Genomic DNA, 57,671 nt, shown 5'->3' on the forward strand with positions numbered 1-57,671 from the left:
ATGATAGGCATAGACTTGCTGCAGTTCATTCAGCTTTTCAATCGCGTCGGTCAATTGAACTTCTCCGCCCGCCCCTTGTTCTTGAACGGATAAAATCTCGAATATCTCCGGGCTCAAGATATACCGGCCCATAATGGCCAGGTTTGAAGGGGCGGTGCCAAGAGGCGGTTTTTCCACAAAAGTTCTAACCTGATACAACCTGTCCTGCTTTTGCAGCGGATCAATAATCCCGTACCTGTTTGTTTCATCATCGGCTACCGGCTGTACACCGATTACCGACGTTCGGGTCTGCTCGTATTGCTCAATCAATTGCTGTAAGCACGGCTTTTTAGCGGTGACGATATCGTCGCCCAGCAGCACGGCAAAAGGCTCGTCGCCTACAAATTTCCTCGCGCACCATACCGCATGTCCAAGCCCTTTCGGCTCTTTTTGGCGGATAAAGTGAAGCTCCACCTTCGACGAACGGCGAATTTCTTCCAGCAGATCGTATTTTCCCTTTTGATGAAGATTGTGCTCCAATTCGTGTACATGGTCGAAATGATCCTCAATGGCCCGCTTACCTTTGCCGGTTACGATAATGATGTCCTCGATACCGGACTGAACCGCTTCTTCCACAATGTATTGAATTGTAGGTTTGTCGATGATGGGAAGCATTTCTTTTGGCATCGCTTTGGTCGCCGGTAAAAATCTTGTGCCTAAACCGGCCGCCGGGATGATCGCTTTTTTGACTTTTTTCATGGTTTCAACTCCTATCTATCTTTATATGTTTTTGGGGTTATCGATAAGCGTGCAAAGCGGCTTCCTTGCGGTTCATATGGTTTAACACAACACCCAAAATTCGGGCCTGTGCATATTCCAGATTGGTTTTCAGTTTCTTTACAACCTCTCGTTTTACTTTTCCGGCCTTTACGACGATGAGAACTCCGCCGCATTGTCCCGCTACCAGTTGAGCATCTGGAAGAGTTAACGCCGGGGGCGTATCGAAAATAACGACGTCATAATTCGTTCTGGCATAATCGACAAATTGTGCCCAGCGTTCGGATGATAATAACTCGGAAGGATTGGGAGGAAGGGGACCAGACGTAAGCAAATCCAATCGCGGAATATGCGTCTCGGCAACCAATTCTTGCGCAGTGTACTGTCCGGCCAACAAATTCGACAAACCAACGCGGTTATCTTGGTTAAAGTTTTGATGAAGGGTCGCGTTCCTCATATCGGCATCCACAAGAAGGACTCTTTTTTCGCTCTGGCTGTAGGCTATGGCAAGATTGCTTGCTGTCGTTGTTTTCCCTTCAGCCGCCTGGGCCGATGTCACCATGAGCGTCTTCTTTTCGAGGCCTATCGTGGAAAAATCGATATTGGCACGAAGTGTACGGTATGCTTCGCAAATCGGCGATTGCGGGTTGCTTTCCATAATCATGTCGCGATTCTTATTGCTTCGTTGTTGCATAAGGGATCTCTCCTACCTTTCGATCGGCTGCTGACTTATTTTTTAGTAATCGGTCTTTTTTTTCAATCTCCGGTAAGACAGCCAGCACCACCAGTCCTATAACCTCATCCACATCTTCTGCGGTTTTGATCGTATCGTCAAAAACCGAGTGCAAAAAAGCAAATCCGATGGAAAGCAGGGCGGCTACCAGTACGCTGACCAAAATGTATAATTGATGATTGGGTAAGACTGGTGTTGAGATTTGTCTTGGATCTGCTTTCCCCAGAATTGTTACATTATTAACTTTTAAAAGCTTCGTAACTTCTGATTGGAACACCTCCGCAATGGCGTTGGCAAGTTCCGCCGCTTCCCGATAATCGTTGCCCCGAATCGTTAGCGTCATAATTTGCGAGCCAGCAGAATGTCGCACCTTAAGCGCTTTGGACAACATTTCCGGGTCAGCTTGAAGTCCGGAAATGCGTTCGGACACCTTGGTCAGAATCGCCGAAGTCTGAATGACCTCCTGATAGGTGTCCATCAGCTTCATGTTTGCATTTATAGAAGTTAAGTCCACCATGTTCGATGCGTTGGTGCTATGAATAAGAAGTTTCACTGAAGCTTCGTAAGTAGGAGGAATAAAGTTATAGCTGACTATCGCCGTTCCTCCTCCGGCTGCAATCATAAACAGAAGAATCCAGCCTATGTATTTGCGAAGGGTTCGGATGTAGTACTTTACCTCCAAGCTCTCCCCACCTGCCATTTTCAGAAAATTTTCTTGTGGTTTTCAAAAAAAGCCAAGCCCCTGCCCAAGATTTTGGATCAATAGGGCGGTTACACTTCAAATGACTTGATTAAATAAAGGCCGATCTTGTTGTTCCGGGTCAAGAAGCGAATAGGCTTTGCTCACCATTTGAAAGAATTTCTCGAAGCGTTCAAACGGATGATTGATGACGCCGGCCAATTTTCTTATATTCTTGTCATTCGGCAACGGCGCCGCACTATAACGGTACATGCCACCGCGTATTTTTAAACCTCGAGTGAAAACTGCTTCCAAATGAAGCGCTTCTTCCGGATGGGGTAAAATAAATCGACAAACCACATTGGCATATATGGGGAACCTCAAATACGTTTCAAATTCGATTTTTTGGGCGCTGACTCTACATAATGTAACAATTGCTTTATTACTGGACACATCCATACTATTAATTTGGGTAATGTACAATTCGGAGGTTATGTGCAGTTTGTTTCCTTGAATTGAAGGACGATCATATTTTGTTTGCTCCAAGCTGCCTCATCCTTCCCTTAAAACTGCCGCTCAGATAACTTCCGAAAAGGTTACATTATGTATCACGAGCCGCATTCTTAATTTATGATACAATTTGTAACTTGTCAAGCGTTAATTTTTTCACACTTTTCCGCAATCCCGCACAAAATCAATCAATACAAGGGGAAGTTCTACAAAATAAAAGCCAGTCTATTCCCGCATAAGATAATCCAACGAGACATTGAAAAAATCAGCTATATTTTTGAGCGTTTCGTAATCCGGGTGTCTCCTGTTATTTTCATAATGAGAAAGCGCCGACCTCGAAATTCCGATATGTATTGCCAACTCCTCCTGGGTCATCTGTCTTTCCTCTCGAAGCAAGCTGATTTTGTTACCGTACTTCACAACTTTGGTCCTCCTTATTTGCTTCAGTATACTCCTCACCTACTTTCATTATTATAACGGACAAAAAGTTGAGATACAATTCGTATCAATGATATCCATTAACCGAATCTTTTTCAAGTGGTTTACCGTTTTTTCCTTCCTCTACGAATAAAATTTCAACACCGATTAAAGTTGGAGTATTTCACATGGAAGACGTTTCCACGCTGCTTTTAAGGATTTGCACATCATAAAATTAAATTTTTTTAGTTGAGTATGCAGCCTGCTTTGTTATAAAATAAATTCCATGAATGATACATTTTGTATATTTTGAATCCTCTCACCCATTTTATTCCTCATTATGGAATATAAAATAGAAAGGAGTTTTATTTAAATGAAAAAAAGTTTGTATCTGCTGGGTTTATTTATGCTCTTGTTCCTTCTCCCACCAAAATTGATTCTGGCCGACGGAACGATCTCCATCGATGTCAACACCGAGATTAAAGGCGCTGACCTCGATGAAGTGTCCATCTCGGCTTCCGTTCAATCCGACTATGAAATTAAAGAAGTTCGGGCCGTCTTGCAGGACCGGCAAGTGACGCTGACGAAGGCTAAGGCCTATTCCCCTTGGACCGGTAAGCTCAGCTTGCAGGGATTGTCTAAAGGTACTTATACCTTAACGGTGACCGCCGCCGATTATGGAAATCAGACCAGGCAGAAAGAAACGACCATCAAATTTCTGGGGCGTTCAACGATCACTGTTACGGAACCTGGCGGCTTTTCGGTGATTCGTGACGGGAGAGTGAGGGTGCAGGCAAAAGCTGTTGACGGGCTGGGAAAACCGCTGTCGCTCAGCCTAGGTTATACGATAAACGGAAGGTATAATTCCGGATATATGCTTGAATGGTTTGATGCCAAAGAATACGAAGGCAAATCAATCCGTTTTCACTTTACAAGCGAAGATAGCAACGGGCACAGGGAAAGCGTGGATAAAGATGTCTTTATCGAACGAGGCCTCCGTTTAAAGGAAACTCGGTCTGTAGACGGAAAAATTTTGGACCAAGACGGGAACCGGATCTTATATAAAGGGCAAGATGGCATGCTGCGCATCCGGAATCTGACGGACGGTCAAGAGGTCACGATTCCTTACAAATCGACCATCGACCCGGCCATTGATACGATTCGCGAGAAACTCACCCCTACGGGAGCTATTTTTGAAGGCTTTTCACATTATTTTGTACGCGACCCCCGGTATAAGGTGTGGAAATGGGACGGCTCCGGCTTGGAATGCCTGACTCCAGGCAACGATGAGTATGCCATGTGGAAAATTATCGACGTTAAAGGAGATTATGGATTGTACCACTCTCCTCAAGGCGCTTCGATCGTCAACTTCACAAGCGGGAGCGTTAAGGTCATTCCTGCCAGCGTCAATGCCGGAGTATTAACTTCCGATGGAGGCGTCCTGTTCGTCGCCGACGGCGATGGCCTATTCCGTTACAATCCGGACGGAACGGTTACAACCTTGGTGCAAAGTGATAAAGCTTTTAGCGGAATAGCCGCATCCGGAAACTATGTGCTTTTTAACGATTACAGCAAAATATATATGTATGATGGAGTGCAAATGTCCGTGATCAAAGAAGCGGACGGTTTCAACGTAGAAGCTGGTTCCGGATATCAAATCAACGGAGGATGGATCGCCTATATCAAGAAAAATGCCAGCGGCAGTCCCCAGCTCTTCCTGCGTTCGCCTCAAGGGTTGGAAAAGCAGTTGACTTACTTCAGCTCTGCCCCGAAACTTCAATATTTGCATGACGACGGTTCAGTAGCCTTTTCCCTCGGTGGAAAAACGTACATTTGCCCCGTTAATGAAGAGCCCACCCAAGTGAGCTCCGACTTGGGGAGGACGGCCTACGATACGCGGTTGGGCGGCTGGTACAAATTGCTCGGCAACGGGATTTACCAAATATACACGGGGCCGCAAGAAGCGGATGTCACCCCTCCGGAATGGCCGGCGGGCAGTTCACTTACCGTAACGGATCTGACCTACCGGTCTGCCGTTCTGAATTGGCCTCAAGCTTCGGATGACAAGGGGGTCACAGCCTACCTTATCTATAAACAGGGAAGACTGGACCAAGTCATCAAGGCACCGGCCCTCCAAACGAAGTTAGAAGATCTTATTAATTTGGGTGGTGCCGAGTACAAATTTGAAGTTATTGCCGAAGATGCGGCAGGGAATCGCAGCCAAGCGCTTCATACCGTCATTATCCCGCCGGTTTACGATTATCGCCCGCCTACGTGGGATAACGGCAACACGCTTACCGTTACGGATGTGACTTATGACAGCGCCAAGCTCAGCTGGCCGCCGGCCGTTGACAACATCAAGGTTCTAAGGTACGCACTCTATCTCGACGGCAAAAGAGTCGGCGAGGTACAGGGAGATACAACGAAGTACGACATCACTGGACTCACTCCGGGCAAAACGTATCAAGTCACCGTAATAGCGGAAGACGAATACAACCAAAGCTCCAATAACCCGACGGCAACCATTACCACTCCGTCCAAGCCGCCCAAGGGAGATAACTCTCCCCCGGTATGGCCAAATGGGGATGTTCTGACGGTAACGGATATTACCTATAACAGCATAAGCCTGCAGTGGAAGCCGGCCCAAGACAATGTCGGGGTGGCATCCTACGAAATCTACCGAGACAACCTTCTGAGCGGGACCGTTGTAGGATCTGTTTACCGTTACACGGCTGGCGGACTGGCTCCGGGCCAAACCTATGTATTCTCCGTAATCGCCAAGGATGCGGCAGGCAACGTTAGCTTGAACAATCCCGTCGTTAGCGTGACAACCACCGTGTACGGAGGGCCGCGTCCATCGGTCGGCACGTTGTCGCTTCAAGCCAAGCCCGGTGCTTTGGATGTCGGATCGGTGCTGGAACTCAACTTGAAAGCCGATTCGGTCCAAGACCTGTATGCCTTTCTGGCCAAGATGAAATATGATCCTGACCGCTTCAGACTCGGCCAAGTTTTACTGCATACCGATTTCGGGGTCGAGAATCAAAGCGCTGTTCTTTCCAAAAATACCGGTACCGCCGGCGAGGTGAAGCTGGCAGGCTCACTGATCGGCCGCGTTCCCGGCAAAACAGGCAATCTGCACCTGATTACCTTGAAATTCGTGGTACAAAAAGCGGGCAAAAGCGATTTCACGTTGCTGCCGGGCAGCTCGTTATCGGATAGCCAAGGACAGACTCGGACGCTATCTGAATCGTTTACCCTCACGATCAATGCGGGAAGCGGGGATTTCGATAACGATGGCAAGATTACGCTGCATGATTTGGTCCTTATTTCCAGACAAAACGGAATGGCTATCGGCCAGCCGGGATTTGACGCGCGATTCGATGTGAACAACGACGGAAAGATCGATATGACGGATATTCAATATATTGCCAATAAAGTGGCGGCTGGCGGCTGAATAACGACAGTCTAACCCCGAAAGGCGGACGGAATTTTTCCCGTCCGCCTTTGCCATTATACAAACCCGGGCCGTCCGTACGTTTTCCCGAGCGCACCCGGCGCATCGTCTTTGAGCCATTAATCGGTGGCGGTATAGTACACAGATCGGAAATCGATCTGGTATTTCAGATCGCCGTTAATCGAGGCGAGCATATCTTGGACAGATAGTCCGATACAATTGGTATCGAGTAATTTTACATTAATAGGTTATTTTCTGGTAATTTCATATAATTCCTTTTTATATAATAAATTTTGACATCGGTTTCATTGCATGACTACTTGCCAAAATAGCGTTTCAGCCCATTTTTTATTAAATTTTTTTTAGTTTATTGAGTATACTTCCTATTTTATTATAAAATGAAACACGTCGATGATACGTTTTGTATTGTCGATTGTTTTCTTCTCGTACCGTATCTAATTTAGAAAGGAGCTTTTTATTTTAATGAAAAAAAGATTGTATGTGCTGGGACTATTTATGCTCTTGTTCCTTCTGGCACCGAAGTTGATTCTGGCCGACGGAACGATCTCCATCGATGTTAACACCAAGATTAAAGGCGCTGACCTCGATGAAGTGTCCATCTCGGCTTCCGTTCAGTCCGAATATGAAATCAAAGAAGTGCGGGCCGTCCTCCAGGACCGGCAAGTGACGCTGACGAAAGCTAAGGACAATTCCACTTGGGACGGTAAGCTCAGTTTGCAGGGATTGCCTAAAGGCACTTATACCTTAACAGTGACCGCCGCTGATTATGGAAATCAGACCGTGCAGAAAGAAACGACCGTCAAATTTCTGGGGCGTTCGACGATCACTGTCACGGAACCTGGCAGCTTCTCGGTGATTCGTGACGGGAGAGTGCGGGTACAGGCAAAAGCTATTGACGGGCTGGGAAAACCGCTACCGCTCGGTATAAAGTATACGGTAGATGGAAGTTATAATACCGCATATATGTTGTCTGAATGGTTTGATGTCAGAGAATACGAAGGCAAATCAATCCGTTTTCACTTTACAAGCGAAGATAGCAACGGGCACAGGGAGGGCGTGGATAAAGATGTCTTTATCGAACGAGGCCTCCGTTTAAAGGAAATTCGATCAGTAGACGGGAAAATTTTGGACCAAGACGAAAACCGGATATTATATAAAGGGCAGGATGGCATGCTGCGCATCCGGAATCTGACGGACGGTCAAGAGGTCACGATTCCTTACAAACCGACCATCGACCCGGCTATTGATACGATTCGCGAGAAACTCACCCCTACGGGAGCTATTTTTGAAGGCTTTTCATATTACGATGTACGCACCCCCAAGTATAAGACGTGGTATTGGAACGGCACTCAATTACAAGGTATAGGAAAAATAATCGACGTTAAGGGAGACTATGGATTATACTATTCTTCCAACGGTACTTCGATCATCAACTTCACTAGCGGCAAGATTGCGGTCATTCCTACTAAGAATTTCTATGCTGGAACTTTAACTTCCGATGGGGGCGCCCTGTTCGTCGGTAGAGGCCTGTTTCGTTACAAGCCAGACGGAACGGTCACAACCTTGGTCCAAAGCGATAAAGTTTTTAGTGGAATAGCCGCATCTGGGAAATATGTGCTTTTTAACGATTACAGCACAATATATATGTATGATGGGGTACAAACGTCCGTGATCAAAGAAGAGGACGACCTCAAAGTAGAAGCTGGTTCCGGATATCAAATCAACGGAGGATGGATCACCTATATCAAGAAAAATGCCAGCGGCAGTCCCCAGCTCTTCCTGCGTTCGCCCCAAGGTGCGGAAAAGCAGCTGACTTACTTCAACTCTGCCCCAAAGCTGCAATATTTGCATGATGACGGTTCGGTAGCCTTTTCCTTCGGCGGAAAAACGTACATTTGCCCCGTTAATGCAGAACCGATCCAAGTGAGCTCCGACTTGGGGAAAACGGCCTACGATACGCGGTTGGGCGGCTGGTACAAATTGCTCGGCAACGGGATTTACCAAATATACACGGGGCCGCAAGAAGCAGACGTCACCCCTCCGGAATGGCCGGCAGGCAGTTCGATTACCGTAACGGATCTGACCTACCGGTCTGCCGTTCTGAATTGGCCCCAGGCTTCGGATAACAAGGGAGTCACAGCTTACCTTATCTACAGATACGGAGTAATGACTTCTCCAATACTGGACCAGGTCGTTAAGGCGCCGGCCCTCCAAACTAAATTGGATGGTCTTTATAATTATGGTGATAACAAGTACGAATTTGACGTTATTGCCGAAGATGCGGCAGGGAATCGCAGCCAAGCGCTTCATATCGTTATTAACCCGCCAGCCTACGATCCCCTCCCGCCTACTTGGGGTAACGGCAACACGCTTACCGTTACGGATGTGACTTATGACAGCGCCAAACTCAGTTGGCCGCCGGCCGTTGATAATAAAAAGGTTCTAAAGTATTTCATCCATCTCGACGGCAAAAGAATCGGCGAGGTACAGGGAGATACAACGAAGTACGACGTCACTGGACTCGCTCCGGGCAAAACGTATCAAGTCACCGTAATAGCGGAAGACGAAAACAACCAAAGCTCCAATAACCCGACGGCAACCATTACCACTCCGTCCAGGCCTACCGAGAGAGACACTTCTCCCCCGGTATGGCCGAATGGAGATGTTCTGACGGTAACGGATACTACCTATAACAGCGTAAACTTGCAGTGGAATCCGGCCCAAGACAATGTCGGGGTGGCATCCTACGAAATCTATCGAGACAACCTTCTGAGCGGGACCGTTGCAGGATCTGTTTACCGTTACACGGCTGGCGGACTGGCTTCGGGCCAAACCTATGTTTTCTCCGTAATCGCCAAGGATGCGGCTGGCAACGTTAGCTTGAACAATCCTGTCGTTAGCGTGACAACCACCGTATACGGAGGGCCGCATCCATCGGTCGGCACATTGTCGCTTCAAGCCAAGCCCGGTGCTTTGGATGTTGGATCGGTGCTGGAACTCAACTTGAAAGCCGATTCGGTCCAAGACCTATATGCCTTTCTGGCCAAGATGAAATATGATCCCGACCGCTTCAGACTCGGCCAAGTGTTACTGCACGGCGATTTCGGGGTCGAGAATCAAAGCGCTGTTCTTTCCAAAAATACCGGTACCTACGGCGAGGTGAAGCTGACAGGCTCACTGATCGGCCGCGTTCCCGGCAAAACAGGCAATCTGCACCTGATTACCTTGAAATTCGTGGTACAAAAAGCGGGCAAAAGCGATTTCACGTTGCTGCCGGGCAGCTCGTTATCGGATAGCCAAGGACAGATTCGAACGTTGTCTGAACCGTTCACCCTGACGATCAATGCGGGGATCGGGGATTTCGATAACGATGGCAAGATTACGTTGCGCGATCTGATCCTCATTTCCCAAGCGAATGGACTAGCTTCCGGTATGCCTGGATTTGACGCTCGATTCGATGTGAACAACGACGGAAAGATCGATATCGCGGATATTCAGTATATTGCCAAAAAAGTAGCAGCAGCCAGCTAAATCGATTGGTTTCCTAAAAAACGACGGCGGACGGAATTTTTCCCCTCCGCCTTTCGCCTTTACACAAACCCGAGCCGTTCCACCATCATCGCCGGATCTTTGCCGATCTCCAGCACCAGATCGCGAAAGCTGCCAAGCTCGTGGCTGCGAAAAAAAAGCGAAAACAAAAAACGCTTCAAATCGAAGCGTCCGTTCGGTACAATATAAGAAGTTTCGAATCCGCTTCAACTTCAAAGCGACTTGTCGGATTCGGCCGCAGCCAAGAGGTGATTCGCGCATGCGCTCTGATCTGATCATACGGGAACTACCCATAGTCAAACAAGTATTCCCGTATAAAGTACTGCCGCAAAAAAGTCCTTCCCCAATGTATTCCCACTATCACGATGATGTGTTTGAGATTCTTCTGGTGCAGCAGGGGAGCGCCGAATTCCGCATTGGCGGGCAGCGGCTAACGGCCGTGCCCGGCGATATTTTCCTGATCAACGAAGGAGAAATTCACGAAGGCGGCACGCTGGACGACGAGGCGGAATACTGCGCGTTTCTGTTCGACCGGACCCGGATCGTTCATTCGCACGTCGCCCATTCGGATTACGCCGTCCCCTTAACCGAGCCGTTATCCGTACCGGTGCATCTGAGCCCTGCCGACGCACATTACGAACCCGTAGCGGCTCTGCTTCACCGCATTGCGGACGAGTACGACCGCAAGGAGACCGGCTTCGAGGTCGTCATCCAATCGTACATCACCGTGCTGATTACCGTTCTGGCCCGTCTCTACGCAAGCCCCGATCACAGCGATCGAAGAGAGACCGCAGGCAAACGCAAGCTGGAGAAGCTAAAGGAAGTGCTCACTTTCGTCGAAACGCATTACCGGGAAAAATTAACGATCGAAAGCGCCGCGCAAGTGGCCAACATGAGCAGCCATCACTTCTGCCGCGTGTTCCGCGCAGCCGTCGGGAGAACGTTCATGGAATATGTCCACCTGCTGCGCATCAATAAAGCGGAAGAGCTCATCCGCGATACGGACTGGTCCATGACGTCGATCGCCGAGGAAGTCGGCACTTGCGACGTGAATTATTTCGGGCGGCTGTTTCGCAAATACAAGCGCTGCAGTCCGGACCAGCTCCGCAAAAACCGTTACACCGGTCAGCCGCCGGGTTAACCGGCCAGAGCCTTCCATCCGTTTGTCACAATAAACGAAACTGCTCCATGCCGGCGATATAAGTGGGGATTCGCTCCTCCATCGCAGTTTTGTCGCCATAGCGCAGCACCGCTTCCTCCGTCATATCGTGCTCCAGCAGCCCGATATGGTGGCAGGTCAAGTCCAGCAGCATCAGAAATTGTTCCACGCGCAGCGCGTAGAGCATTTCAGGATCGCCCTGCGCGTATCCTTCGAGAAACCCGTCGGCGAACGAGCAGAGCAGAGGCCGGTATCGGTCGAACCGGTGACGCTCGTACCGCGGAGAACGGTGAAACGACGGAAACAACGTGTTGAAATTGTTCAACACGTCGCCGGCAAACGCGAGGCCGTCATAGACGATCGGCACCGGATCGATCAAGCGGACCCCGGCTTCGCAAACAATGAGATTTTCCGGCGATACGTCCCGGTTCGTTAAGCTTAACCCAGTCGCACGCCGCAAGCGGAACGGGACGATCTCGTCCAAGATTCGCTTCACGCCCCCGGCTTCGCTGCCATATCCCGCACGCTGCAGCCGTTCCCACGACGCCAAGTAGCCCTCCGTCTCCTCTACCCAACGCGCGAAAATCCTGTTGACGATCGCCGGCAAGTTTTCCGTCCTTCCAGTCCAGAAGCCCGAACCCTTCCAGCTCGACGCTCGTCCGGTCCATTTTCCGGAAAAATCGTCCGCACTGCATTCCCCATCGGGCCGCTTCGGCTTCGTCCGCTGCCGCGAGCGACATGACGGGCCCACTATAGGTTTCAATCGTAAAGCTCAGCTCCGGACTGACGTAGTATGAATAATACGGAGGGCAAATGCCTTCGATCACCCCGTTCGCCAACCGGTAATACAATCCTCGGCCGCCGTATTCGGCTCTCAGCTCCCGTTCGTTATACACAAACGGCTTCCCATAGGAAAAAGGCTTCGGAAACCGCACCACTAATGGCCCGGTTTCCGTCGTAGAGATCAGGTAAGCCTCATGCCATGCGCCTTCCGCCAAATACGAGACCTGCAGCCCGTTTTTTCCGAGCCCGGCCAGCTCAAGCGCGGCTTCGATTCTTGCCTTAATTCTCATTTCCACTTCAGTTCCTCCTTACAGCCGGACCGGTTGCCCTTGCGCTGCGGACTCGTAGGCGGCAAGGGCAACGGCCGCGGCTTTCATCCCGTCTTCGCCTGTAATCGGGACCGACGTGCCGTGAAGCAGCGCCTCGACGAACGATCGAACCAGATACTCGTCCATATTGTCTCCCCAATAGCTCCACTCCCCTTTGCCCGCCTGAACGCTGTATACATCGTTCTTCTGGGCAAACGCATCGACGGAGAGCACTCCGCGCGTGCCGACGATTTCCATCGTCACATCCCCCCAGGTCGGGAAGCTCCGGTTGCGCGACCAGCTCGGGTCCAGAACGGCAAAAACGCCGTTATCGAACTTGACGTGCACCATACCGGCGTCGTCGATATTCTGTTCCTGAAACACCGTCGTCGCATAAGCGTATACTTCCTGCACTTCTGCACCGAGAAACCAATGCATCAAGTCCATGACATGCACCGTATGGTCCAGCACCGCACCACCGCCGGACAGCGCCTTATCGGCGAACCATGCGCCCGGAAAGCTGCCGCGGTTCGTGCCTTTAATCGCCACGATCTCGCCGATCTCGCCACGCTCAATCGCTTGCTTCGCTTGCACGACAGCCGGAAGATAGCGGCACGGAAAAGCGGTCATCAGCTGCACGCCGTTTTCCTTGCAGGCTGCAATCATCTCTTCCATTTCCCGCTTGGAGATGCCCAGCGGCTTTTCGCACAGGACGTGCTTCCCGGCTTGCGCCGCGGCGATGGTCAGTTCGGCATGCCGGACATTTTCCGAGCAGATGACGACGGCATCGATCTCCTTCGAGAGCAGCTCCCGATAATCTTCAAAATAAGGGATACCGTGCTTCTCGGCCACGGCCTCCACGCGGGATTTCACTTCGTCCGCGATTCCTGCCACTTCGACCTCGGGCATGGAAACGAGCGAGTTCAAATAGCTGAACGCATGACCATGCGCGAAGCTGATCATTCCTATTTTTATTTTGTTCATCGTAGCGTTCCTCCTCACGTGGAATTAGAGATGCACAGCAGTACCCGTATTGGCCGATGCAATGGCGGCAAGCGCAATTTCAACCGCTTTGTACGCATCGTTTGGCGTCACGATCGACTCGCGGTTTTCGCGGATACACCGGACAAAATGGCGTAGCTCGTAATAATACGGATCGTGATAGCCCGGGCTGCCCGGCACTTCCACGGCGGCAGGGCCGTCCTTGCCCTCGAACGTCCGAACCATTTGCAGCAACTGCGCCTCCATGCTGCTGTTGCGCACGATGCCATCCGACCCGGCGATTTCCGCCTTCGTATGGAACGGTCCGGGGTACCCCCAGAACGCTTCCAGATTGGCCACGGCTCCTTGCTCGAACACGAGCGTCGCCAGCGCATAATCCATCTCTTGATCGCGCCGGTTAAGCGCATACACCGATTTCACTTCGCCGAGCGCCCAGCGCATAAAGTCGATATCGTGAACCATCAGGTCGAGGATCACGCCGCCGCTTTGTTCGAAATTGCCGAACCATTCCTTCACCTTCGCCGGATGGCTGCCGGACCGTTTCGCGTGCGCTACCCCCAGCTTACCCAATTCTCCGGCCTCAACCTTCCGTTTGATATCGGCATACTCCGGGAAGAAGCGGACGACATGGCCGACGAACAAACGGACGCCCGCCTGCTCGCAGGCGCGGATCATCTCCCCTGCATCCTCCAGCGTCAGAGCCATCGGCTTCTCACAAACGACGTGCGCCCCGGACGCCGCTGTCTTCACCGTGTATTCTTTATGTAAATAAGTAGGTAGCGCAATGCTGACCAAATCGGGCTTAACGGCGGACATCATGTCTTCATAGGAAGCAAAAGCGCGGCAATTCGTCTGCCCCGCCAGCTGCTCGGCCAGATGAAGTTCCACATCGCATACTCCGACCAGCTCGACTTCAGGCATAGACGCATAATGGGTAGCGTGAATTCGCCCCATTCCCCCGCAACCAACAACGACGACTTTCATGAGTAACCCTCCTTGGCGGTATTCCGAAGCTGTTCGGATGCTTTCGATTATAACCTACGGGAAGCCTGCTGTCTCGGCATCGAATTGCTCATTTTTAGCACGATATTGATCGTTTCTCTCATTCTTAAATCCAAGCATGAAAAAGAAGCTCCCTGCTTGAGGCAAGGAGCTTCTTCGTTCGAATCTATACATAAGGCCGAGGCTTACAGATCGAAGTACAAGGAATACTCGTGCGGATGGATGCGGATCGATACCGCTTTGGCTTCATCGCGCTTCAGCGCAACGTAGTTGTCGATGAAGTCTTTGGAGAACACGCCGCCTTCGGTCAGGAACTCGTAGTCCGCTTCCAGAGCGTCGAGCGCTTCGTCCAACGTACCCGGTACGCTGCGGATTTCTTTCTTCTCTTCTTCCGGCAGCTCGTAGATGTTCTTGTCGAGCGGGCCGTAGCCGAGTGCGATCGGATCGATTTTTTTCTTGACGCCGTCCAGACCGGCGAGCAGCATCGCTGCGAAGCACAGGTACGGGTTAGCCGTGGAGTCCGGTGTACGGAACTCGATGCGGCAGCCTTTCGGCGTTACGGCAGCAACCGGAATACGCACGGCTGCGGAACGGTTGCCCTTGGAGAACACGAGGTTAACCGGCGCTTCGTAGCCAGGAACAAGACGCTTGAACGAGTTCGTGCTCGGGTTGGTCAAAGCGATCAGCGCCGGAGCGTGGTACAGGATACCGCCGATGTAGTGCAGCGCCATTTCGCTAAGGTTGCCGTAGCCGCCTTTTTCATAGAACAGCGGAGTATCGCCGTTGAAGATCGATTGGTGAACGTGCATTCCGCTGCCGTTGTCGCCGAACAGCGGCTTCGGCATGAAGGTCGCCACTTTGCCGTATTGACGGGCGGTGTTTTGCACGATGTATTTATATTTCATCAGATTGTCGGCTGTTTTGGTCAATGTGTCGAAGCGGAAGTTGATCTCGCCTTGGCCTGCAGTAGCCACCTCATGGTGATGGCGCTCGATGCGGAGGCCGGATTCCATCAGCAGACGACACATTTCGCTGCGGATGTCTTGCTGCGTATCCGTCGGGCCAACCGGCACATAGCCGCCTTTGTGGCCGACTTTGAAGCCCAGGTTGCCGCCTTCTTCCTTGCGATTCGTGTTCCAGTGTGCTTCTTCGGAATCGACGAAGTACGAGGAAGAGTTTTGCTTGCTTTCGAAGCGAACTTCGTCGAAGATGAAAAATTCGGATTCCGGTGCGAAGAATACAGTCGTACCTACGCCGGTCGTTTGCAAATATTCTTCGGCCTTCTGGGCGATGCTGCGCGGATCGCGATCGTAGCGTGCGCCGTCAGGCGTATGGATGTTGCTCATGATAACCAGTGTCGGATGAGCGGTGAACGGATCAATGTAGCTGGTCTCCGGTTCCGGCATCATAACCATGTCGGACTCTTCAATGCCTCTGAAACCGGGGATGGAAGAACCGTCGAACGCTACGCCGTTCACGAAAGTTTCTTCTTCTACCTCGGATGCCGGTAAAGAAATGTGATGTGCTCTGCCGTTCAGATCGACAAAACGGAAATCTACCCACTCGATGCCTTTTTCCTTGATGGTGTTTAATACGTTTTGTACTGACATTGAATTGCCAACCTCCTAATTTCCGAACATTCTCTTCACTTTGTTCGCTCATTGTTCAAGTTTTCCTTGATCATGGACTTATTATAAATCGTCTTTGCAACAATCGTCAATACTTATGTCAGGTATTTTTTAAGATGGTGTAAGGTATCCTTACACAACAGTGATTTTTGTCACACTTTAGACAAATAAAAGGCTTGATTTCCCGAAAAACAGGAGAATCAAGCCTCTTCCGATAAGGAACTTACCTTGAAAATACGATCTATCGCGCCAGAACCGCTTCTTTCTTCGTATCGAACCGTTTTCCGCACAGCGGCGCCAACTGCTCCAAATCTAACATGAGTTTGGCGAATTGGTCCGGGAACAGCGATTGCACGCCGTCTCCGGTCATCGAGTTGTCGGGGTCCGTATGCATTTCGACGATCAGACCGTTCGCACCGGCCGCGACGGAAGCTTTACACATCGGCTCTACCAGCTCACGGCGTCCCGTGCCGTGGCTCGGGTCCGAAATGACCGGCAAATGGCTAAGCGTCTGCAGCGCAGGAATGGCCGCCAAGTCGAGCGTGTTTCTCGTGTAAGGTTCGAATGTTCGGATTCCGCGTTCGCAGAGCATGACGTTCGGATTGCCGCCCGCCAAAATGTATTCCGCCGCATTCAAAAATTCGTCGTATGTCGAACTGAAGCCGCGCTTGAGGAGCACCGGCGTTTGGATCGTGCCGAGCTTGCGGAGCAGATCGAAGTTCTGCATGTTCCGGGTGCCGACCTGCAAAATATCGGCGTACTCGGCGCACACGTCGACGTACTCCGGCGTCATGACTTCCGTGATGGTCAACAGTCCGTGCTTTTTGCCGGCTTCCGCCATCATCACCAGTCCCTCGACACCGACGCCCTGGAAGCTGTAAGGGCCGGTTCTCGGCTTGAAGGCGCCGCCGCGCAGCACTTGGGCGCCGGAGGCTTTGACCAAGCGGGCGATTTCGTCGATTTGCTCTGGCGACTCGACCGCGCAAGGTCCGCCCATAATGACCAGTTCGTCGCCGCCAATCGATACGTCCCCGATTCGGATCACCGTATTGTCCGGATGAAAATCGCGGCTTGCCAGTTTATACGATTTGGAGATTTTAACAACCTGCTCCACGCCGGACAATTGGCGAAGCTGCTCGGCCAGCGCCGGGCTCGCTTTGCCGATAATGCCGACGACGGTGCGGTCTACGCCTTTGGACACATGAGCCGTTACCTCGTGCCTCTCGATATGATGAACGATTTCGGCAATGCGCTCTTCGGTAATTTTGTTGGATAAAATAACGATCATGACAATCCACGCTCCTCAAGGACATGTTCATACTTAGACGCTTCGACGCTTATACGCTTTTAAGTGTTAAAGTAACTATACAACGAGAAGCCGCTCCCCGTCAAGAACGAAGCGAAAGATGATTTCTTTCAGCCTTCGGACCCCGAGGAGAGCAGCATCTGTTCCTTGCGTCTTCTCCGTTTTTCCTTGCGCTTACCGTCATACCATTCCAGCAGCCATTTCATTGGGTAAAAGGCGATAAGCCCCAAGACGGCCCCGTCGATGACCCCGCCGACAAACAGCTTCAAGTTGAACTTGATAAACGTGTCGAGCCAATCCGGCAGCACGGACAATAAATGCCCCCGGATGCCGCGCGGAAGCACCCAGCCCCCCACTTGCCGGTTCAGGAAAGACATCGGGATGTAGATCACTTTGCCGAACACGAATCCGAGCAAAGCCGCGGCCATGCTGGCCCGGAATACGTAGACCAAAGGAAAAATAAGAAAAAAAGCAAGCCCCGCCGTAGGCAGGGTAAACATTTCGACAAACAGACCGACGGAGAAGCCGAGCGCGACGATGGCCGGTCCTCCCTTGGCTCTTGTCAGCAGCAAGTACTTGTATTTAAACCAACGCCCTACATTGCGAAGTTGAAAAGGTTTTTTGCCAGTTGTCGTTTTGCCCAAGGTGTGCGTCCCTTTCCTTCCGTCAGCAGTCTACTCCGCGCTTGCTTTTTGCTTGGCGACCGGGATTAAGCGGTCCATATTAACCGTACGCCGCAGCTCCCAGGTCGCGGGATCGGCAGCATTGTATTGTTCCAGATACGCGATGACTTCCTTGGTGATCGGCGTAGGCGTCGAAGCCCCGGAGGTGACGCCTACGCGGCGCACCGGCTTCAGCCACTCGGGGTTCAGCTCGGAAAGGTCGGCGATGCGATATGCCTTGACTCCCGCGATCTCCTCCGACACTTGCGCAAGACGGTTCGAATTGTTGCTTCGCGGGTCGCCGACGACGATGACGAGATCGGCATCCTTCGCCTGCTCCGCGACCGCTTCCTGCCTTACTTGGGTAGCAAGGCAAATCTCGTTATGAATCTCCGCATGCGGGAACTTTTCCAGCAGCCGGTTCATGATGTGCTTAATATCCCACTGGCTCATCGTCGTCTGGTTCGTAATCAGGATGCGCTCCGACGCGACGTTAAGCTTGTCGATATCTTCTGTATTCTCAATCAGATGCACGCTGTCCGGCGCGACGCCTACGGCGCCCTCCGGCTCGGGATGGCCTTTCTTGCCGATGTAGATAATCGTATAGCCCTCGGCCGTCTTCTCGCGGATCAAATCATGCGTCTTCGTCACGTCGGGGCACGTCGCGTCCACGACGGTCAAGCCTTTGTCCCGCGCCCGGCGGCGAACCTCCGGCGATACCCCGTGGGCGGTGAAAATCACCGTGCCCTTGTCCACCTGCTCCAAAATCTCCAGACGGTTCGGGCCGTCGAGCGTAATGACGCCTTCTTTTTCAAAATAGTCGGTGACATGCGCATTGTGCACGATCATGCCCAATATATATACGGGTTTCGGCAGATCCAAATTTTTGGCGGTCTGCATCGCCAGCGCCATCGCGTCGACGACGCCGTAGCAATAGCCGCGGGGAGATATTTTGATAACGTCCATGCTGCACCTGCCTGTCGAATTTTCGCTTATTGTTTCATTATACCTGATTCCTCGGATTGAGGAAATGATCCTCGGCTTGCGCCGGGTCTGCTTAATTCGGTTGCAACCGGAAACCAGATAATGAAGGTCGTTCCCTCGTCTCTTCGCGTCTTGACCTCAACGGAGCCCTGATGCTCGTCGATAATCCATTTGGCGATGGACAAGCCCAGCCCCGTTCCGGACTTGCGGCCCCGCGACGGGTCCGCCCGGTAGAACCGGTCGAAAATATGCGGAATCTCGGATTTGTCCATCCCGATGCCCGTATCCTCGATCCGGATGCCGATCTGTCCGCCGTGCCGCAACGTATCAAGCCGGACGTAGCCCTGCTCCGTATACTTGAACGCATTTTCCAGAAAAATGAACAGCAGTTGTCTTAAATAATCTGCGTTGCCATAGACGTATATGCCCTTGGCCGCCTTCGTCTGTCCGACGATCCATTCGGCCGTTTTCGGCAGCAGCTGCGCTTTCCGCGCAATCTCATCGAGCAGCGGCTGCAGCTCGACCTCGCCCTTGATCATCTGGAACCCGGCGTCGGCGCGGGCCAGCGACAGCAGATCGTTCACGAGCCGCGACATGCGCTCCGCTTCGCCGGAAATATCGTGCATCGCCTCCATCGTCAGCTCCATCTTCGCATCATCCTGTTCTCCGGAGGTGAGCGCCGTTTGCTTCCACATCTTTTCCAGAAGCTCCATGTTGCCGCGTATCGTCGTCAGAGGGGTCCGCAGCTCGTGCGACGCATCCGACACGAACCGGCGCTGTGCGCCGTATGCCTCTTCCAACTCGGTATAAGCGTTCTGCAGCCGTCCGAGCATGCCGTTAATCGTCTGCGTCAGCTCGCCGATCTCATCGTTCGGACCGGTGTATTCGATCCGCTTGTCAAGGTCGACCCCTTTTTCAATCCGGTTCGTGGCCGCAATGACCTGCTCGATCGGCCGAAGCACCTTGCGCGCGAGAAACCAGCCGACCGAAGCGGCGATCAGCACGCTGATCAGCCCGATGACCGTCAAAATGAGGCGTAGGAGCGACAACAAGCTCTCATACTGTTCAATCGAGTAAGCAGCTTGCATGATTCCCAGTACTTTATGGGTGTACTGCTGAACGAGCGGCACATAATAAACCATGAACGAGTAGCCCTCAATGCTCATTCTCTCGAACTGACACTGGTCGCTCAGAATGCATTGGACCTTCTCGTCGGTCACGTCGGGAATTTTCATTCCCGTCTGCTCGGCATCGGGAAGACTGATAACTTCGCCGGTCACCAAATTCGTCACTTGATAAATGACGTTATTCGTTTTCGGCAAATCGCGAATGTTCGGAATGAGACTATATTGCCCCAAGGTATTTAACTGAGGCTTGATGCGGGAGGCCACCCCCCCTGCTTGCTTCTCGATTTCGGTCTTTAAATTATCGTAGTAAGTATAATGCAAAAACAAGTAAAGTCCCAGCCCAAGCAGCAGCAGGGTTGCGGATAATATCGCCGTATACCAAAGGGTCAGGCGCAGGCGAATGGACATGTCAGCTTTCCCCTCTCAGCACATAACCGGCGCCGCGAACGGTTTGAATCATCCGTTTGTGCCCATGCTCCTCCGTTTTCTGCCGCAAGAGAGCGATATAAACCTCCAGCACATTCGATTCACCGCTGTAATCGTAGCCCCAAATTTTCTCCATAATAACGTCCCGCGAAAGCACTCTTCTCGGATTCTGCAAAAACAGATGCAGCAGCTCGAATTCTTTCGTCGTCAGCTCGATGAGCTGTCCGCCGCGGTACACCTCGCGCGTATCCAGATCCATAAAGGTATCCTGGTACTGCAGCTTGTTGGAAGGCTGCTCCGTTTTGTCCGCCGCCTTGCGGCGCAGCAGAACGCGCACCCGGGCAAGCAGCTCCTCCAGTGCAAACGGCTTCACAAGATAGTCGTCCGCGCCGAGATCGAGTCCCTTCACCCGGTCGGACACTTCGTCCTTAGCCGTCAGCATGAGCACCGGCACGTTCGAGCCGCCTTCGCGGATACGGCGTACGACCTCCCAGCCGTCGAGCTGCGGCATCATGACATCCAGGATGACCGTATCCGGTTCGTTCTCCAGAATTTGCTTTAACCCGTCCATCCCGTGGTTCGCCGTAAATACGGTATACCCTTCGAACGCCAAGCTTCGGCGCAGCATAGATGTAATTTTTTCGTCATCGTCAATGACTAGTATTTTCTCTCTCATAAAATCGTATCCACCCGCCTTTCCTTTCTCCATTGTACCAGAATAATGAGGATTGCAAAAAAAAGAAGCGGAGCTTTCGTTGTCGTCCGCTCTGCTTCTTTTTTCATTATTGCATTATTGTTGCTTCTGCGGGTCGATCGTGTTGCGGTCGCCGATCGTAATGTCAACGTTCTGCTTCTTGCCGTCACGTATGATGCCAAGCGTTACTTTGTCGCCGGCCTTTAATTTCTTGATGGCTGCGACTACCTCTTCGGAGGTTTTCATCTTGGTGCCGTTGACTTCGGTGATCACATCGTAAGGACGGATACCTGCTTTAAAGGCTGGGCTTTTGCGCTCGACTTCGGCAACAATCGCCCCTTCCGTATTTTCAAGCTTGAGCTCCGAGATCCAATCTTTATCGATATTTTGCATTTGCACACCGATGTACGGAACCGGCTCTTTCGGAATTTTTACGTTGTTTTTCAGGTTATCCAGCACCGCAGATATCGTACTTGTCGGAATCGCGAAGCCGATACCCTGCGCTTGCGCGCTGACGGCCGTATTGATGCCGATGACTTCGCCGTTCAGGTTCAGCAGCGGACCGCCGGAGTTCCCCGGGTTAATCGAAGCGTCCGTTTGCAGCAAATGCTTGTATTGGCGCGTTCCGTTCTTATCCGGGATATCGACCGGACGCTCTTTGGCGCTCAGCACCCCGACGGTTACCGTATGATCGAAGCCGTATGGGTTCCCGATGGCCACGACCCAGTCGCCCACGTTCAAGCTGTCCGCGCTGCCGATCGGCAGCGTAGGGAATTCCTCGCCTTTTTCCGGCTCGATCTTCAGCGCGGCCAAGTCAAGATCGTAGCTGTTGCCCAGCAATTGGGCTTTATACGACTTCTCGCTGCCATTGGAATTTATTTTTACCCAAATCTCTTCCGCGCCGTCAATCACGTGTTCGTTGGTCAAAATGTAGCCGGTCTTCTCGAAAATAAAGCCGGTCCCTATCCCGCCGGGCTGCAGTTGACCTTCGTTGCTTTTAGGCTGCTGACTGCCGCCGCCGGAATCGTCGCCGAAAAATTGGCGGAAGAACGGATCGTCGAACAACGGATTGCTGGAGCGTCCGGTGCTTTTCGTCTTGACTTTCGTCTCGATCTTGACGACCGCCGGACTTGCCTGCTGCACGATCCCCGAAATATTCGTCGGACGGGCCAAATCGAGCGAAGAAGGCTTCACGTTCCCGTTATTATTGGCTGCCTGCGCCGGTGCGGACGAACTCTGATTGCTGTTTCCGGCCATCATGCCTTGAGCGCCGGTGAACAGGTTCATTTTGTCCGAAGCGAACATCAGCGTGCCGACCACGACCACGCCGGCCATAAACGCAGCAAACATGCTGCGGAAACCGCTCGACTTCTTCGGTGCCGCTCCGAGCTGCCAATTCCCCATCGGACCTTGCTGCTGCTCCCCGGAGTTAAAGCCGAACGTGCGCAGCGCCTTCGGCGGCGTTACTTCCACCGGAGCGGAGCCTTGACTGTCGCTGACCGTCGTGTCCGAAGTGCCGGATTTGTAAGGACCGTAGGAAAAGTAATGAGAGCTTTGCTCGCGGCTCGCCGCCGTTTCCTCTCCCGCGGTCGCCTTCCGGCTATCCCCCTCGGACTCGCTATGCTTCAACTCGTCGGTCGGGCGACGAAAAAGATCATTTTCTTTGTTGCTGCTATTGTTATTACTGTGATCCATCAGAAAAACCTCCATTTCGTATAAGGCTTCAGGATGATTTCTATTCTTGTCTTGCTGTCATGTCTTTATCTTGCACGGGCAACCTTAAAGAAACCTTAAAGAAAAATAAAATGGAGGTAAAAAGAAGGGAGAGAGCAACCCCCTAAATCCCCCTTAGTAAGGGGGATTTAGGGGGTTGCGCCCCTGGACCCGCAAGGTTGTCTGGGGAGTAAGTGCGGCACATTGTTGTTGCTATAGGTGAAGGAACGCGTCTATCCGGCGAGCCTCGGCCCGCCGGATACGCTTACATTTTGGCGCGGCAAAGTTCCGCGCAGCCGTGCGCTGACTGGAAGCGAGGACGGGCCGCGACCGCCGTCAGGCTGGTCGGGAGCGGACAATCGCGGTCCTTGCACGGCGTATCGCTAGTGCTGGAGCGCCGCATGGAAGCGAGGACTCACGACGCCTGCCGTCAGGCTAGGCGCGGGCGGACAGTCGCGGTCCTTGCTCGACGTACCGCTAGTGCTGGAGCGCCGCATGGAAGCGAGGACGCACGACGCCTGCCGTCAGGCTAGGCGCGGGCGGACAGTCGCGGTCCTTGCTCGGCGTACCACTAGTGCTGGAGCGCCGCATGGAAGCGAGGACGCACGACGCCTGCCGTCAGGCCAGGCGCGGGCGGACAGTCGCGGTCCTTGCACCAGCGGTCCGATTATGGCGACGCTTCCTCTCCCCCGCCAACCTTTCGTCGTCCAGGGGCGAAACCCCTGGGGTCCCCCTTACTAAGGGGGATTTAGGGGGTTGTGCACCCCCTTTCGATCTCCCGCAGCAGCGTAGCCGCCCGGTCCACCCACTTGTCCTCCACGGTACCGTCTTTATCGAGCGGCTCCTGAAACTGATCCATTAACGCTCCATAGGTCCTGGCCTGCGCCTCATGATCCAATCCTTCGTTATAGACATGTTTGAGTACGAACGGGGTACCGATTCGGACAAAAGCGTCCGTAGAATCCGTATCTCCGTCCAGTACGCCGCTCGTAACTTCAAACGGGATGCGCAGCCACACTTTATGTCCCTCATCCAAATAGCGGTCGAAGGAACCGTGCTCATAATCCCAGTTGCCGCCTAATGTGAATTCATGCTCGTGCAGATAGCTTCGCACATGTTCGAAAGGCTCTTCCCGCCCTTGCAAAGTCGAATCTAAAGGAACCATCGGCATCTCCTCCAAAATAATGATCGCTGCAATAAAATCACGCTTAGCATGTACCGGGCCAAGTAAAATTATGCCCATCAAGTGGAATATAAACGCCGGCGGGTTCATTGGAACGACCGGCTTGCTTGTCCGTTTTCATACCCTAGTCTGCAAAGAAAAAAAGAAGCCGCTCCTCAAACTTCCGGAACGGCTTCTTTCCTTTACGCTCTTTGTTTTATTTCGTATCAAAAGCGCTGCGCAATCCATCGCCGATGAAGTTGAAGCACATGATCGTCAGGAAGATCATAAAGCCGGGGATGAACGGATACCAAGGCGCATTGTTCAAAATCGTCAAGCTTTGCGCGCTTTGCAGCAAATTCCCCCAGCTCGCAGTAGGCGGCTGAATCCCCAGACCGAGGAAGCTGAGGCTGGACTCCGTCAAAATCATGGTGCCCATCTGCAGCGTTGCGGAGACGATAACCGGGGCGATGGCGTTGGGCAAAATATGTACGAAAATAATCCGGAAATCCGACATGCCGATGGTCCGCGCCGCATCAACGAACTCGCGGTTTTTGACCGAAAGGATTTGCCCTCGCAGCAGCCTCGCCTTGGACATCCAGCCGAATGCGACGAACACAACGATAATATTGAATAAATTCGGCTTCAGGACAGTAACGACCGTGATCAGAACGAAGAAGGTCGGAAAGGACAGCAAAATATCGACGATCCGCATCAGAAAGCCGTCGACTTTCCCTCCATAATAACCGGCCAGCGAGCCTACGGTAATCCCAATCAGCAGGTTAAGGATAACGGAAAAAATCGCGACGGAGAGCGATACCCGGGCGCCGTAAAGGACCCGGCTGAACAAATCCCGCCCTAAATCGTCGGTCCCGAACCAATGCTCGGCGCTCGGCGGCTTCAAACGGCTCATCAGATCCTGTTCCGCGGGATCGTGAAGAGCTATGACGGGCGCAAACAACGCGAGTAGAATGAGTACCGCCATAATCCACAGGCTGACAAAGGCCAGCCGGTTAGCCTTGAATCGTTCCCAAGCCCGACGTTTCGGTTTGGCGGCGGCCGCTGGAAGCTGGGCCTTATTCGTAGTTACGGCTTCATTCATGGATTATACCTTCGCCTCGCTTTTGCTGTAGCTGACCCGGGGATCCAGGATCGCATAAGATAGGTCGGCCAATATGCTGCCGAAGACATAGAGAAAAGCAGTCATTGTCGTAACGGCGAAGATGACCGGATAATCCCGCTGGAAAGCCGCTTCCGTGAATAGCCGGCCGATTCCGGGAATGCTGAAGATCGTCTCGACAATAACGGAGCCCGCGAAGAAACCAGGCAGCGATAGCCCGAACAGCGTTACCAACGGAATCAGCCCGTTGCGCAGACCGTGGACGGTCAATATCCGTCCGCCCCGCAGCCCTTTGGCTTTAGCCGTACGCATGTAATCCTGATTGATGACCTCCAGCATGCTGGAGCGGACATACCGGATCCAGACCGCCACTTCAGAGCAAGCAATCGTAAATACCGGCAAAATCAGGTGAAGCACCCGGTCCCACAGGCCGGACGGCGCATTGATCGTCTGCAGTCCGCCTGACGGCAGCCATCCGAGCTTCACGGCAAAGAACATCATCAACAGAAGGCCAAGCCAAAACCCGGGCAGCGAAATGCCGACGAACGTAATGCCGGACACGAGCTGGTCGAGACGCGAATTCGCTTTAACCGCGCACAAAATGCCGAGTGGAATCGCTATGGCCAAGGCCAGAGCAAAGCTTGTGACCGTCAGCAGCAAGGTATTCGGCAGCCGGTCCCAGATCAATTCTGAGACCGGCTGGCTTTTTTGAAACGAAGTGCCAAAATCCCCTTGCGCCAGGTCGCTGATCCATTTCCAATACTGAATGTATAACGGTTGATCCAAGCCGTAAGACTTGATCATATTCTCTTTATCGATGGCCTTGATCGTCGGATCGTCGACGTACTGGGAGATCGGACTACCCGGAGCCATATGGATAATCAGAAAAGAAATGATCGTAATGCCGATCAGAATCGGAATGGCGTTCAGCAAACGCCGAAGGGCATATCGGGCCACCGGATGTCACTTCTTTCATCATAATTTCGATCATAACGATCAACGGATTTTCTTATTTCGTGAAATACCACTTTTCGACTTCCTTCAAAGCGTCGCGGTTCGGGTTAAAGCCTTCGAGAGTTGCCGGATAAGCCATCGTGGCGGTCGGTGAATAAATGAACGTATACGGCTGCTCTTCCGCGATTATAGCGTCGATTTTGGCCAGCAGCTCTTTGCGCTTGTTCATATCGAACGTGTTCAAGTCTTCGTCGATCAGCCTGTCGACCTCAGGATTTTTATAAGAAATGTAGTTCGATCCCGTCTCCATCGCCGTGGAGTGCCAAATGCCTTGCGGGTTCGGGTCCCCCGAAATGCTCCAGCCATGGAAAAGAGCGACGAAGTTTTTACCCATCCAGTTTTTCGTAAAAGCAGAACCCTCAACAATCCGAGGCTGTACGCTAATGCCGACTTTTTTCAACTGCTGCTGAATTACGGTCAGCGCCTTCTCGCGAACCTTGTTTCCTTGGATCGTTTGCATTTCAAACTCGAATTTTTGACCGTTTTTCTCCAAAATATTGTCGCCGTCCGTATCCTTCCAGCCAGCATCAGCCAAAATCTTCTTCGCCTTTTCCGGATCGTACGGGAATTTCGGCACATTATCCGTGAACGACCAGTAGGATGGAGACGTCTGGCTGTGTACGAGCTTTCCTTGTCCTTCGATGATGTTATCCACGATGCCTTGGCGGTCGATCGCCATCGTAAGCGCCTGACGCACCGATTTATCCTGGAACAACGGATTGGTCAAATTCCAGGCTGCAAACATATAGGTCCCTGTGCCAATCCCTTTTTGCAGCTTGATCTTGCCCGACGTTTTGGCAAATTGCTCGATAGCTTGCAAATTGTCGGCCGGCACTGCAACGACATTAATTTCACCCGCTTGCAGCTGCGCCATCATGGCGTTCGCATCGGGGACGATCTTCGCCGATATTTTCTCGATGGCCGGCTTGCCGCCGTAATAGCTGTCGTTGCGAACAAAGCGCAAATATTGGCCTTGCTTCCATTCTTCCAGCCTGTACGGGCCTGATCCGACCGGCTGCTTCGCGAAGGTCGATTTTTCCATGTCTTTTACGGCAACATCCTTCAGCAAATGCTGAGGCAAAATATTATAAATCAGCATATCGATGTATCCGGCATGCGGCTCTTTGAACGTAAATTTAACGGTCGTATCGTCCGTTTTCTCAATCTTCGCCAATTTTTCAAACGTTCCTTTGCGTGGTCCTTTGTAATCCGGATTCAGCGGAATGTTGTATGTAAATACGACGTCGTCGGCCGTTACCGGCTTGCCGTCGCTAAATTTGGCGTCGTTGCGGATTTTAATCGTCATTTCTTTTTTGTCTTGCGAGAACTGAGGTTGCCCAACCGCCAAATCCGGAACGATTTCCTGTTTATCGTTAAAATCATACAACGAGCTGAACACCAGCTCGATCACTTCACTGGAAACGGTAGTGGTCGCCCAAAAACGGATAAAACCTTGCGGATCCAGCAAATAAGCCGTATTGATTTCGCCGCCGTCCACCTTTTCTTTTTTACTGCCGTTAGCCGCCGCCCCATCGGCCGGCTTCTCGCTCGTTGTGGCGGTTCCGCCGCCTCCGGACGTGCAGGCGCTCAGCAACAGCGCGGTGGTCATCAACGTGGCAAGAGCGATATTTCCCGCTTTGCCGATTTTTTTGAACAACATGGCAAGTTCCCCTCTCTTTTCGATGCCTTCTGCAGGCTGTTTATATGAAATGGCACGAGGCATAATGCCCCGGCTCCGCTTCCTGAAAAACAGGCTTCTCGATTCGGCAGCGCTCCACTGCATGCGGACACCGCGGATGGAACGCGCAGCCTGACGGCGGATTTGCCGCGTTCGGCACTTCTCCTCTTAAGATGATCCGCTCCCGCTTGCCGTCCACATCCGGTTCGGGTACGGACGACAGAAGCGCCTGGGTATACGGATGCTTGGGGCTACCGAACAACTGGTCCCGGCTGGCCAACTCGACAATTTGACCCAAGTACATGACCGCGACCCGATCGGAAATATGTCGGACGACGCTAAGATTGTGCGAAATGAACAAGTACGACACTTTCGTCCGCGTCTGCAGCTCCTCCAGCAGGTTGACGATCTGCGCCTGGATCGAGACATCGAGCGCCGAGACCGGTTCGTCCGCCACGATGAGCTTCGGACTTAACGCAACGGCTCGGGCAATCGCAATACGCTGCCGCTGTCCTCCGGAAAATTCATGTGGGTACATGCTAATCGCATGAGACCTTAGTCCGACCGTATCCAAGAGCTGCTCCGCCCGCTTCATCGCGTCCGACCACTTCAAGCCGCCTTGGACCACAAGCGGCTCGGCAATCGCTTTACCCACCGTCATTCTCGGATTTAACGATGCATACGGGTCCTGAAAGACGCACTGCATCTCTTTCCGGATCGGCCGAAGCTGCCGTTGATTCCAACTGCCGATCGAAGTCCCGTTAAACACGATTTCACCTTCGGTCAGATCGAGCAAGCGCAAAACCAACCGCCCGACCGTCGACTTGCCGCAGCCGGATTCGCCTACAATGCCCAGCGTTTCCCCTTTAAATACCGTAAAGCTGACATTGTCAACCGCTTTGACGGCTCCATTTTTCAAGCTGCCGCCGATGCCAAAATATTTTTTTAACCCTTTAATCTCCAGAAGCGGAGCCCCCACGTGTCGATCATCTCCCTCTCAATCCGTACTAGGTCAAAATACAGCGAACTTGATGTCCCGTTCCGATCTCCCGCAGCTCGGGTAGCCGCTCGCTGCATTCCGCTTTCGCCATCGGACAACGCTCGGCAAACCGGCAGCCGGCCGGAAAAGCACCTGCGGGCGGAACGCTTCCCGCTATCGGGACAAGCCGCCCAATAGCCCCCTGCATGCGTGGCGTCGATTGGAGCAGGCCTTTCGTGTACGGATGTCTGGCATCTGTAAACAACGTTCTTACGTCTGCCGTCTCGACGATTTGACCGGCATACATGACGATGACGCGCGTAGCCATTTCGGCAACAACGCCCAAGTCATGCGTGATGAACAGCACGGACATGTCGGTTTCGCGAAGCAGCTGTCGGATCAGGTCCAGCACCTGAGCCTGAATCGTCACATCCAAAGCCGTCGTCGGCTCGTCGGCAATAAGCAGCTCCGGCTTGCAGGCCATCGCCATCGCCAGCATGACACGCTGCCGCATACCGCCCGACAGTCGGTGCGGATACTCTTTCCGAATCCGCGAAGGCTCCGGAAATCCGACGCGCCGCAGCCAATCCTCCGCAATTGTAACCGCTTCCGATTTGCTTACGCCGAGATGCCGGGTAATCGCTTCGGTCAGCTGCTTCCCGATGGGAAGCACCGGATTCAACGAAGTCATCGGCTCCTGAAAGATCATCGCGATTCGACGTCCGCGAACGCCTGACATCTCCCGATTGCTGAGGCCGACCAAATTCCGACCCCCGAAACGGACTTCGCCGCTCGCAATCTCCCCTGTCCGGGGAAGCAGCTGCATGATCGACAAGGAAGTCATGCTCTTGCCGCAGCCAGATTCGCCTACGAGCGCGACCACTTCGTTCGTTCCGATTTTAAAATCGATGCCATCGACAACTGTCAGTTCCCTCTTTTTGTCTTTAATTACCGTTTTAAGCGATTTCACTTCTAAAAGTGCCTCAGACAAGGGATCACCTTCACTTCCACATTCATTGTGTCATAAAAATTCACTTCGCTGGAATTATTTCGGATGACAGCATCAAATCTCATTATGAAGTTAATTGACCAACTTGTCATTAGAAATTTTAATATTTTACAAATTTTTTTGAATTCTCCTTAAGCACCAGTAAATTAAAGACAAAAAAGAGATGAAAATGTAAATTATTTTCATCTCACAGGAAAATTTATGTTAGTTTCTCAAAGCAGGCTTTCCAATTCTAGAACGCGCGAATGTCCGCCTTTTCCAACCACGCGCCGATATCGCCGATGACCGACTCAACCGTGCCTTCCGCAAACGGTGAAAGCAGTCCTGTCACCTCCACCAGCTCGCGGAACGAACGGCTCCGCAAAGCTTGACGTAATCGTCCCAAGCCCGCTTGCTGTCGCTTTGTGCGCGGGACCAGAATTGGAACGCGCAGATTTGCGCCAGCGTGTAGTCGATATAATAAAACGGCGTGCGAAAAATATGCCGCTGCTGATACCAGTACCCTCCACGATTCAACAAATCGTTCTCCTCCAGCGCCAAATCCGGGCGATAAACCGATTCCAGCTCGCGCCACTTGGCTTTGCGCTCCGCAGGGGTTGCTTCGGGGTACTCGTACACGAAATGCTGGAATTGTTACATTACCACGAAAAAGAGGAAGCCTCGAATTTCCATTCGGGCCTCCTCCTTTGTATCTACGGTATTTTGTTATTGTCTGGCCGATTCGCTGGCGCTCTCGCTCGCGTTGTTTTGAGCCGGCTGCTTCACGTTATTAGCCAAAACTTCTTCGGAAAACTCCGTATCGGTTTTGAGGTTTTTATTTAGATTCACATTTTGATTTTTATTTTTAGCCATCGCTATCACCTCCCCTGATACCCTTTATTATGGGTTTCAAGAAGAGACGTTATGCTAGAAAATTTTTAAAACAGCAGCTCGCTTTTCAGTTGGTTCCAGAGCGTTTCATTAATTTTCCCGTCGCCCCTTTTCACCACGAAGACGTTCAGCGTTTTTTTGCCCCACTCTTTGTAGACCTGATTCTTCGTCTCGAAGTACAAGTCGATCCGATTGCCTTTGATGGCACTGCCCGTATCCGCGACAACCCCGTAGCCGTAGCCGGGAATATAAAGCACCGTTCCGATCGGAAACACCTTCGGGTCGGCAGCGATCGTAGAGAACGCTTCGACATTCCGGGTAACCTTCATTCCGGAAAACGTAACTCCGTATTCGGGATGTCCGGGGCTTTTGCCCGTCGATTCTCGCCCGGCATAGTAACCGGTTGCCGTCACTTCGACGGCTTTATAGCTGGATAAATCTTGTCCTTCGTGGGGAAACAGCTTGTAATTCATCTTACGGCGGCCGCTCGCGGCAGATACAGGTTGCGAGTCGGGCGGCTTGACCTCCGGCTTGCTGACACCGGGTGAATGCAGGGATACGGGAAAAGCGGCGATCGGCGGCTCGTTGTTCGGCGCCGTAGACCGTTTGTAATCCTGTTGTTTTTCAAACCATAGCAAGAAGGACAGCATCAAAGCGATGAACAAGATCCATTTGGCATGGCTTGCGGTTTTTGGTAGCATGAGCTTGGTTTAAACCTCCCCTTATTAGAAGAGGCTCTCCAACATTCGCAAGATCTATACACAGTATCCCTCGAAACAAGCAAGCTGTAACCCCTTAACCTACAAGCCCCCTATAAAATAGCTTCCCATAGACAAATGCAAAGAACCTGCCCCTTCAACAAGGAGCAGGCCTTTCTGCCAAATCATTATCGTATAGCAGCTTACGCTTGCTTGGTCCGAATGTCTTCCCGGATCATCTCGATGACGCTATCTACGCCGTGTGCGCCGAGGTCGCCCTGACCGCGCTTGCGGACAGATGCGCCCGATGTTTGCACTTCGTTTTCGCCGACAACGAGCATGTACGGAATTTTCTCAAGCTGCGCTTCACGAATTTTGTATCCGAGCTTCTCGTTGCGCAGATCGGCTTCGACCCGGATACCGGCGTTTTGCAGCTTCGCTTCGACTTCCTTGGCGTACTCGTCGAAGTTGCCGGATACCGGAAGCACCTTCGCCTGTACCGGACACAGCCAGGTCGGCAGCGCGCCGGCGAAGTTCTCAAGCAAGAAAGCGGTCATCCGTTCCATGGTCGAAATAATGCCGCGGTGAATCACGACCGGACGGTGCTTCTGACCGTCGGCTCCGACGTATTCCAATTGGAAGCGCTCCGGCAGCAGGAAGTCGAGCTGCGCGGTCGACAGCGTCTCTTCTTTCTTAAGCGCCGTCTTGATCTGCACGTCCAGTTTCGGACCGTAGAAGGCCGCCTCGCCTTCCGCTTCGAAGAATGGCAGACCGAGCTCCTCGACCACCTCGCGAAGCATCCGCTGCGACATTTCCCACATTTCGTCGTTTTGGAAATATTTCTCGGTATCCTTTGGATCACGGTACGACAGACGGAAACGGTATTCCTTAATGCCGAAGTCCTCGTACACTTGACGGATCAGGTTCACGACGCGCGCGAACTCTTCCTTGATTTGATCCGGGCGGCAGAAAATATGCGCGTCATTGAGCGTCATCGCCCGTACGCGGTGCAGGCCAGTAAGCGCTCCGGACATCTCGTAGCGGTGCATCGTGCCGAGCTCGGCGATCCGCACCGGCAGGTCGCGGTAACTGCGCATATCGCTCTTGTACACCATCATATGGTGCGGGCAGTTCATCGGACGCAGTACAAGCTCCTCATTGTCCAATTCCATCTTAGGGAACATGTCTTCCTGATAATGCTCCCAGTGGCCGCTCGTTTTGTACAATTCCATGTTGGCAAGCACCGGCGTATAGACGTGCTGGTAGCCGAGACGCTCCTCCAGATCGACGATATAACGCTCCAGGGTGCGGCGTACTTTGGCGCCGTGCGGCAGCCAGATCGGTAGTCCTTGGCCGACTTCGTTGGAGAAGGTGAACATTTTCAGCTCTTTGCCGAGCTTGCGGTGGTCACGTTTTTTTGCTTCCTCCAGCAAGTGCAAATGCTCGTCCAGCTCCGATTTTTTCGGGAACGCCGTGCCGTAGATGCGCTGCAGCATTTTGTTCTTGGAATCGCCGCGCCAGTAAGCGCCCGCTACGCTGAGCAGCTTGAACGCTTTGATCCGTCCGGTGGACGGCAGATGCGGTCCGCGGCACAAGTCGAAAAATTCGCCTTGATCATACATCGTAATGACCGAATCTTCCGGCAGGTCACGAATCAGTTCCAGCTTGAGCGGGTCCTCCAGCTCGCCGAAAATGCTCAGCGCTTCCTCGCGGCTGACCACCCGGCGACGGATCGACAAGTTTTCCTGAACGATGCGTTCCATTTCTTTCTCGATTTTACCCAGATCCTCCGGGCTGATCGACGTTTCCATATCGATATCGTAGTAGAATCCGTCTTCGATCACCGGTCCGATGCCGAGCTTGACGTTTTTGTTCCCGTACAGCCGTTTAATTGCCTGCGCCATCAAATGCGCCGTACTGTGACGGTATACCTCCAAGCCTTCCTCACTGTCCAGCGTAACGATTTGCAGCGCAGCGTCTTCTTGCAGCGGCGTGCTCAAATCGACCAATTTTCCGTTGAGTTTGCCTACGACGGCATTTTTTTTCAGTCCCGAGCTGATCGAGCCTGCTACCTCTTCCACCGTCGTTCCCTGCGGATATTCCTTCACCGCTCCGTCGGGAAAAGTTACTTTTACAGCCATGTCCACTACCTCCAATACATTGTAGAAAATACAAAAAGCGTATCATCCCGAAAGGGACGAGTACGCTTAGCTCGTGGTTCCACCCTAATTCAATCCGCAGCTCTTCATTCCAACACAAGACCGGTCTGCGAATCCTTCATTCATTCGGTAACGGGAATTATCCGGCGATTTATACTACGCGTCTCCGGCCGCTGATAATCAGGCAAGGGGACACTTTCCAAATCACGGCTACAAAGGGGTAACCGATTGACGTTCGCTGAAGGGGATTGCAGCCGGCGTCCCCTCTCTCTGGACAGCACTTCAACCGATCGTATCTTCGATCTTTGCCTTATCCTTTATTATATTCAGCAGCCGTCAAGCGGTCAAGGTTTTGACATAGCCGGCAGTAGCCGCACAGCTCGACACGATTTTCGAAAATTTGCCGGATCGTCTTGATCACCTGCAAATCCGGCTCGCGGGTATGGATATAGATTTGCTGTGGAGACACCGTAATCAGCGTGCTGACAATCATATCCTCGAAATTCATATCCTTCTCCAGCGTTTCGACCGTCACGACGGCATCCGTATCGTTCGTTTCGATCTTCTCCAGATGCTCGCCAAGCAGCATAAACTCATTGCCGCCTTTATGAATCAGATGAACGAACGGAATTTTCGCTTCCTGAATATAGACGAAATATTGCAGCAGTGAAATGAATTCGCGATACTGCCGGTCCATGAGAAATTCGTCGACGGCATATTCGACCACTTCGCGGAGCTCGTTCAAGTAATCCGGCGCCCGGAAGCGCAGAAAGCCGTCCAAATTCAGCTCCGTATACTCTTCGATGTATTCGGTAAGCAGGGCGGTCAGCTTGTTTTTCCGCCGCAGGTACGCTTCACTCTTGTCCGATTTGACCGCCGCCGAATCGCCCCGCTCTCCCAGCATTTGGCTGCAAAAGCCCAAGATGCTGTCCGTCTCTTCGTCCTGCTTGTAATGAAACTCATGGGAGATCATATGACGCAGCAGACGCCGCTCTTCTTCAGCCAATAAATAGTCCGCCACGGCACCGGCTGCCGCTGCATATAGCGCGTGACCATCGGCCTGCAGTTGAAAAGCCGGCATCACCGCGCTCACTTCGACTCGCTGCAGACCGTTCCGCCGGTCCAGAACGATCCGGATCTTGTTCTCCTTATGTAGCCGTTCGCCGAAAAGCTCGACAAGACGCAAAAGCCGGTCAGCCTGAGCTTCGGAGCGTTTCACCATTACGATCGTCAACAGCTTCATCTAGGGTCACACTCTCCTTTCGGGCCTTACGATTCCTTTAAAGTATATGGCTGGACCTTCGCAGATATACAAAGTACAGACACCGGGGATGTAGCAATAACTGTGAGTAGAATTCGTCAGGAGTCGCCCGCAATGATACCAATTGTATTTTTCTACATATATATGATACAATATGTATCAATTACAAAATACGATCCACGGAGGTTTGGTATGCAGCATCTTCGCCAAAGGTTCAAATCACCGGCTGCGGACAAGCTGGTTCGCCTGCACAAAAATATTTACCTTAACCGCAGCGATCCCAAATATCACGAAAAGGTGATCGCGTATCTCGACCCGCACTCTCCCGAGGCGCATTACAAGCTGGGGCAATATTTCGAGAATAACGACAACATCGGCAAAGCGCTACAGCATTATAAAGAAGCGATGAGCACGTATCCGTCGCCGTATTATTTTCCCGCTTCCGGCTCGATCCGGCGGCTGACGAAGGAGAATGCACCGGCCATCCCCGAACCTCAAGCCGCTTCAGGCACAGCTGCGCCACGCACGAAAAGAAATGGCGCTGCTGCCGGTTTAAAAATGCTGCTGCTGGTACTTCTGTTCATCAACGTGCTGCTGCTGGCCCTGCTGTACGGACCGACCGCCGCTTCGAAGGTCGTGTCGGCGTTTATGCCTTGGAGCGTCGGAAAAGAAGTCACGTACGAAAGCGTCGAAACCCCTTTCGTCTTGCATTTCCCTTACGGAGAGCCGCAGAAGGCCGTAGAGGAGGCGCTTCATAAAAAAGCGCTGCAGCTTGCAAACGATCATCCGAAGCAAACGATCGTCCTGTACGGCGTGGCTTCCGGCGTTCGAAACGCGGATAACCAAGCGGTGCCGTTGAACGACGAGCAGCTTAAGATCAAGGCGTTTGTCGTGGCAGAATACAATCCGGCCGTCGATACTTCGGTCAAAATCCGGTTCCTCCACCCGGAATTTCAAAAGCTCCGGACAACAGCCGGAGCCCAATTGATCCGGACGGCGCTTGAGGCTTACGCTACAGATCACGGATCGACCCCCTCCTCCATCGAGCAGCTGTTTCAGCCTTATCCCAATAACTACGCCAGCTATATGCCTATAGAAACGATTACCGGTTCGGCTCATGTCCGAACCGTTTTTGATGGGAGCGGCGGATGGGTTTACGATGCCCGCGCCCAAGACCCCGCGCGTAGGTTTTATCCGAATGTCGCATGGGAAGGCGAATCCGGGACAACAGCCGCCTCCACAAGCCTTCCTTTCGAGCCGATTACGGTGACGATCGACAAAAGCGCTCACTTGCTCCGGCTGAACGCCGGCCCGGTGGTGCTCGCGGAGCTGCCGGTCGGGCTGGGCGCCGACGGCCGAACTCCCGACGGCGCCTTGACTGTCCTGGAACGGGTGCGTGACCCGCAAGGAAGCCGTCCGGGGGCATACGGCACCGCTGCCTTGGGTATGGGCGAGCTCGCTATCCACGGCACCTCCGACGAAGCATCGATCGGCGCAAACCGGTCGCTCGGCTGCATCCGGCTGACGAACGAGGCGATGTCCGCTCTGTACCCGCTTGTGCCCCGGGGCGCTCGCGTCGTCATCGGCAGCGGCGGAACGGGCGGAAGCGAAAGTGCCCTGGTTCTAGTCCAGCCGGAGCTGCTGCTTCCGTCAAGCAAGGACGGCTTGGGCCGGGAGGCAGAGGAAACGGCCAAACACCGTGTCTTTCACTGGTTAGGCTAAGCGTTGGAGCGAGCTATGTATGGCATACGAAAAAAGACGCCTGCCTTCGAGCCGAGGTCGAAGAGCAAGCGTCTTTTTTCGTACTAATTTTGCATAATGAAATCTTTATGCACCTGAACCGTTTCATCGTCGAAGCGGCGCAAAATCTCATAGCGCGTATTGCGCTGCGCGGGAATTTTGCCCGCTTCCCGAATGAGCTGCAGCGTCGAACCGATGTTCACCTTGTGCGTCGTCCCTGCCGCGGACACGACGTTTTCTTCAATCATCGTCGAGCCAAAATCGTTGCAGCCATAGTGCAGCGACAGCTTGCCGACTTCCGGTCCCATCGTCACCCAGGACGACTGGAAGTTCGGAATGTTGTCGAGCATAATGCGGCTGATCGCGACGTTTTTGAGATAGTCTTGCGGCCCCAGCTTCTCCGCCTTCAGATTCGTGTTGTCCGGTTGGAACGTCCAAGAGATGAAGGCCAGGAAGCCCGGCGTATTGTAGCCGTTCGCGATGCATTCGTCCTGCGCGTCGCGGATGCGGAGCAAATGCAGTGCGCGTTCCTCCATCGTTTCGCCGAAGCCGATCACCATCGTCCCGGTCGTATGCATACCGATCTTATGAGCGGTTTGCATGACATCCATCCAGTCGCGCCACGAGCCTTTCATACGGCTGATTTTGCGGCGGGTGCGGTCGTCGAGAATTTCCGCGCCGCCTCCGGGCAGCGAATCCAGTCCGGCTTCGTGAATGGCGCGGATGACCTCCTCCAGAGAAAGGCCGTTCGATACTTCTTTCATTTTCATAATCTCGGCCGGGGAGAACGAGTGCATCGTAATGTTCGGGAACCGCTTCTTGATTTCCTTCAACAGATCGGTGTAATAGCTGAAAGGCAGGTTCGGGTTCGTGCCCCCCTGCATCAAAATTTCCGTTCCGTCAACGTCGATCGTTTCCTGTATCTTTTGAAAAATAACTTCGTCCGGCAGCACATAGCCCTCAGCCGAGCCCGGTGCGCGGTAAAAGGCGCAAAAACGGCAGTACACATCGCAAATGTTCGTATAATTGACATTCCGGCCGATCACGAAGGTCGTCACCGGCTCCGGATGATGCCGCAGCATAATTTGGTTGGCCACATGGCCCATTTTTTCGATTTCGTCCGATTCGTAGAGCGCCACACAGTCTTCCAGACTGATCCGGTTTCCGGCCAGCGCACGATCCAATATCCGGTCGATGGAACTCATCGCTTTCATCTCCTTTATGCTTTCATCCTACCATAAAATACTCCGCTCCTGCCATACTAAAAGACCGCCATTTTCCGTGCAGTGGAAAGCGGCGGCCGTGGTTGTGACCAATTTGTGAGCGTCCGGACAAAGCCATCAAGCGGGATGCGTATGCCGGTGCCCTAAGATTTTTTCTTTGACCAATTGGAGCTGCTGTACCCGTTCCTGGTCGGTCACGAGCGGCTGCGGACGGGCAAAATAAAAGCCTTGCACCATATGCACCCGCATCTCCGAAAGCATGCTGAGCTCTTCCGGTCGTTCCACGCCTTCGGCGATCACCTTGCAGTTCATGTTGTCGGCGAAGTGCAGCAGCGCCTTCAGCAGCGATTGCTTGACGGACATCCGGTCGATCTCGGCAATGACCGATCTGTCGATTTTGATCATGTCGGGCACCAGCTCGGAGATCGACTGCAGGCTCGAATAGCCGGCCCCCGCATCGTCCACGGCAAAGCGAAATCCATGGGCGCGGCAAGCCTTCATGACGGCCCCTATGTATTGAAAATCTCGAATCGCGTGACGTTCCGTAATTTCCAGAACGACCTGCGAGGCCGAAATGGCCGGATATTGCTTCAATGTTTCCAGCAGTTGATGCAGAAACAGCGGATGCCCGAGCGAAACCGGCGTTACGTTAATAAACACCTGCTCTTGAATCGCCCGTGACGAAATTTCCATGAACGCCTTCTTGATGACCAGAAATTCGAATCTCGATAAAAGATCGGCCTGGTAAGCCATATCGAACAGCTCGGCAGGCGTATGGAACGGCGAGTTTTGCGGACCGCGGGTCAAAATTTCCCAACCGTACAATTCGCCGCTGGCCAAATTGAGAATCGGTTGAGCGAGAACGAAAATGCTTTCCTGCTTCAAAATGTCCAGCAGATGCTCCCGGGTCGGGCAAAAATGCGACGGCAGCTTCCGCGTGGCGATGCAGCGGGCATAGTGATAGGCCGTTTGAATGCCGGCGGACGTGTTCTCGAGGTCCGGACCGATGATATAGCATCCGCTTTGCAGCGATACGGAAGCCTGTGCGGCGGCGTCCGCGCTTAATCGCATTCTGCGTGAAACCTCTTTTTGCAGCTCCTGCGCCTTGCGCTGCAGCTCGTCGAACCCGCAAACGGCTTGTTCTTTAACGAAGATGCCGTAATCGTCGAGCGCAAATTGCCGCACTCCGATGACATCTTTGTCCCCGAAGCAGGTGGGCAGCAGCTCCAGGATCGTCTGCCGGATACGACCCTGCAAGGCGCAAAGCCTTGGTTCGGAATAAGTGGAAAACATATGATGAAAATCTTCCAAGTACAGCAAAATAAGCCCGCACGATTTTCCTTGGCTCCGGTACCGTTTGACCAGCGAGAGCACCGGATCGCGAAACGTAAACTCCGGGGGAAAAAAGCGGAGCGCTCTGCTCGGATAAGGCAGCCGTAGTAGCATCCGGATTCGTTCTTTCCACTCACTTGAAGCAAATGAAAACGTCATAAATTCCCCCCTCACCGGCAGCAACAGCTTGTCTCTACTATCATATCACGAGTTCGTTATAGTGAATAGGGAGGTATTCCTTTTTTTCACAAAAAAGCCGATGATCCCCTGAATCATCGGCTTTTCTTCTTCGTTTATCGGTCCGTATACGCTAACGCTTGCTCCAGGTCATCGATAATATCGGCGATATCCTCCAGACCGACGGAATACCGGACGAGCCCGTCGGTAATTCCGCGCTCCAGCCGGACCTCGCGCGGCATCGCCGCATGTGACATCATCGCCGGGTAGGAAAGAATGCTCTCGACCGCCCCCAAGCTGACGGCGACGAGCGGAATGCGCACCTTGGACAGCAGACGCTTGGTCCGTTCCCCGGAACCTGTGTCGAACGAGACGACGGCGCCATAGCCGAGCGATTGCTTCTCGTGAATGTCCCGTCCAGGATGATTCGGCAGTCCGGGATAATAGACGGTTTCGATCGCCGGATGGGCCGCTAGCCAGGCCGCCAGCTGCCGGGCGCTTTGCTCGTGCGCTTCCATCCGGGCCTTCAAGGTCTTCATCCCGCGCATGAGGAGCCACGATTCCTGTATGCCGAGAATGGTACCGAGCCCGTTCTGAATCTGCTTCAGCTGGCGGCCCAGACTTTCGTTCGCAGCAACGGCCAGCCCTGCGGTTACATCGCTGTGGCCGCCAAGGAATTTCGTTGCGCTGTGCAGCACGATATCGATGCCGTATTCGATCGGACGCTGATGGTAAGGTGTCATGAACGTATTGTCCAGCAGGGTCAGCAGGCCATGTTCTTTCGCCCAGCCTGCGACTTCGGCAATATCGGTAATCTTCAGCGTCGGGTTCGACGGCGTTTCGAGGTATACCGCTTTCGTGTTCGGCTTAAGCGCCGCTTTCACCCGGTCCAGATCGGTCATGTCGACGAATGTCGTCTCGATGTTCATCCGGGGCAGGATGGACGTCAGCAGCCGGTACGTGCCCCCGTACACATCCTCCGTGCAAATGACATGATCCCCTGCCGACAGCAGCATGAACGCGCCGGAGATGGCCGCCATTCCCGAAGCAAACGCGAAGCCTCGCTTGCCCCCTTCAAGCAGCGCAATGTAATCCTCCAGCGCCTGCCGGGTCGGGTTGCCGGAACGGGAGTAATCGTACTCCTGTGGCTCGTCGAGCGAAAACTGATGGAACGTCGAAGCCTGATAGATCGGAACGCTGGAAGCGCCGGTCGTCCGGTCGATTTCGCTTCCGAAATGAATCAGCTTCGTGGCGAAAGCGCGGTCTTTATGATGATCGTTCAGATGAGTCCCTTGCGTTGTCTTATCAGCCATGAACCGGTTCCCCTCCTTCAATCTCCTGTTGAGCCAAATCAATAGCGCTTGACAAATCCGCAATCAGGTCGTCCGCGTGCTCGATACCGACGGAATAACGCAGCAGTTTATCGTCCACGCCGACTCTTCTGCGGATGTCTTCCGGGATATCGGCATGGGTTTGAACCGCCGGATACGTCATTAGCGACTCGACGCCGCCCAAGCTTTCCGCGAACGCAATCAGCTTCACGTGGCGCAGGATCGGTTCGATATAGCGCGCATCCTTCATTTTAAAAGAAAAAATACCCGTATTGCCGGACGACTGCTTCTTCTGGATGTCATGGCCCGGGTGGCTTTCGAGCGCCGGATAATAGACCGCTTCCACTTGCGGATGGGATTGCAGGAACGTCGCGATGCGGGTGGCGTTGGACTCGTGGCGCTCCATGCGGATCGCCAATGTTTTCATGCCGCGCATGAGCAGCCAGCTGTCCTGCGGGCCTAAAACCGCGCCGATCGAATTATGCAAAAACGCCATCTCCTCGGAAAGCTCCTTGCCTTTCGTTACGATCAGTCCGGCAAGCACATCGTTATGCCCACCGAGGTACTTGGACGCGCTGTGGATCACAATATCGGCCCCAAGCTCGATCGGACGCTGGAAGAACGGGGTAAGCAGCGTGTTGTCGACGATGGATAGAATGCCTTTTTTCTTCGCCCAGCCGCACACCAGCCCCAAGTCCGTGATCATCATGAGCGGATTGGTCGGCGTTTCGACCAGAACCGCTTTCGTGCCCGGCTGCAGATTCGCTTCCAATGCATCGATATCGTTCGTGTCCACATACGTTGCCGTGACGCCGAAACGGGACATGATGCGCTCCAGCATCCGGTACGTCCCGCCGTACAAGTCGAGGGAGACAAGCAAATGGTCGCCTTGGCTGAACAGCGCAAAGATCGTCTGGAGCGCCGCCATGCCGGAGCTGCAGGCAAATCCCGCGTCCCCGGACTCCAGCTCGGCAATCGCATCCTCCAATACTTTGCGCGTCGGGCTTTTCGTGCGCGCGTAATCGAATCCCGTGCTCTGCCCGAGCTTCGGATGACGGAACGCCGTCGCTTGATATACCGGGAAGCTGACCGCCCCCGTCACCGGTTCCTCCTGAGAGCCGATCTGCGCGAGACGGCTCTCGATTTTCAACTCTGGCTTGGAACAGTTGCTCATATCATATAATCCCCCTTATACAAATCGTACGGCGTCTCTTGGTACACATAATAGTTGAGCCAGTTGGAGAACAGCAGGTTCGCATGAGCCCGCCAAGTGTTGAGCGGCGGCCGGGTCGGATCGTCGTTCGGGTAGTAATTTTTCGGAATCGCGATCTCCATCCCTTTGTCCACGTCGCGGTCGTACTCGTATTTGAGCGTACACGCGTCATATTCCGAATGGCCGGTAATAAAAATTTGCTTTCCGTCCTTCGTTGCGGCGATGTAGACGCCGGCTTCCTCCGATTCCGACAAAATGTCAAGCTGCCCGACCCGGGCGACATCCTGCCGGCGAACGTCGGTATGTCGGGACTGGGGGACGAGAAACAGCTCGTCGAACCCACGCAGCAGCTTCACGTTCGGCGTGGTGATCGTGTGCGGGAATACGCCGAATATTTTTTCGTCAAGCGGGTACTTCGGCACGCCGAAATGGTAGTAGAGACCGGCCTGAGCCGCCCAGCAAATATGCAGCGTCGACGTGACGTGGGTTATGCTCCACTCCATAATCTGCGTCAGTTCTTCCCAATAATTTACCTCTTCGAATTCAAACTGCTCGACCGGCGCGCCTGTAATAATCATGCCGTCGAAGCGTTCGTGCTTGATATCGTCGAATGTTTTGTAGAACTGCTCCAGGTGCTCCAGCGACGTGTTCTTGGATGTGTGCGTTTTCGGGTGCAGTAGAATGAATTCAACCTGTAGCGGAGTGTTGCCGATCAGCCGCAGCAATTGGGTCTCCGTCGTTTCTTTCGTCGGCATCAGGTTTAAGATTACGATTCGCAACGGGCGAATATCTTGACGAAACGCTACGCTCTCGTCCATGACGAAAATATTCTCGTTGACAAGCACTTCCTTGGCCGGCAGATAATCTGGTACTTTGATGGGCATCAGGCTCACTCCTTCAGGTCATTGGATTCGTCGTTCCCCGCACTCCTGCGACTAAAAAAAGACATAAGAAAAGGCCTTTTCTCTATCGCATGAGAAAGGCCTTTGTATAGTTACATCGTCCTCTCTCATCTGTCAGAAGCCGCCTGGCTTCCGCAAGAATTAGCACCGTGCATTCCTTTGCCATGCTGAAAAACATCACGTGTTGTTTACGCAAAGGTCTGTCGGTTGCCGGGTATCATCGGGCTAGTCCCTCCACCTGCTCTTGATAAGAAAGTTTATTCGGTTGTGTCCTTTATGGTACTAGAAAATCCTAAATAGTCAAGGGCCATTTGGGTGACGACGAATCACTTTTCTGATTAATTCTTTGTAAAACTGCCTTGTCCTAAAGCGTTCGTGACCAATCCGTGACCACTGTGACCGCCTTATTTCAAGTTTACAGAAGCTTAAATTACTAAATTTTATGCTCCTTTTTCGTTATTATTGCATTGTTCAAGGTATTTTGCAAACACTGGTTTTGCAACCCTAATTTGCTTACCAATTCGAACAACAGGAAACTTTCCTGAATTTAGCTCTCTATATGCGGAATCTCTGCCAACTCTAAGAATATTTCGAACATCATTAACATCAAGCATTGCAGGATAGTTTTCTAATAAACTGATAATTTCACTCATTAATTAATAGTTCCTCCATTATAATTTTGTATATTTTATTTATTTCTGATCATTTATGTATATTTTACTTTCTTCTCATTTCTGCCTAACCATCCAGCTTCAAATATGAAACCCCTTTATTTTCACATGCTACAAGCCGTACAAGCTCGTTATAGTCATCATTAGCCGATCTTGTAGGAAAAGTATTCCTCGTTCTCCTCATGTCTTGAACAAGCTTGTATGGCTGTCCAGTAACTTAAAGGATTGCATTGCCTTCTAAGTACATCAAAGCAACTTCGCATTATAACCGACTATTCCTATAAACAATAAAACATTATGTACGAAACTGGTACTAATAGATTTATTTTGTTTTTTTACAGGGGTCACTGGGAATTCTTTGGTGATTTGCGAACCACTATCCAGCAGCCAATCTTTCCACAATACTTTTATATTGTCTCTTCTTTAACATCCCCTTTAATTCCTTACTTGAAAAATAAAACTTCAAGCAAAGATCAATATCGTTCATCTTTTCGGTTGTATATACTTCCTCGTCCTTAACCTCAGATTCAATTTTCGGCATACGGTACAGGTTCGGCAACTTTCTAGATAAGCCTTTCACCTTTGGCTTCCTGTTTCGTTCAACAACCTCTAGCACTTTTAATCCTTCTAATTTTTTTAGTTGTTTTTGAACTGTGTCAGAAGCTAGCCCCGTTGCTTCCATGATTTTTCTAATGGGAAAGAAAAAGATTCCGTTTATGGTTGCATACCGTTTCGAGTGAATTAATAATGCGTATGTAATTATTTTTTGATTCTTCTCTGGGCACTGCTCTATAATCCATTTTATTTCATCCGATGAAACTGATAAATTTTTCTTGTGACCAGACAAATGGTATTTGTCATTCGAAAAAACATCTTTTACAACTTGGTCAATGTCCTTGAGGCAGTCAGGCAAATTAGTCGTGTATGTATTTTTATCTTGCCATTCCATCCAAGTATACAATTCGGTTTTAGCTTGCTCTGCGTCCATTCCGCAATATTTTAGATACAAAGCTATTTGAAATACTGAACTGTGACGACTCCCTTGAAATTTTAAACCGTTCAAAAGTAAATCTTGTGCCTTGTCAATGCTGTAACCTTTTGATGGTTCATAATCTTTTAATGGGATATGATTACTTATTGCATCCTCTGTCTTGAGAATATCTTTCTTTTTGGGTATGTAATCTTCATCAATAGTTGTAGAGCCTATTACATCTAAAACACTCTCGGATTGAATTTTCTTTATCCTTAAAAAATAATTTTCGCTTTCTTCCTTGCTCATAACCCGCAAACTTTCAGGATAGCAAAAGCCACAATAGTTCCCTGTTTCTTGATGAATCCCAAGCGGCAATTTTATTCCTTGTTTATTTGTTGGCCTAAATTCTACATTTTTTATGTTTAAATTTAAAATTCCGCATATGTATTTATGAAACTTTTTCGCCTGTTTTACTTGGATTAAATCGTCGAAAAAAATATCTATGTGATAACCCTTTTTTCCGCTAAAGCTTACATAATGTTCGGGTATGTGCAATTTACTCAATTTTTCGCTGATTCGATTCGTTACTTGTTTCGACATTTCCAAGTCGCCGGAATAATCAATGTCAAACGTGATGAATTTAGTATTAATTTCACCACTAAATGTCCCAACGGTACATTTTCCTTGAAAATGATCATTCAGCATACCATCTAACAAAGGAGGATATTTTTTCTCCGTATTCTTGCTTATTTTTCCTTGAGTGTATTCCCGATGTCCGTATTCTCTCTGAATCAAGTAATGTCCACGCTGGATCAAGTAGAAGTCAATGAATTTATTTATAAGATTGTTATTGTTTTTTTCCATCAAGAATAATTAATTGTCCAGCAAGCTTTTGCGATTTTGTAAAGTATGTAGTTGATTTTCGATTCATTTATTTCTCCTTTTTTAAATTTTGGTTCGAATTTTTTTGTTGACAGAGTTTAAATGCAGTGATATCATGTTGCTAACCGAAAAATTCATTTTATTAGCTTCATTTTGATCGAGCGACTTTAAATATTTTTAAACTTCGAGGCCATTTTTTGGTCTTATTTGTGTTTCCTCCTTTCTGTTTTATTAATATATCAAAATCTATCAAACGAAGTCAATCATTTTTTTTAAAAAATTTTATTATAACAATATAATTTATAAATGTAAAGTATAATTTTAAAGATAAAAATTCAAAAATCCCTCTTTCTATATAGCTTTTTTTAACTTTTCCGTGTTTTCCGATCAGCTACCCCCCTTTTTTGAATCAATCCTCAAGTGAAAAAATGTAAACCACCCCCGGATGGTCATATTTGGATTTATACACAAAAAAACACTATTCATTAGTGGGCTTCTTTGTGTGCATAAAAAAAGAGTATCATCTTATTACGATGACACCCTCTCAACCGCTTCTATTTACCTGCAAGATAAACACTTGCTTTGATCCTTATAAACTTGTTCGAATATATCCAATTGAACATAGATTGTTTTATCGCAGCATTGGCAAGTGAATTTAACCTTAATCAATTGATATCACCAACTTTCACCGAATATAATGCTATTCCTATTCAATCAATTGACTTGATATTACTTCTATCTCGTCATCAAGATCCAAGTCACCAACGAATACTATTTCAATCTTCTTACCTTTAAATTGCATATTCAATGTATCAACCTTTCGTTTATGTATTTGTTTGCTTAACCTTATGATTAAATTATACGATATCGTATAACGTATTTCAATTATTTATTTTCGTTATCGTTTATCGTATAATAAATATAATCCTATTTTAGTAAGGAACTAATAAGATGATAAAAGTAATCCCATGTTTAAACGAAATACTTAAAGAAAAAAAAATGACGCAAATGGAATTATCAGCTTTATCCGGTGTTCCTCAAGGATCAATATCACGTTTCGATAAAAATAAGAGTCATGATGATTCACATCTTTTTGCAATCGCCAGAGCGCTAGGACTAAACGTTGAACAACTATTCAAAATTGAAGAATAGCACCTACTTGCCAGCATAATTTCATGTTGGCTTTTTTTCTATCATCAGTGTTTGTAAAGGTACACCTTTGTAAATATGATTTTTACGGCTTATGAATTGTTTATAAAGGTAAAAAGAAAGGTTTTATAAACACTATAATGTTTGTATAGTATACATTGACCTTTATAAACAAGAATGGTATAATTTAAACATAAAATATGTAAAAGGAGTGTTTGATATGAATGCAACCTCTAAGACATATGTGTTTGGCTATATTCGTGTTTCAACTAAAGACCAGAACACCGAACGACAATTAATAAAAATGAAGCAAATAGGAATTGAAGACCGACATATCTACATTGACAAACAAAGCGGTAAAGACTTTGATCGTCCACAATATCAATTAATGAGAAATAACATTCGTGAAGGGGATTTGATTTATATCGATGCCCTTGACCGTTTAGGAAGAAATTATGATGGTGTTATCAGCGAATGGAAGTACATAACGAGGGAATTAAACGCGGACATTGTTGTACTTGAAAATGAATCATTGTTTGATAGCCGCAAATTTAAAACAATGGGCGATATGGGAAAGTTAATGGAGGATCAATTCCTAAGCTTACTTGCTTATGTGGCTACACAGGAAAGGCTTAAAACAAAGCAGCGTCAATCGGAAGGAATAGAGGTTGCTAAAACAAATGGCAAACACTTAGGACGACCAAAAATGAATTTAACAACTTTGACGCTTGATCAACGCAATATGTTAGACAGTTTATATCCTCAACTCAAAAGTGGTTCAATAACAGCAACTGATTTAATGAACAAACTAAATTTAAAAAGAAACACATTTTATAAAATTATCAAGGAATACGATGCTTCTTAATGCAATTGTAACGACGGCAGTCAGTCCATAAAATTGGGCCGACTGTTTTTTCATAATTCAATTTTAAATTTCAAGCACCATTTAAGAAAACGGAAATTTCCGTTCTCAGGATTTTATCCTTGGATTTTCCGACATTTAAAAGGTGCGTTAAATTTGACGCTCCCTAAGTTTCACAGTCCAATCTTGGACTATCAATATCGCTATCCATCTGAACGGTTGCATTCAATTTTTGGTGGACATAGAAAAACAGAGCCGCCTGACGGTGGCCCCTCTAATTTGTTCCATAGTTCCAAAATTTTCTTGTTAAATAAAGCAGATACTGCAAGCAACGATAACGAGCAGGATGAAAAGCACTAGAATAACACCTGTGGAAGTAAAACCAGCACCACCAAAACCAGCATCGCCCATGTTCTTCACTCCTTTAAATAGTATTGAGTACCATCTTTATTCCTCCCCAGTACCCATGATTTTAGTTTATTCGAGAGCGGAAAGCTTGTTTGGACGGATGACAGGTAACAAATGACCTGCAATTATATAAGCCCATATTTCGTTGTCGATTTGATCGACCACAATTTAAACTGAAGCGGGATACATAGTTGGACACAGCGTCCAACCTTTAAGAAAACCCTAATCGATACACACTATCGTTTTAACCTTCATTCTTATTGGTTTCATCTAGTGAAACAATCTTATTATATGAACATTTGATCATATTTCAATATGAAAAACCCTTAATTTATAAGGGTTCCACGATAGCGGAAACGATAGATATTTAGCTTTATTCTGCAAGGTTTGTTATGTCGATGAAGCGGAAAAGCTAGGTAAATACTATCTTCTATCAATTACCTTATTTTACCAATAATCTAAAAATGGTCAGATTTTTTTCGTTATCGCAATCGTAGTAATAACATGAAGCGAGAGAGGCGTCACTTTAATTCGGTAAAATGTTACAGTGTAAAACTATAATTACTTTGCTATTCTTTTCGAATATTCCTTCGAATAGTGTTTAGAATAGTGTTTAGAAAAGTATTCAGTTTAGTGTTTAGAAAAGTATTCAGTTTAGTGTTCAGAAAAGTATTCAATAGGTATTGTCAATACCATAAAACAGGAGTAAAATAAAGTAAAAGAGTTAAGTTAACTTAACTTAACTTAACTTAAGTGAAGTATCAGTTTCAGCATAGGTGTGTACAATAAAAAGAGAGCCGTGTTAGTAGCACGACTCGATGACCGTTTTAACGGTTGGCTGGACAATTTCGACAGGGTAATAGACTGTTTCCTTGGTGAGGGGCAGTCTATTTACTTTTTTTGAGATAGTTCAATAAGGCTATTATGAACATACCAAATGCAAGCATCAGAGTTAACACTTGAAAGGTTTCCATTGGCGACCCTCCCTTCATTAAGGAATGGGGGAGTTTTACCATTTGTCCAAGCCATATTTATATGTGGATTATTATACCATAAGATAGAATGAATGAATAGATTTTGAGATTCAAAATCAGATACCCATGAAATATGTGTTTTATACGATATTCAAAACGTGTCATCCAACAGTGACACGGACTTGAAATAAGATGATTTCCATATTCAAATTCAAAAAAAGGAGGATGAATATTCGCCCCCCTTACAATTTCAAAAGTATTAACATGTGAAAAATTTCCATTAACGTATTTATGACTATAGTTGATTTCTAAACAACTTACTAACCCATGCTTCTGAAAATCCTAAGATTTTGGCTAGTTCCTTTTGTGATGCACTAGGATTTTCCTTAATTGCTTGACGCAAACGATCCAATGTTTCTTTCCTTCTTGAAGTGATTTTTTCCTTATTTGTCTCATTAGCTCGTTCACGTTCTATTCCTTCGATGTAGACCTGAAGCGTCGGAAGGCTTTGAATACATGGTGAACAAACATAAAACTTTTTGAAGTAAATGATTTGTTGCTTACCTGAACAAAACAAACATTCTTCTTCTGGATATTTATAAACCATAATCGCCTTTCTCTCATCATCACAGAAGTACTCTGTCTTGACATTAGGATCAAGATTCAAAACACGCCTAACCTCCATGGGGATTACAATTCTTCCGAAATCGTCTACCACTCTAACAATTCCAGTTCTTCTACCATCTTGCATTAACCACACCTCAAAAAATAACGATTTCTAGTTTACACATCGCATTTTTCTAATCTGAGCAATTAAAACGTATGCGTCTAATTGTTGGCTCAATTGGACCATATATTCACTCGTTAAACTCTCACCTTGCTGTACCGCCTCTTCCATTTGGTTTAGGATGTTTTTCATTACATTCTGTAATGCTTGGTCATTTAGAGGATCAATTTTATACTGCTTGGGAGCCTCCTCTCCAATCACTTGTTGCGCCATGTAAATTTCTCCTTTTGCCATTTGATTTACTGATTTGAGTATACTGCACTGTATGGCAATTTTTTGTTTCTAGGAAATTGTTGATACAGAAAATAAGTTAAAATAGAAAAAACCCGAACACTAGGTCCGGGCGTTTTATAAGCACTATATGAAACTATGAATTTCAAGCTAACTTCAAGTATTTGTTAATGTCCAGGTGTAACATCTACATTTTGGACAACGGAACCGTGGTTTGGCTGTGGAGGAAAATTAGGAACAGTTCCAATAAGAATGAAAGACAGAACTGCCATTAAGACGATCTTCTTCATATCACTCACCTCCCATTGGTTTAAATTGTCATCATTATATATTATACACCTTCTTCAACATGCGTACATACTGTAAATCAAAATGTTTATTTGATTTCGAAAAATAGGTGAAAATTTGATGCATGCACTCATCTCTCTCTTTATTCTCATTAATTTTCCCGAAAGCATCCATGCTAAGAACAAAACTTTGAATCCCCTCATGAACTAAACCAATTTCGAGTTGATAAGATCCTTTTTGACGGTAATACACTCCAACGCCATAGTATGTATGCGGATCTTCGTGATTGTCTGGCAAAATTTCTCGTTCTTTTTCCAGCAATTCAGCAATCGATTTCATATCTTTAGTTTGCAGATAGATTTCAATAAGCTCGGTTGCAATGCTTATTTTATAGTTATTGCTTAGTTCATTCATATGGCTTCGCAGCAGCGGAATGGCAATATCATATTCTTTTTTTCTTGCTTTGGTTATGGCACGTGTAATTTTAGCTGCTTCGGAAACAAAAGCATACTCAAACCGTTCGAACACGTCCAAACATCTTTCTACTGCATCATGTTGCTTTAATTGAGAGTGTGAATTAATCATAGCCAGATAAGCTCTAGCTTTTAGCTCAGTTTCTCTATCTTCTAAGTTAATACCTGTAATGCAATGTTTAATACAGTCCGTATAATTCTTTGTATTATGAGCATGTAATCCCATTTTAAAATAAAGAGTTATTTTTTCCTCTCTGGACAAAAAATCCGTGTAATGTAGTATCTCTTGGCCTTCTTGATACGTTTGTTCCAGCCGTTTTAAATCAAGTCGTTCTATTAAATATTTCTGTAACATTCCTTTAGCCAAATAGACCATAATACCATGTCCTCTGGAATATCGAATAATAACATCAAATAGTGCTACGTTCAGGGAAGCACCACTCATTTCTTGTGTAAAATTAAACAATCGTTCTAAAGAATCTTCCGTCTCATTGTTTGGAGATTCAAGTAAACGTAAGGCTACCTTTGGCGCAAGGCTAACGGTTTCCTCACAGGTAATAACTTCAGTTAGAATTTCTAACAAAGTATCGACTCGGTTTTCATCTTCAATGTAACATTCAATGACTTTTTTATATGGAACGAGTAGTACCGGGGCAATTGCCTTCACTGTTTTAAATTCTGGATGTTTCGTCTCTCCAGTTTCAATTTTATGAAGGACTCCTCTTCTAAGTCCAGTAAGCTTCTCAAGATTCGCGTATGTCAAGTTTCTCTCTTTTCTAAGTTGGAAGATGAGATCTGCGATGGTGTTATTCCGATGCTTAATATCCACCATAATACATAACCTTCCTTTTTTGTTTAAGTTTTTACATTGGTCAATTATAGCAAAGTACATTTCGTTTTACAATTAGTTGATTTTTATGATTATCGACCAATTCCTACATGAGATACAACGATTCGATAAGTTTCTACAAGGCTTAACTGTTAATTGGTATTTATTTCAATCACTTGTGTGTTTTGAAGAAATTAGAGAAATAAAAATAGATATTAATTCCTATCCCATATTTTATGCCATTGTGATAAATTATGTTTGAACGATGAGGTCGCGACAAATTGTTCAAAAAAAATCGGGAGGAATATCCATGAAAAAGTTTTGGAAAGTATCCTCAAATGCCGTTCTCGCTGCTGCGCTCGTCGTCTCCGTCGCCTTGGTATCACCTGCAAAAGCTGCTGTTCAAGTTGATGCCATGTCTGACGTGAATCCGTATGAAGACTTTTATTGGCAATGGCCTACAACCAGTAAGGATCTTAGTGATCCTTTTGGAGCAACAGGGGGGCGTTGGCATAAGGGAATCGATATTTCAGTCGCAAAAGAACCCGTTTATGCTACTGCCTCAGGCAAAGTACTTTTTAGTGGACATTTTAGGGACGGGATAGAAGCCATTATAATCGAGCACGATGATGCTGATCCTTGGAACAAAAAGAAATTAATTTCCAGATATCTTCATCTAGTCAAAGATAGCCAGAAAGTTAAAGCTGGTGATAGAGTAGATAAAGGGACTGAAATTGCTACTTCAGGTAACACGGGCGGTGTAGGATATCACTTACATCTAGACGTTAATTCAATAGGGGAATCTTTTCCTAACGACTACCAAACCTTTAATCCACTTATGTTTTGGCCTGATGTAAAAGCCAGATTAGCGCTGAGTCCATCTTTCTCTACTAATCAACACGCAAATTGTGACCACACAATTCAAGATGATGCAGAACACTTCTTTGATCAAAGAGTTATCGATTCAATTGGTCAAGAAAAGTTTGATCAATGGTTTAATTCCACTCCTCAATCTGAAAGGTCTATGACAAAATTAAAGCAGGACTTCAACATTTCTAATGAAAAAATTAATGAAGTCATGATGATTCAGAAATAAAATTTATTAGGTCCAGAAAAATGGGATTTAAACATTTTCTGGACCTTTTTGTTTTTCAGTGCATATAATAATCCTATTTAAAGTAATTTGAAACAAATGTTCACATTCAATCGTCTAAGTTTTGAAGAAATTATTTACTTTATTTGAATTGAAAGGAGATTTTCGATGTTCAAATCAGTTTATTATTTATTTCTTGGAGCCATTATCATGTTAACTTCGGCATGTCAAACTTCGGTCCCAACTCCTAAGGATGTAAAAGAACCAATGAAGCAAGAAGCTATCGCAAGTGATGAAAAAATTTCAAAACAGGTAAACTATATGAAAAGCAATCTAAAATTAGGCATGACTCAAGAAGAGGTTCGATCATTACTTGGAGATAAATTCATCGACGTAGAGGACAACGGAGATCTAGAAAACGGGGGTGACAGCTTTTGGCTATACAGTTTCTTTAAGCAAGATGACTATAAATCCCCTTTTCCTGATTATGTAGTCGATAAAGATGGTCTGAAGGAGAGAAAGGTAGGCGCTGATTTATTCATAGCGTGGAAAAACAAAAAGGTTCATTTGTATTCAATTTCATATGTACACGGATCGGATAATCAAGTTCATCAATACGTGATAAGACCAGACGGAACTAAAGAAGAGGGGCCAATATCCTGATTAGATGAGTTTGGAGCCAAAATGAACGGAGTGGTATATCTAATTCAGTGATACCATACTTCGTTTCACTCATGGATAATAATGACTCCATGAGTTTTTTATTTTCTAAGGAAGCACAGATTGTCCTCACTGGGCTATCTAAGTAGTTGTTCTCCCGCTTCAAAGTTTGATATCTCAATTGGGGATATTTTGTGAATAATTGTTTTTATTCAGAATATTAAAACCGATAATCTATCATCTTATAATTTGTAATCTTTAATAGATAAGAGTTTAATGCTATAATATTCCTTATCCACATGTGAAAGGAGTAAATATAAATTGGCATCAGGATCTATAAAGAAAGATAAGAACACAGGCAAATATTATTATGTCCTAGATATTGGAAAGGATGGGGGAAGGAAACAAAAAAAGAAGCGGGGCTTCGCTACAAAAAAAGATGCAGAAATCGCATTAGCAAAATTACTTACAGAAGTAAATGATGGCACTTATTTGGAACCATCTAAAAATACCCTTGTCCAGTTGATGGAAAAATGGATTGAATCGAAAAAAGGGAATATGACCAGATTAACGGTGGATTCCTATAAATCGTATATAGTTAATCATATTGCTCCCTCAAATATTGGATCAAAACAACTTGCAAAATTAAGTTCTGACGATATCGAAGAATTTATAAAGTATCTAAGGACAAAGAAAACGGATAAAGGCAAAAATTTATCTGATTCAACAATCCAAAGAATATTCAATATTGTTGTTACCGCATTGAATTATGCAAAAAAGATGAAGTATGTTAAAGAAAATGTTGCTTTAAATGTAGATCGTCCACAAATATCTAAAAGAAAACTACAGGTTTGGGATGTTGAAGAAGTTAACAAATTTCTTGAACATATAAAAAAATACAGACATTTTCTTGCATTTTATTTGGCTATTCATACTGGCATGAGACAGGGAGAGATTCTAGGACTTCCATGGAGCAATATTGATTTTGACAACAAAACAATTAGGGTAACACAAACACTTGAACATGACGCCAAGGGAATAACAGAAGGAGCAAAAACTAATTCTAGTGTTCGTTCAATATCCATTTCTGATGAAGTTATCGCCCAATTAAAGAAACAATATCACATGATTGAAGAAGAAAAAGAAAATGCAGGCGAGTTATATCAAGATAACGACGATCTTGTAATTTGCACGAATATTGGTAAGCCCGTTTTTGCTGATACATTAACAAAGTTTATGAGAAAAAGTATTCGTGAACTAAATGTTACTCCAATTCGTTTCCATGATCTAAGACACACTTCCGCATCTCTTATGTTGAAAATTGGAGTTCATCCAAAAATTGTTTCTGAACGATTAGGACATAGTAGTGTTACGATTACCTTGGACACATATTCACATTTGTTACCTAACATGCAAGAAGAAGCTGCAAAAAGATTAAGTAATTTACTGAATAAACCTTTGCAGTAATTGGTTATACTGTATAATCTGTGACCATTTGCGTGACCACAACCGAAAAAACTATCTTAATCATGAATAAAACTCCTTATATAACAAGGGTTTCAGATAAATTTAAACAAAAAATACTCTTATCTGCTCTTGATAAGAGTGTGAAACCGAATCTATTCAGTTGTTTTCGATAATACTAATGTAATCGAAATCACAGCAAGCGTCAAGCGGAACCTTTTCCATAAAATGATAGCGTCTGAACCCGCACCACTCGGCCGGATTTTGCATAAGTTATTCCCATGCGCGAATGAACTGCAAACTCATTGTGTTTTCAAAATTGGAGCGTTATACTATACAAGTATTCGACATTTCACGCTTAAAGGGGTGCAGCAATCGAATGGACGGAGACCCAGGAAGTCGCTTCTACGTTCAAACACAATTGAATCTATCGTTTGGAACCCGATCGTTTGCCATTCGTTCGAGAATGCGCATGTTTCTTTGTGCGTAAAGATGACGAACAGCGCCTGACTGAAGCTTAAGGGTCTGTTTTCTCGCGGGAGGCAGACGGCCGAGCGTTCCATTCGATCAATACGGAAGGGTGGAACCTATGAAGGCACGCTTGGTTCAGGACGGCATTTTTACACTAGTGGAAGACATCATGCAAACCATCGATCCGCCTCAGCACGGCTTTTATTGGATTGATGCCGAGCCGGAGGATTTGGAGATCTTACAGCCTTTATTTCATCTTCACGAGCTCGCCTTAGAGGACGTTTTGACGGAAGAAGAGCAGCGACCGAAGATTGAGCTGTACGATTCGCATTATTTTATCGTGTTCAACAGCATCCGGTTCGACGACGAGGAAATTTTTCTCCGCGCACTCAATATATTTCTTGGAAAGCACTTTATCATCACAATCACGCGGCAAAAAATCAACGAAATTCGCGCCTTGAAGCCGATTCTCTGGGAAGAGGAAGTTACGGCTCCCGACCAGTTTATGTATCACTTGATCGACCTGATTGTCGATAATTATACCAACGTCGGGGACCGGATCGAAGCGAAGATCGAGAAGTTAGAAGAAGACATTCTCATGCATACGAAGAAGTCGCATTTGAATGAAATCATCGGACTGCGAAGCGAAATTTTATGGCTCAAGAAAGTGCTTGTTCCGCAAAAAGAGGTCATCGCGACGCTGCACAAAAAAGAATTGAAGCTGGTCAGCGAGCCGCTCAAAAAATATTTTGGCGATATTTACGAAAACGCCGTAAAAATATCCGAGACGTTCGAAACGTTCCGCGACTTGATGGCGAACTTACGGGAGGCTTATCAATCTTCCCTCGCCAGCCGAGCGAACGAAATTATGCGCGTGTTTACGGCGCTGACGACCATCTTCATGCCGCTTACGTTCATCACCGGCGTTTATGGTATGAACTTTCAAGACATTCCCGGCTTGAAGTGGGAGTACGGTGGAGTCGCTGCGGTCCTTTTTTTAACGTTTGTCGGTATCTCCATGTTTGTATTGTTCCGCAAAAAGGATTGGCTGTGAAGCCGGTCCTTTTTTTACATGCAAAAAGGAACCTTGGGAAAGGTTCCTCATTCGAGATGCTTGGCCATATGATCTTCCAGACGCTTAATCCGGTCCAAGGTCGCATCCATATCGTTTTCGAACAAACGCATGCTCCGTTTAATATGTCTGACGTCCGAACCGACATCGTCGATCTGGCTCTGCAAGCTCAGATGGACGCGATCCAGCCGGGCATCGAGAAATTCGATTTTGGCGCCGAGACTTGTGTTGACTTCGTCGATCTTTGCATCCAAGGCGTCGGTCTTCGCGTCAAGAGAGTCGATTTTCGCATCCAGGGCGTCGGTCTTCGCGTCAAGAGAGTCGATTTTCGCGCTGAGTCGAGTATCAACTTTATCGATCTTCGCGTCAAGGGCATCGATTCGCGCGCTCAGTTGCGCGTTCGTTTCGCCAATCTTTGCGCTTAACTGCAGATTCAGCTCGCTAATTTTCGCGTTGGTTTCTTCCTGGTTCTTGATGATGCTGTGAAGTATAGCCCGAAGCTCCTCCATATGGTCAGCTCCTTCATATTCCTAATATCCATCTTACCTTAGCCGCCGGGCTTGTTCAATGTTTTTTTGCCCTGCTGCCGCGCCTCAGCTCGCTTCAACCGCCTTCCGTTCGTTCTCGCGGCGGAACTTGATCCGCAGCATGCGAAGCCATTCGTAGACGCGATCCGTATCCTGCGCAGTCAGCTCCTTCTGGTCATAGACCGTTTGCAGAATCGGTTTCAAATATCGGTCGCCCTGCTGCTGGAACGCCTTCCATGCCAGCTCGCGCTCAGGCTCGGGCACCTGCTCAAGCTGCCCTTCGATATAGCTCTGCAGATCGTAGCCTTCGCGATCCAGCTCTTCGAACAGCTGCAGCAAATTGCGCCGCTGAAGCTTGGTTTGCTCCTGCAGCTCATCCAGCTTCTCCCCCCGCACAATGGCTTCGAGCAGCTTATGCTTGATCTCCCGCTTCTCCTCCTCAGCCTTCCGCTTCCGTTCATTTTCCTGAAGCAGCCAGGCATTCAGCTCTCCCGGATCGATCGATTCCGCCACCCAAGATAACGGAAAATCCGTACCCCGCTGGAAGGTGGCGGTGATCGCGACGATATCGGCTGCGTAAGCGGCCGATTTGGCTTTTCCGAATCCGGGAAGGTGCAGCAGCTCTTCTTCCGTGTGGGGAACGAAGGCGCTTATCATTTTGAGCAGCCGGTTGGTCGCAATCAGATACGCCGCTTTCCCGTCGCGGCTTGCCTGTTTAAACCGCCAATCGCGCAGCTTATCGAACAGCTCTTCGTTGGCATGCTTCTCGCCGTAAAAATGCAATCGTTGAATATACGCCGTCCGGCGGTCCAAGACGTCGATTTCGCTGACGTTCACCTGTACGATCGGCTTATAGCCGCCGCATTGCTTGGCGAACACCCGCTCGCGAAACACGGCGAGCATCTCCTCCCAGCGTAGCCCTTCGTACCAGCACTCCTGCACTCGGCGGCCGTCTTCTCTCGTCTCGTTCCACATCACCATCCAGGTGCCTTGGCTTTCGCCGATCGTCACCTGCGCCGTGCAGATGTTTCCCTCTTCCGTCGCCTTTTCCAAGCTGTTCAAAAACACCAGGTTCA

General features: G+C 49.0%; 52 protein-coding genes, 1 pseudogene and 1 riboswitch (2 of these 54 cut by a window edge). Of the genes and pseudogenes, 10 read left to right on the top strand and 43 right to left on the bottom strand.

Features of this window, described 5'->3' with window-relative positions; all coding sequences use genetic code 11:
- The 5 genes from galU to BLO51_RS10390 form a co-directional block, all read right to left on the bottom strand.
- Positions 1 to 738 carry the 5' portion of a UTP--glucose-1-phosphate uridylyltransferase GalU gene (galU, locus tag BLO51_RS10370; protein ID WP_090670724.1) on the bottom strand. The gene continues 153 nt to the left of window position 1, outside the view, so only the first 738 of its 891 coding nucleotides appear in the window; its start codon is at positions 736 to 738; the stop codon falls past the left edge of the window.
- A gap of 37 nt (positions 739 to 775) precedes the next feature.
- Positions 776 to 1,450 carry a CpsD/CapB family tyrosine-protein kinase gene (locus BLO51_RS10375; protein WP_090670726.1) on the bottom strand — a complete coding sequence of 225 codons (675 nt, stop codon included), beginning with the start codon at positions 1,448 to 1,450 and terminating at the stop codon, positions 776 to 778.
- A complete protein-coding gene (locus tag BLO51_RS10380) occupies positions 1,431 to 2,171 on the bottom strand; it encodes a YveK family protein (RefSeq protein WP_245719614.1) in 741 nt (246 codons plus the stop codon). The genes BLO51_RS10375 and BLO51_RS10380 overlap by 20 nt, the downstream gene beginning before the upstream one ends.
- A 96-nt stretch (positions 2,172 to 2,267) precedes the next feature.
- Positions 2,268 to 2,714, bottom strand: coding sequence for a hypothetical protein (locus BLO51_RS10385; protein WP_090670731.1), 447 nt, complete (start codon positions 2,712 to 2,714; stop codon positions 2,268 to 2,270).
- Between the two features lie 189 nt (positions 2,715 to 2,903).
- Entirely contained in the window at positions 2,904 to 3,098 is a 195-nt protein-coding gene (locus tag BLO51_RS10390; protein ID WP_090670734.1) for a helix-turn-helix domain-containing protein, read from the bottom strand.
- A gap of 370 nt (positions 3,099 to 3,468) precedes the next feature.
- Between BLO51_RS10390 and BLO51_RS10395 the strand changes: the two genes are divergently transcribed.
- Both BLO51_RS10395 and BLO51_RS10400 read left to right on the top strand, forming a co-directional pair.
- Entirely contained in the window at positions 3,469 to 6,549 is a 3,081-nt protein-coding gene (locus BLO51_RS10395) for a fibronectin type III domain-containing protein (RefSeq protein WP_245719615.1), read from the top strand.
- 483 nt (positions 6,550 to 7,032) lie between these two features.
- Positions 7,033 to 10,101 carry a fibronectin type III domain-containing protein gene (locus BLO51_RS10400; protein ID WP_090670737.1) on the top strand — a complete coding sequence of 1,023 codons (3,069 nt, stop codon included), beginning with the start codon at positions 7,033 to 7,035 and terminating at the stop codon, positions 10,099 to 10,101.
- Positions 10,102 to 10,160: 59 nt separating this feature from the next.
- Here the strand turns inward: BLO51_RS10400 and BLO51_RS29755 are convergent, their stop codons facing one another.
- Positions 10,161 to 10,280 carry a DUF1800 domain-containing protein gene (locus BLO51_RS29755; protein ID WP_143006860.1) on the bottom strand — a complete coding sequence of 40 codons (120 nt, stop codon included), beginning with the start codon at positions 10,278 to 10,280 and terminating at the stop codon, positions 10,161 to 10,163.
- A gap of 185 nt (positions 10,281 to 10,465) precedes the next feature.
- Here BLO51_RS29755 and BLO51_RS10405 point away from each other — a divergent pair, with 185 nt between their 5' ends.
- The gene (locus BLO51_RS10405) at positions 10,466 to 11,260 is read left to right on the top strand and encodes an AraC family transcriptional regulator (RefSeq protein ID WP_217266721.1); all 795 of its coding nucleotides are present in this window, start codon (positions 10,466 to 10,468) and stop codon (positions 11,258 to 11,260) included.
- Positions 11,261 to 11,285: 25 nt separating this feature from the next.
- On the opposite strand, the gene BLO51_RS29180 is transcribed toward BLO51_RS10405, so the two are convergent.
- The 22 genes and pseudogenes from BLO51_RS29180 to ytxC all read right to left on the bottom strand — a co-directional run bounded on the left by BLO51_RS29180 (position 11,286) and on the right by ytxC (position 34,845).
- The gene (locus BLO51_RS29180; protein ID WP_090670744.1) at positions 11,286 to 11,657 is read right to left on the bottom strand and encodes a hypothetical protein; all 372 of its coding nucleotides are present in this window, start codon (positions 11,655 to 11,657) and stop codon (positions 11,286 to 11,288) included.
- Positions 11,629 to 12,357, bottom strand: coding sequence for a hypothetical protein (locus BLO51_RS10415; protein ID WP_090670747.1), 729 nt, complete (start codon positions 12,355 to 12,357; stop codon positions 11,629 to 11,631). Before BLO51_RS10415 ends, BLO51_RS29180 begins: the two co-directional genes overlap by 29 nt.
- 12 nt (positions 12,358 to 12,369) lie before the next feature.
- Positions 12,370 to 13,353 carry a Gfo/Idh/MocA family protein gene (locus tag BLO51_RS10420; protein ID WP_090670750.1) on the bottom strand — a complete coding sequence of 328 codons (984 nt, stop codon included), beginning with the start codon at positions 13,351 to 13,353 and terminating at the stop codon, positions 12,370 to 12,372.
- A gap of 24 nt (positions 13,354 to 13,377) precedes the next feature.
- Positions 13,378 to 14,355, bottom strand: coding sequence for a Gfo/Idh/MocA family protein (locus BLO51_RS10425; protein WP_090670754.1), 978 nt, complete (start codon positions 14,353 to 14,355; stop codon positions 13,378 to 13,380).
- Between the two features lie 203 nt (positions 14,356 to 14,558).
- Entirely contained in the window at positions 14,559 to 15,983 is a 1,425-nt protein-coding gene (gene glnA, locus BLO51_RS10430; RefSeq protein WP_090670758.1) for a type I glutamate--ammonia ligase, read from the bottom strand.
- A 259-nt stretch (positions 15,984 to 16,242) separates the two neighbouring features.
- Positions 16,243 to 17,289, bottom strand: coding sequence for a 3-deoxy-7-phosphoheptulonate synthase (gene aroF / locus BLO51_RS10435; RefSeq protein WP_090670761.1), 1,047 nt, complete (start codon positions 17,287 to 17,289; stop codon positions 16,243 to 16,245).
- Between the two features lie 128 nt (positions 17,290 to 17,417).
- On the bottom strand, positions 17,418 to 17,951 hold the full coding sequence (locus BLO51_RS10440; RefSeq protein ID WP_090670764.1) for a DUF2062 domain-containing protein: 534 nt from the start codon (positions 17,949 to 17,951) through the stop codon (positions 17,418 to 17,420).
- A 30-nt stretch (positions 17,952 to 17,981) separates the two neighbouring features.
- The gene (locus tag BLO51_RS10445; protein ID WP_090670766.1) at positions 17,982 to 18,935 is read right to left on the bottom strand and encodes a 4-hydroxy-3-methylbut-2-enyl diphosphate reductase; all 954 of its coding nucleotides are present in this window, start codon (positions 18,933 to 18,935) and stop codon (positions 17,982 to 17,984) included.
- Positions 18,936 to 18,961: 26 nt separating this feature from the next.
- Positions 18,962 to 20,488, bottom strand: a complete 1,527-nt coding sequence (locus tag BLO51_RS10450) for a sensor histidine kinase (RefSeq protein ID WP_090670769.1) — start codon at positions 20,486 to 20,488, stop codon at positions 18,962 to 18,964.
- A gap of 1 nt (position 20,489) precedes the next feature.
- Positions 20,490 to 21,182, bottom strand: coding sequence for a response regulator transcription factor (locus tag BLO51_RS10455; RefSeq protein ID WP_090670772.1), 693 nt, complete (start codon positions 21,180 to 21,182; stop codon positions 20,490 to 20,492).
- A 114-nt stretch (positions 21,183 to 21,296) separates the two neighbouring features.
- Positions 21,297 to 22,895 carry a S1C family serine protease gene (locus tag BLO51_RS10460; RefSeq protein ID WP_090670775.1) on the bottom strand — a complete coding sequence of 533 codons (1,599 nt, stop codon included), beginning with the start codon at positions 22,893 to 22,895 and terminating at the stop codon, positions 21,297 to 21,299.
- A 766-nt stretch (positions 22,896 to 23,661) separates the two neighbouring features.
- Positions 23,662 to 24,078, bottom strand: a complete 417-nt coding sequence (locus BLO51_RS10465) for a YugN-like family protein (RefSeq protein ID WP_090670778.1) — start codon at positions 24,076 to 24,078, stop codon at positions 23,662 to 23,664.
- 214 nt (positions 24,079 to 24,292) lie between these two features.
- Positions 24,293 to 25,177, bottom strand: coding sequence for an oligopeptide ABC transporter permease (gene opp4C / locus BLO51_RS10470; RefSeq protein WP_090670781.1), 885 nt, complete (start codon positions 25,175 to 25,177; stop codon positions 24,293 to 24,295).
- Positions 25,178 to 25,180: 3 nt separating this feature from the next.
- Positions 25,181 to 26,152 carry an ABC transporter permease gene (locus BLO51_RS10475; RefSeq protein ID WP_090670785.1) on the bottom strand — a complete coding sequence of 324 codons (972 nt, stop codon included), beginning with the start codon at positions 26,150 to 26,152 and terminating at the stop codon, positions 25,181 to 25,183.
- A gap of 52 nt (positions 26,153 to 26,204) precedes the next feature.
- Positions 26,205 to 27,869, bottom strand: a complete 1,665-nt coding sequence (locus BLO51_RS10480; RefSeq protein ID WP_090670788.1) for a peptide-binding protein — start codon at positions 27,867 to 27,869, stop codon at positions 26,205 to 26,207.
- A gap of 40 nt (positions 27,870 to 27,909) precedes the next feature.
- Positions 27,910 to 28,866 (bottom strand): ABC transporter ATP-binding protein, encoded by a 957-nt coding sequence (locus BLO51_RS10485; RefSeq protein ID WP_090670791.1) that lies wholly within the window; start codon positions 28,864 to 28,866, stop codon positions 27,910 to 27,912.
- Between the two features lie 28 nt (positions 28,867 to 28,894).
- Positions 28,895 to 29,857 carry an ABC transporter ATP-binding protein gene (locus BLO51_RS10490; protein WP_090670793.1) on the bottom strand — a complete coding sequence of 321 codons (963 nt, stop codon included), beginning with the start codon at positions 29,855 to 29,857 and terminating at the stop codon, positions 28,895 to 28,897.
- Between the two features lie 250 nt (positions 29,858 to 30,107).
- Positions 30,108 to 30,508, bottom strand: a pseudogene (locus BLO51_RS10495) (M3 family oligoendopeptidase); the annotation flags it as partial.
- Positions 30,509 to 30,580: 72 nt separating this feature from the next.
- Entirely contained in the window at positions 30,581 to 30,727 is a 147-nt protein-coding gene (locus tag BLO51_RS29185) for a hypothetical protein (protein ID WP_167670167.1), read from the bottom strand.
- Between the two features lie 65 nt (positions 30,728 to 30,792).
- On the bottom strand, positions 30,793 to 31,446 hold the full coding sequence (locus BLO51_RS10500; protein WP_090670796.1) for a 3D domain-containing protein: 654 nt from the start codon (positions 31,444 to 31,446) through the stop codon (positions 30,793 to 30,795).
- Positions 31,447 to 31,646: 200 nt separating this feature from the next.
- Positions 31,647 to 33,584, bottom strand: a complete 1,938-nt coding sequence (thrS, locus tag BLO51_RS10505) for a threonine--tRNA ligase (protein WP_090670798.1) — start codon at positions 33,582 to 33,584, stop codon at positions 31,647 to 31,649.
- A gap of 328 nt (positions 33,585 to 33,912) precedes the next feature.
- Positions 33,913 to 34,845, bottom strand: a complete 933-nt coding sequence (gene ytxC / locus BLO51_RS10510) for a putative sporulation protein YtxC (RefSeq protein ID WP_090670800.1) — start codon at positions 34,843 to 34,845, stop codon at positions 33,913 to 33,915.
- A gap of 210 nt (positions 34,846 to 35,055) precedes the next feature.
- Here ytxC and BLO51_RS10515 point away from each other — a divergent pair, with 210 nt between their 5' ends.
- Complete coding sequence (locus BLO51_RS10515; RefSeq protein WP_167670168.1) at positions 35,056 to 36,585, top strand: L,D-transpeptidase; 1,530 nt, start codon at positions 35,056 to 35,058, stop codon at positions 36,583 to 36,585.
- A gap of 83 nt (positions 36,586 to 36,668) precedes the next feature.
- On the opposite strand, the gene mqnC is transcribed toward BLO51_RS10515, so the two are convergent.
- From mqnC to BLO51_RS10550, 7 genes are all read right to left on the bottom strand, one after another.
- Entirely contained in the window at positions 36,669 to 37,808 is a 1,140-nt protein-coding gene (gene mqnC / locus BLO51_RS10520) for a cyclic dehypoxanthinyl futalosine synthase (RefSeq protein ID WP_090670807.1), read from the bottom strand.
- A 135-nt stretch (positions 37,809 to 37,943) separates the two neighbouring features.
- Positions 37,944 to 39,317, bottom strand: a complete 1,374-nt coding sequence (locus tag BLO51_RS10525) for an EAL domain-containing protein (protein WP_090670809.1) — start codon at positions 39,315 to 39,317, stop codon at positions 37,944 to 37,946.
- Positions 39,318 to 39,451: 134 nt separating this feature from the next.
- Entirely contained in the window at positions 39,452 to 40,648 is a 1,197-nt protein-coding gene (locus tag BLO51_RS10530) for an aminotransferase class I/II-fold pyridoxal phosphate-dependent enzyme (RefSeq protein ID WP_174551230.1), read from the bottom strand.
- Complete coding sequence (locus BLO51_RS10535; RefSeq protein WP_090670812.1) at positions 40,641 to 41,840, bottom strand: aminotransferase class I/II-fold pyridoxal phosphate-dependent enzyme; 1,200 nt, start codon at positions 41,838 to 41,840, stop codon at positions 40,641 to 40,643. The genes BLO51_RS10530 and BLO51_RS10535 overlap by 8 nt, the downstream gene beginning before the upstream one ends.
- The gene (gene metA / locus BLO51_RS10540) at positions 41,837 to 42,763 is read right to left on the bottom strand and encodes a homoserine O-acetyltransferase MetA (RefSeq protein ID WP_090670815.1); all 927 of its coding nucleotides are present in this window, start codon (positions 42,761 to 42,763) and stop codon (positions 41,837 to 41,839) included. Before metA ends, BLO51_RS10535 begins: the two co-directional genes overlap by 4 nt.
- A 122-nt stretch (positions 42,764 to 42,885) precedes the next feature.
- Positions 42,886 to 43,035: riboswitch (SAM riboswitch) on the bottom strand.
- 186 nt (positions 43,036 to 43,221) lie between these two features.
- On the bottom strand, positions 43,222 to 43,434 hold the full coding sequence (locus tag BLO51_RS10545; RefSeq protein ID WP_090670818.1) for a helix-turn-helix domain-containing protein: 213 nt from the start codon (positions 43,432 to 43,434) through the stop codon (positions 43,222 to 43,224).
- 394 nt (positions 43,435 to 43,828) lie between these two features.
- A complete protein-coding gene (locus BLO51_RS10550) occupies positions 43,829 to 45,289 on the bottom strand; it encodes a TOTE conflict system archaeo-eukaryotic primase domain-containing protein (protein ID WP_090670821.1) in 1,461 nt (486 codons plus the stop codon).
- Positions 45,290 to 46,258: 969 nt separating this feature from the next.
- Between BLO51_RS10550 and BLO51_RS10555 the strand changes: the two genes are divergently transcribed.
- A complete protein-coding gene (locus tag BLO51_RS10555; RefSeq protein WP_090670825.1) occupies positions 46,259 to 46,459 on the top strand; it encodes a helix-turn-helix domain-containing protein in 201 nt (66 codons plus the stop codon).
- Between the two features lie 217 nt (positions 46,460 to 46,676).
- Positions 46,677 to 47,321, top strand: coding sequence for a recombinase family protein (locus BLO51_RS10560; RefSeq protein ID WP_090670828.1), 645 nt, complete (start codon positions 46,677 to 46,679; stop codon positions 47,319 to 47,321).
- 303 nt (positions 47,322 to 47,624) lie between these two features.
- Here the strand turns inward: BLO51_RS10560 and BLO51_RS10565 are convergent, their stop codons facing one another.
- From BLO51_RS10565 to BLO51_RS10580, 6 genes are all read right to left on the bottom strand, one after another.
- Positions 47,625 to 47,729, bottom strand: coding sequence for a dihydroorotate dehydrogenase (locus BLO51_RS10565; RefSeq protein ID WP_090670831.1), 105 nt, complete (start codon positions 47,727 to 47,729; stop codon positions 47,625 to 47,627).
- An 884-nt stretch (positions 47,730 to 48,613) separates the two neighbouring features.
- Entirely contained in the window at positions 48,614 to 48,742 is a 129-nt protein-coding gene (locus BLO51_RS30250; protein ID WP_342672346.1) for a putative holin-like toxin, read from the bottom strand.
- Positions 48,743 to 48,995: 253 nt separating this feature from the next.
- A complete protein-coding gene (locus BLO51_RS10570) occupies positions 48,996 to 49,451 on the bottom strand; it encodes an AbrB/MazE/SpoVT family DNA-binding domain-containing protein (RefSeq protein WP_090670834.1) in 456 nt (151 codons plus the stop codon).
- A 27-nt stretch (positions 49,452 to 49,478) separates the two neighbouring features.
- Positions 49,479 to 49,700: a Spo0E family sporulation regulatory protein-aspartic acid phosphatase gene (locus BLO51_RS10575; protein WP_090670837.1), complete on the bottom strand. Its 222-nt coding sequence runs from the start codon at positions 49,698 to 49,700 to the stop codon at positions 49,479 to 49,481.
- A gap of 185 nt (positions 49,701 to 49,885) precedes the next feature.
- Positions 49,886 to 50,008 (bottom strand): hypothetical protein, encoded by a 123-nt coding sequence (locus BLO51_RS30785; protein WP_281180342.1) that lies wholly within the window; start codon positions 50,006 to 50,008, stop codon positions 49,886 to 49,888.
- A 34-nt stretch (positions 50,009 to 50,042) separates the two neighbouring features.
- Positions 50,043 to 51,311: a helix-turn-helix domain-containing protein gene (locus tag BLO51_RS10580; RefSeq protein ID WP_090670840.1), complete on the bottom strand. Its 1,269-nt coding sequence runs from the start codon at positions 51,309 to 51,311 to the stop codon at positions 50,043 to 50,045.
- Positions 51,312 to 51,618: 307 nt separating this feature from the next.
- Between BLO51_RS10580 and BLO51_RS10585 the strand changes: the two genes are divergently transcribed.
- The 4 genes from BLO51_RS10585 to corA all read left to right on the top strand — a co-directional run bounded on the left by BLO51_RS10585 (position 51,619) and on the right by corA (position 56,050).
- On the top strand, positions 51,619 to 52,404 hold the full coding sequence (locus tag BLO51_RS10585; RefSeq protein ID WP_167670169.1) for a M23 family metallopeptidase: 786 nt from the start codon (positions 51,619 to 51,621) through the stop codon (positions 52,402 to 52,404).
- 165 nt (positions 52,405 to 52,569) lie between these two features.
- Positions 52,570 to 53,064 (top strand): hypothetical protein, encoded by a 495-nt coding sequence (locus BLO51_RS10590; protein WP_090670846.1) that lies wholly within the window; start codon positions 52,570 to 52,572, stop codon positions 53,062 to 53,064.
- A 318-nt stretch (positions 53,065 to 53,382) separates the two neighbouring features.
- The gene (locus tag BLO51_RS10595) at positions 53,383 to 54,528 is read left to right on the top strand and encodes a site-specific integrase (protein WP_090670849.1); all 1,146 of its coding nucleotides are present in this window, start codon (positions 53,383 to 53,385) and stop codon (positions 54,526 to 54,528) included.
- Positions 54,529 to 55,114: 586 nt separating this feature from the next.
- Positions 55,115 to 56,050 (top strand): magnesium/cobalt transporter CorA, encoded by a 936-nt coding sequence (corA, locus tag BLO51_RS10600; RefSeq protein ID WP_090670852.1) that lies wholly within the window; start codon positions 55,115 to 55,117, stop codon positions 56,048 to 56,050.
- Between the two features lie 47 nt (positions 56,051 to 56,097).
- Here the strand turns inward: corA and BLO51_RS10605 are convergent, their stop codons facing one another.
- Together BLO51_RS10605 and BLO51_RS10610 are read right to left on the bottom strand one after the other, a co-directional pair.
- Complete coding sequence (locus BLO51_RS10605; protein ID WP_090670855.1) at positions 56,098 to 56,577, bottom strand: MlaD family protein; 480 nt, start codon at positions 56,575 to 56,577, stop codon at positions 56,098 to 56,100.
- Positions 56,578 to 56,661: 84 nt separating this feature from the next.
- Positions 56,662 to 57,671, bottom strand: partial view of an HRDC domain-containing protein gene (locus tag BLO51_RS10610; protein WP_090670858.1) — the 3' portion only. It continues 1 nt past the right edge of the window; the window shows 1,010 of its 1,011 coding nt (coding positions 2-1,011); the start codon is cut by the window's right edge — 2 of its three bases fall inside, at positions 57,670 to 57,671; its stop codon occupies positions 56,662 to 56,664.

The organism is Paenibacillus tianmuensis (genome assembly GCF_900100345.1).
Taxonomy (GTDB): Bacteria; Bacillota; Bacilli; order Paenibacillales; family NBRC-103111; genus Paenibacillus_G; species Paenibacillus_G tianmuensis.

Bases quoted from the DNA above. Each gene is read 5' to 3' on its own strand.
- BLO51_RS10375 (WP_090670726.1), bottom strand. From the start codon at position 1,450: ATGCAACAACGAAGCAATAAGAATCGCGACATGATTATGGAAAGCAAC.
- BLO51_RS10395 (WP_245719615.1), top strand. From the start codon at position 3,469: ATGAAAAAAAGTTTGTATCTGCTGGGTTTATTTATGCTCTTGTTCCTT.
- BLO51_RS10400 (WP_090670737.1), top strand. From the start codon at position 7,033: ATGAAAAAAAGATTGTATGTGCTGGGACTATTTATGCTCTTGTTCCTT.
- BLO51_RS10405 (WP_217266721.1), top strand. From the start codon at position 10,466: ATGTATTCCCACTATCACGATGATGTGTTTGAGATTCTTCTGGTGCAG.
- BLO51_RS10420 (WP_090670750.1), bottom strand. From the start codon at position 13,353: ATGAACAAAATAAAAATAGGAATGATCAGCTTCGCGCATGGTCATGCG.
- BLO51_RS10425 (WP_090670754.1), bottom strand. From the start codon at position 14,355: ATGAAAGTCGTCGTTGTTGGTTGCGGGGGAATGGGGCGAATTCACGCT.
- glnA (WP_090670758.1), bottom strand. From the start codon at position 15,983: ATGTCAGTACAAAACGTATTAAACACCATCAAGGAAAAAGGCATCGAG.
- aroF (WP_090670761.1), bottom strand. From the start codon at position 17,289: ATGATCGTTATTTTATCCAACAAAATTACCGAAGAGCGCATTGCCGAA.
- BLO51_RS10445 (WP_090670766.1), bottom strand. From the start codon at position 18,935: ATGGACGTTATCAAAATATCTCCCCGCGGCTATTGCTACGGCGTCGTC.
- BLO51_RS10450 (WP_090670769.1), bottom strand. From the start codon at position 20,488: ATGTCCATTCGCCTGCGCCTGACCCTTTGGTATACGGCGATATTATCC.
- BLO51_RS10455 (WP_090670772.1), bottom strand. From the start codon at position 21,182: ATGAGAGAGAAAATACTAGTCATTGACGATGACGAAAAAATTACATCT.
- BLO51_RS10460 (WP_090670775.1), bottom strand. From the start codon at position 22,895: ATGGATCACAGTAATAACAATAGCAGCAACAAAGAAAATGATCTTTTT.
- BLO51_RS10465 (WP_090670778.1), bottom strand. From the start codon at position 24,078: ATGGTTCCTTTAGATTCGACTTTGCAAGGGCGGGAAGAGCCTTTCGAA.
- opp4C (WP_090670781.1), bottom strand. From the start codon at position 25,177: ATGAATGAAGCCGTAACTACGAATAAGGCCCAGCTTCCAGCGGCCGCC.
- BLO51_RS10480 (WP_090670788.1), bottom strand. From the start codon at position 27,869: ATGTTGTTCAAAAAAATCGGCAAAGCGGGAAATATCGCTCTTGCCACG.
- BLO51_RS29185 (WP_167670167.1), bottom strand. From the start codon at position 30,727: ATGGCTAAAAATAAAAATCAAAATGTGAATCTAAATAAAAACCTCAAA.
- BLO51_RS10500 (WP_090670796.1), bottom strand. From the start codon at position 31,446: ATGCTACCAAAAACCGCAAGCCATGCCAAATGGATCTTGTTCATCGCT.
- thrS (WP_090670798.1), bottom strand. From the start codon at position 33,584: ATGGCTGTAAAAGTAACTTTTCCCGACGGAGCGGTGAAGGAATATCCG.
- ytxC (WP_090670800.1), bottom strand. From the start codon at position 34,845: ATGAAGCTGTTGACGATCGTAATGGTGAAACGCTCCGAAGCTCAGGCT.
- BLO51_RS10515 (WP_167670168.1), top strand. From the start codon at position 35,056: ATGCAGCATCTTCGCCAAAGGTTCAAATCACCGGCTGCGGACAAGCTG.
- mqnC (WP_090670807.1), bottom strand. From the start codon at position 37,808: ATGAGTTCCATCGACCGGATATTGGATCGTGCGCTGGCCGGAAACCGG.
- BLO51_RS10525 (WP_090670809.1), bottom strand. From the start codon at position 39,317: ATGACGTTTTCATTTGCTTCAAGTGAGTGGAAAGAACGAATCCGGATG.
- BLO51_RS10530 (WP_174551230.1), bottom strand. From the start codon at position 40,648: ATGGCTGATAAGACAACGCAAGGGACTCATCTGAACGATCATCATAAA.
- BLO51_RS10535 (WP_090670812.1), bottom strand. From the start codon at position 41,840: ATGAGCAACTGTTCCAAGCCAGAGTTGAAAATCGAGAGCCGTCTCGCG.
- metA (WP_090670815.1), bottom strand. From the start codon at position 42,763: ATGCCCATCAAAGTACCAGATTATCTGCCGGCCAAGGAAGTGCTTGTC.
- BLO51_RS10545 (WP_090670818.1), bottom strand. From the start codon at position 43,434: ATGAGTGAAATTATCAGTTTATTAGAAAACTATCCTGCAATGCTTGAT.
- BLO51_RS10550 (WP_090670821.1), bottom strand. From the start codon at position 45,289: ATGGAAAAAAACAATAACAATCTTATAAATAAATTCATTGACTTCTAC.
- BLO51_RS10555 (WP_090670825.1), top strand. From the start codon at position 46,259: ATGATAAAAGTAATCCCATGTTTAAACGAAATACTTAAAGAAAAAAAA.
- BLO51_RS10560 (WP_090670828.1), top strand. From the start codon at position 46,677: ATGAATGCAACCTCTAAGACATATGTGTTTGGCTATATTCGTGTTTCA.
- BLO51_RS10565 (WP_090670831.1), bottom strand. From the start codon at position 47,729: ATGGGCGATGCTGGTTTTGGTGGTGCTGGTTTTACTTCCACAGGTGTT.
- BLO51_RS30250 (WP_342672346.1), bottom strand. From the start codon at position 48,742: ATGGTAAAACTCCCCCATTCCTTAATGAAGGGAGGGTCGCCAATGGAA.
- BLO51_RS10570 (WP_090670834.1), bottom strand. From the start codon at position 49,451: ATGCAAGATGGTAGAAGAACTGGAATTGTTAGAGTGGTAGACGATTTC.
- BLO51_RS10575 (WP_090670837.1), bottom strand. From the start codon at position 49,700: ATGGCGCAACAAGTGATTGGAGAGGAGGCTCCCAAGCAGTATAAAATT.
- BLO51_RS30785 (WP_281180342.1), bottom strand. From the start codon at position 50,008: ATGAAGAAGATCGTCTTAATGGCAGTTCTGTCTTTCATTCTTATTGGA.
- BLO51_RS10580 (WP_090670840.1), bottom strand. From the start codon at position 51,311: ATGGTGGATATTAAGCATCGGAATAACACCATCGCAGATCTCATCTTC.
- BLO51_RS10585 (WP_167670169.1), top strand. From the start codon at position 51,619: ATGAAAAAGTTTTGGAAAGTATCCTCAAATGCCGTTCTCGCTGCTGCG.
- BLO51_RS10590 (WP_090670846.1), top strand. From the start codon at position 52,570: ATGTTCAAATCAGTTTATTATTTATTTCTTGGAGCCATTATCATGTTA.
- corA (WP_090670852.1), top strand. From the start codon at position 55,115: ATGAAGGCACGCTTGGTTCAGGACGGCATTTTTACACTAGTGGAAGAC.
- BLO51_RS10605 (WP_090670855.1), bottom strand. From the start codon at position 56,577: ATGGAGGAGCTTCGGGCTATACTTCACAGCATCATCAAGAACCAGGAA.